Below are 56,371 nucleotides of genomic sequence, written 5' to 3' on the forward strand. Positions count from 1 at the left end.
GCGGCGGGGATGCAGCCGTGCGTGCAGCACGATGCGCCTTCTGACCGCCGGTGTCAGTGGTACGGCCACCAGCGTGCCGGGCGGATCGGGCACCGCCAGCCGGGGCAGGACGGTGATGCCGATGCCGGCCCGCACCAGGCTGAGCGCGGCGTGGTGGTTGTCGAGCCGGGCGACGTAGCGCGGTGCGAACCCGGCCGCGGTGCAGGCACCCAGGATGATCTGCCCGGTCGGGCTGTCGTAGATGTCGTGGTCGATCCACGGCTCGGTGCGCAGCTCGCCGAGCGGGAGGGAGCGTGCGCCCGCCAGCGGATGCGTGGCCGGAAGGACCGCGAGCAGCTCCTCGGTGAGCAGCTCGTGGCGCAGGTACCCTTCCAGCCGGATCTCGGCCCCGTCGACGGGTTCCGTCCGGATGTCGAGGTCGGGCCGGCGGCGGCCGCGTCCGTCGACGGGCTCGTTCAGACTGACCTCCGTGGTGATGTTCGGCCGCAGCTCCCGGACCGCGCGCACCACCTCGGGGATCAGCTCCTCCGCCGCCGAGGCGAAGCAGGCCAGCGCCAGGTGCTCGCCCTGGCCCGCGCGCAGGTCCGCGACGGTGCGCTCCAGCCGGGCGAAGTCCGCGAGTACGCTCTGCGCCTGCTCCGCCAGGTGGAGCGCGGCGTCGGTGGGGACGATCCCCCGGCCCTCCTTCTCGAACAGCACCAGCCCGGTCTCGCTGGCGAGGGCCGTGAGGTGCTGGCTGATCGTCGCCGGCGAGTAGTTGAGGTTCCGGGCGGCCGCGTTGACCGACCCGGCAGCGAGCACGGCGTGCAGGATCTCCAGGCGGCGGGCGCTGAGCATGGACTCATCATAAGCCGGAGCCGAATGGTCCCTCGGTTTTGTTTGCTTGTTATGGGCGATGTCCGGAGGCGATGGTGGTGCGTGTCGGAATCCGGCGCCTCCTCCGCGTGGCGCCCGTCGGTGAGGAAGTGCATATGGACACCCCCTTCTGGACAGATGCCGATCGCCTGCTGGTCCGCTACGGTGCGCCCTTCAGCCCACGCGTCGTCGAACGCGCCGCCGGAGCGTACGTCTACGACGACGAGGGCAACGCGATACTGGACTTCACCTCCGGCCAGATGAGCTCCGTGCTCGGCCACTCGCACCCCGACATCGTCTCGGCGGTCTCGACGGCGATCGGGACGCTGGACCACCTCTTCAGCGGCATGCTCAGCCGCCCCGTCCTCGACCTGGCCGCGGCGCTCGCCGAGACCCTCCCGCCCGAGCTGGGCAAGATGCTGCTGCTGAGCACCGGCGCCGAGTCGAACGAGGCGGCGATCAAGCTCGCCAAGCTCTACACCGGCCGGTACGAGATCGTCTCCTTCGACCGCTCCTGGCACGGCATGTCCCACGGCGCCGCGTCGGCGACCTACTCGGCCGGGCGGCGTGGCTACGGGCCCCCGGCCCCCGGCAACTTCTCCCTGCCGACGCCGAACGCCTACCGGTCCCCGTTCCGCGCCCCGGACGGTTCCTACGACTGGGAGGCGGAACTGGAGTACGGCTTCGCACTGATCGACCAGCAGTCCTCCGGGAGCCTCGCCGCGTGCCTGGTGGAGCCGGTGCTCTCCTCGGGCGGCATCATCGAGCTGCCGCCCGGCTACCTCGCCCGCCTCAAGGAGCTGTGCGAGGAGCGCGGGATGCTGCTCATCCTCGACGAGGCCCAGACCGGGCTCGGCCGCACCGGGACGATGTACGCCTTCGAGCGCGACGGCGTCGTCCCGGACCTGCTGACCCTCTCCAAGACGCTGGGCTCCGGCCTGCCGGTGGCCGCGGTGCTCACCGGCGAGCACATCGAGCGGGTGTGCCACGAGCGGGGCTTCCTCTTCTTCACGACGCACGTCTCCGACCCGCTCGCGGCGACCATCGGGGCCACGGTGCTCTCGGTGATCCGGCGCGACGGACTGGTCGACCGGGCGGCCGCGCTCGGCCGGCAGCTCACCGCGCGGCTGGAGGACCTGCGCGACCGCTACGACATCGTCGGCGACGTCCGCGGCCGCGGCCTGCTCCAGGGCCTGGAACTGGTCACCGACAGGCAGCGCAAGACACCCGCCGACAAGGTCGGGCAGGCGGTCACCCAGGAGTGCCTCGACCGCGGACTGCACCTCAACATCGTCCAGCTCCCGGGAATGGGCGGTATTTTCCGTATCGCGCCACCGCTGACCGTGACGGAGGACGAACTCCACACCGGGGTCGACATCCTCGCCGCCGCGATCGAGAAGGTCGCCCCCGGGCGCGCAGGCGCCTGACCGATGGGCCCGCACCCGGCTCCGCCGCCACCGCGCAGCCCCGCGGCGGCAGGGGCCGGTGCGGCCCCCTAGCAGGTCCGGTGCCTCCCGGGAAGGGACACCGCACCTGTCGATCATGCAGGCGCTTTGCACGGTTTCCTGTGACTCCGCTTGATTGTCCGCCAGGAGCGCCGCCCCCACGCTGGGGGTGTACCGCTCAGGGCGCACACGGCTGCGGCACGCTGCGTCCGGTCCGGCACGTCCGTTCCCGGACGCCCGCACGCCGAGGGGACGGAACGCCGCGACCACGCGGACATCCTGGCGACATCCCCCGGGCCGCCCGACGGGTTCACAAGGAGTGTCATGCGAACGCGAGTCACGGACCCCCTGCTCCAACCCTTCACTCTCAAGAACATCACGCTGCGCAACAGAGTGGTCAGCACCTCGCACGAGCCGGCGTTCGGCGAGAACGGCCTGCCCGGGGACCGCTACCGGATGTACCACGTGGAAAAGGCCCGGGGCGGTGCCGGGTTGACGATGATCGGCGGCTCGGCGGTCGTGTCACCCGACAGCCCGCCGTCGTTCGGCAACCTGCTGCTCTACCGCGACGAGATCGTGCCCTGCTTCCGCAGGCTGGCCGACGAGGTGCACGAAGCGGGGGCCGCGGTCATGTGCCAGATCACCCATCTGGGACGACGCACCAGCAACTACGCGGGTGACTGGCTGCCCGTGCTGTCCGCCTCGCCGGTACGGGAACCCGCCCACCGCGCCTTCCCCAAGGAGGCCGAGCCATGGGACCTGGACCGTGTCGTGCAGGACTACGCGGACGCCGCCGCCCGCTGCCGGGCCGGTGGCCTCGACGGCATAGAGATCCAGCACTACGGCCACCTCCTGGACAGCTTCCTGTCCCCGGCCACCAACCACCGCGACGATCGGTTCGGCGGAACGCTCGCGAACCGCACGGCCTTTCCGCGCCGGGTGATCCGCGCGATCCGGTCCGCGGTCGGTCCCGGGTTCGTCGTGGGCATCCGGATGTCGCTGGACGAGGACCGGCCGGACGGGCTCGGCTTCGACGAGGCGCTGAGCGCCCTGCGCGACTACCTCGTGGACGGTGTCGACTTCGTCAGCACCATCCGGGGCTCGATCGAGAGCGACGCCTCGCTCTCGCGGGTCATCCCCTCGATGGGGACGCCCTCGGCGCCGTTTCTCGACTTCACCGCCGAGGTCAAGCGCAGCCTGGAGATCCCGGTGATGCACGCCGGACGGATCGCCGACGTGGCCACCGCGCGGCACGCCGTGCGGGAGGACCAACTGGACCTGGTCGGCATGACCCGGGCCCAGATAGCCGACCCCCACCTGGTCGCCAAGGTGGCCGAAGGGCGCGAGGACCGGATCCGGCCGTGTGTGGGGGCGAGCTACTGTCTGGATGCGATCTACGACTCCGGGGACACCAAGTGCCTGCACAACCCCGCCACCGGCCGGGAGCTGCGGCTGCCGCACACCGTCCCGGCGGCGGCCGCACGGCGGAAGGCGGTGGTCGTCGGCGGCGGACCCGCCGGACTGGAGGCGGCCCGGGTGCTGGGCGAACGCGGCCACGAGGTCGTCCTGTTCGAGGCGGCGGACCAGCCCGGGGGCCAGGTCCGCCTCGCCGCCGCGAACCCCCGCAGGCGGGACCTGCTCGGCATCGTGGACTGGCGCGTCGCCGAGTGCGGTGTACTCGGCGTCGAACTGCGGTTCGGCGTGCTGGCCGAGGCGGCGGACGTGCTGGCGGAGGAGCCCGATCTCGTCCTGATCGCCACCGGCGGCACACCCGACGCCTCCTTCCTCGTCGACGGCGCCGACCTGGTGTCCGACACCTGGGACGTGCTCAGCGGCGCCCTGCGCCCCCGCGGGCGGGTGCTGGTCTACGACGACAACGGCGCCTACCCGGCCCTGGACGCGGTGGAAGTCCTGGCGCGCCAGGACGTCCCCGTCGAGTACGTGACCCCCGAGCGGATGCCCGCTCCCGACGTCGGCAGCATGAACGCGCCCCCGTATTTGCGGGTCTTCGCCGAACACGAGGTACGCACCACGCTGGCCCACCGGCTCACCTCCGTGCGCCGCACCGGGGACGGCCGGCTCGCCGCGGCACTGCGCAGCGAATACGCGGCGACGGAGGCCGAACGGACCGTCGAGCATGTCGTGGTGGAGCACGGCACGCTGCCCAACGCCGACCTCCACCACGAACTGCTCCCCGGCTCACGCAACCTCGGCCGGCTGGACCACCGCGCGCTGCTGGCCGGTGAGCCGCAGTCGGCCGACGCCAATCCCGCGGGCCGATACCAGCTCTTCCGCATCGGTGACGCCGTCACCAGCCGCAACATCCACTCCGCGGTCCTGGACGGCCTGCGCCTCTGCCTGCCGATGTGACCCGGCGCCGCTGCTTCCGCCGCCGACACCGGGCCGTCGGGCCCATCGGTGCGGCACCGCCGACCGTGCGCCGGAGCCCGCCCCGGCTCGCGCCGAAGGGAGAAACGTGACCTCACTGGAAAGCACCTCAGCCACGCGAACCGACCGGATCCACGACGCGGTGGCACGACGGGTTCCCGGGCACAGCCTGGAGGGCCCGTTCTACACCGACCGGGAGTTCTTCGACCTCGACATCGCCGCCGTCTTCGCCCGCCAGTGGATCTGTGTGGCCGTCGATGCCGAGCTGCCCGAGCCGGGTGACCGCACCGCGGTGGAGATCGGGCCGTACTCGGTGCTGCTCGTCCGCGACGACGGGGAGGAACTGCGCGCCTTCCACAACGTGTGCCGGCACCGGGGCGCCCGCATCGTGGAGGGAGGAAACGGCTCGGCCGGGAACCTGGTCTGCGGATACCACAAGTGGACCTACGGTCTGGACGGCAGACTGCTGCACGCACCCTCCCAGCCCGCCGGCTTCGACCGCGACTGCTTCGGACTCGCCCCAGTGCACCTGCGCAGCGTCGGGGGGCTCGTCTTCGTCTGCCTCGCCGAACAGCCCCCGGCCGACTTCGACGAGGTCGCCTCGCGCATCGAGCCCTACCTCCTTCCCCACGACCTGCGCCGGGCCAAAGTGGCGGCCCGCAGCGAACTCGTCGAGGAGGGCAACTGGAAGCTCGTGATGGAGAACAACCGCGAGTGCTACCACTGCGACGAGCACCCCGAACTGCTGCGCACCTTCTTCCCCACCTACGGCTACTCCGAGGCGGACCTCCCCCCGCGGCTGCGCCCGGCGCACGAACGGTATCTGCGAGTCGACGCGGAACTGCGTGCCACCTACGAGCAACTGGGGCTGCCGTACGCGCTCATCGAGGAACTGGACGACCGCAGCACCGGCTTCCGCATCCAGCGGGACGCGCTCGACCTCGCGGGTGAGTCCTTCACCCCCGACGGCACGGCCGCCTGCCGACGGCTCCTGGGCGATCTGCCCACCGCCCGTCTCGGGCATCTGGCCCTGCATCTGCAGCCCAACTCGTGGTTCCACGTGCTCGCCGACCACGCCATCGCCTTCAGCGTGCTGCCGCTCGCCGCGGACCGGACGCTGCTGCGCACCACCTGGCTGGTCCATCCGGAAGCCCAGGAGGGTGTCGACTACGACCCCGACACCCTCCAGCGGGTCTGGCGCGCGACGAACGAGCAGGACGCGCGGCTTGTCGCGCTGGCCCAGCGCGGGGTCTCCGACCCCGCGTACCGGCCGGGCCCCTACGCCCCGACGGAATACCAGGTCGAGGCGTTCTGCAGTTGGTACATCGCCCGCCTGCGCGAGGAGCTGAACCGATGAACGATGTGCTCACCGACCCCGGCCGGGAAGCGCTGCGGCAGCCGGGGGCCCTCCGCCCGGCGGACGGCGCGACGGACGGTCCGGCGGACCACGTGCTGGTCTGCAAACAGGTCCACGACGTCAACCACGACACCAAGACCTTCGCGTTCGAACCGGCCGGCCCCGGAGTCCTCCGGCACGACCCCGGCCAGTACCTCGCCTTCACCTTCGAGATCGACGGCAGGGAGTTCTCCCGCTGCTACACGCTCTCTTCGCCGCCCTCGCGTCCGCACCTGGCCGCGATCACCGTCAAGCGCGTGCCCGGCGGCCGGGTGTCGAACTGGCTGCACGACGTCCTAGCCCCCGGGGCCGTCGTCCGCGCCAGGGGACCGATGGGCCGGTTCTCCACGGCCCGGCATCCGGCGCCCGCCTACCTGTTCCTGTCCGGGGGCAGCGGAGCGACGCCGCTGATGTCGATGACCAGGACCCTGTACGACCTCGCCTCCCCGGCGGACGTGGCGTTCGTGCACAGCGCACGCACCCCCGCCGACATCCCCTTCCGGCAGGAACTCGCGCTGATGGCGGCCACCGCGCCCGCCATCCGGGTCGCCCACGTCTGCGAGGACGACGGGAGGACCGAGCGGTGGCACGGCCACCGGGGACGCCTCTCCCTCGGGATGCTCCAGGAGATCGTCCCCGACCTCCTGGAACGCGAGGTGTTCTGCTGCGGACCGGCCGGCTACATGCGAGCCGTGCGCCGGATGCTCCACGCGGCGGGCCACCCGGAGGCCCGCTACCACGAGGAGAGCTTCGAGGCCCCCGCACCCGGTCCCGGAACCGCGTCAGGATCCGTGCCCGTGCCCGGGTCCGCGTCGGGATCCGCTCCCGTGCCCGGGACTGCGCTCGCCTCGGCCCTCGCGTCCGGCTCCGACCCGGTCCGCTCCGCGGAGGACTCCGGGCCCGCGCCGCGATTCACCGTGGAACTGTCCCGCAGCGGGGCGACCATCGAGTGCGAGGCCGGGACGCCGGTTCTGGAGGCCGCGGCCCGCGCCGGGATCACCCTTCCCTCTTCGTGCGGCGAGGGGCTGTGCGGCACCTGCGTGACGACCCTTCACCGAGGATCGGTCACCATGCGGCACCAAGGCGGCCTCCGGCCGCGGGACAGCGCGCAGAACAAGATCCTCCTGTGCTGTGCGACGCCGTTGGAGAACCTGGTCATCGACGCCTGACGGCCGGCTCGTACCCGGCCCTGGACGGACGGCCGCGCGGGAAGGGGGCCGGGAAACGAGGGGGCGCATTGAGCAGCACCGGAAGCCGGCACACGTGCGGACCGGCGGTGACGCCCGCGCGCGGCGGGGGCCGCCGCGGGCTGTGCGGAGCCGCGGACCCATGGCGGACGCGGCCCGGCACCGGTCCGTGCACACTGGTCGCATGATCGACCACCGGCTCCGGATCCTGCAGATGGTCGCCGGGCACGGAACGGTGACCGCCGCGGCCCAGGCGCTGCACTACACGCCCTCCGCCGTCTCCTACCAACTGCGGCAACTCGCAGCCGAGGTCGGTACGGACCTGGTGGTGCATCAGGGGCGGGGCATCCGGCTCACCAACGCGGCCCACGTCCTGCTGCGGCACGCGGAGCGGCTGCAGGAGCAGTGGGAGCTGGCCCGTGCCGAACTGGCCTCCCTCGGCACCGAGCCCGCGGGCCGGGTCACGCTGTGCGGCTTCTCCACCGCGGCCAGCCGTCTGCTGCCGCCCGCGGCCGCGCGGCTGCGCGACAGCTATCCGCATCTGACGGTGCGGTTCATCGAAGCCGAACCTGCCCGGTGCTTCGACCTGCTGCTGTCGGAAGAGGCCGACCTGGCCCTGCTGGTGGTCACCTCGGACTCCCCGGCGCTGACGGACGAGCGGTTCGACCAGCAGCCGCTGCTGGACGACCCGCTGGACCTGATCGTCCCTCAGGGGCACGAGCTGACCCGGCGGGAACGGGTCACGCTGGCCGACGCGGCCGGGGAGCCGTGGATCCTCGGCAACCCCGGTACCAGCTATCACCAGTTGGTACTGGCCTCCTGCATGAGTGCCGGATTCACCCCGCAGATCGCGCACCATGCCGACGAGTGGGGGACCGGCACCGCTCTGGTCGCCCACGGCTTCGGCGTCATCCTCGTCCCGCGCCTCGCGCAGCTGGGCGAGGAGGCGCTGGTCGCGCGCCTCCCGCTGCACGGTGAGCCGGCGCCGGCCCGCCGCATCATGGCGGTCACCCGGCTGGGCGCCCGGGAGATCCCCGTTCTCACCCAGGCCGTCGAGACCATCACCGCGACCGCCGCCCGGTTGCTGCCGACGAGGTGATGCGGCGGCCCCGCCACGCCGCCCCGTTACGAAGAGTAGACCTCGGTCATACTGGTGATGCGGCCCGCGGAGTCGATTTTCGCATCGTAGAAATTCAGCCCCCAGCAGTCGCTGGTGTCCGCCTTCCGCTGACCGCCGTCGAATTGCTTGCCGTCGGGGTCGGCGCAGGTTTTGACGTGTGCGATACCGCCGTCTCGCGCGGTGAGTTTCTGCTGCTTGGATTCCTTCTTGCTGATCACCGTGATCGGTATGTCTCCGGACGCCGGCCGGAAATTCTCGAACTTCCCGACCGGATGGTAGGAAGCCCCTTCCTGGGAACCGGCCCGGCATTCCGCTTTTGCTTCCTTGGCGACCACGGTGTTCATGGCGCCCTCCACGTGGTGGACCCAGATGACCTTGTGTCCCGGTGCCGGGGTGGGGCAGGAGTCTCCCTTTCCGTCCTTCCTGTCCTTTCCGTCCTCCGTGGCCGCCCCGGGGCTGGCCGAGGACGGTGTGCCGCCGTCTGCCGAGGTGTCCGCCGCGGGGTCGCAGGCGGTCAGCGGGATGAGTGCCACGACGAGGGCGGCTATGGCGGGTATGGCACGAACAGAGCGCATGTACTTCCCCGTGACTGTGAGCGCGGACGGCAGGAGAAACCTGTCGAACCGGGCGATCGTTCGATGTGTGACTGCGAGTCAGCCAATCGGATCATAGAGATAAGTGCACCCTGAAACTCTTCTGTTCTCCGTGCGGGCGGACACTGTTTCCGACCTGTGACCATGCGCTGCCGTGGAATGTCCCGGGCTCGGGCGCTCGGAGAAGAGGCGGGACCCGGGGCATCGCCGCGGCGCGCCGCCGGGTCAGGTGCGTCGTGCGGCCGCGCAGCGCACGCAGGTGGTCGCCGCGGGACGCGCCGACAAGCGTTCCTCGGGGATCGGCTCCCCGCACTCCGTGCAGCGTCCGTACTCGCCCCGCTCCAGGCGCTCCAGCGCCCGGTCCACCTCCAGCAGGTGCTCCCGCGCCCGGGCCAGCAGCGCGGCGACGTGCGCCCGCTCGAATGCCGTGCTGGAACCCTCGGGGTCGTGCTCGTCGTCGACCGCCACCAGCGCGTTCGCCTCGACGATCTGCTCGAACTCCCGGCTCAGTGCGGCGATCCGCTGCCCGGTGCCGGCGCGTTCCGCCAAGAGCTGCTCCCGTGCCGCGGCCCGTGCCGCCGGGGAGAGTGCCGGATCGTGCGGTGAGTCAGCCACGCAAGGGACAACGACGGTACCGCGGTCCGGCATTCCCCGGGCCCCGTGTGTCCACTCCGACGGGCGCGAGCGCGGTCGGCCCGGCCCTTTGGCTCGCCCGGGTGCGGTAGGCCCGCACCGGCAGCGTTCCGGCGCCGGGAGCGGAGGGGCACCCACGGGAGGGGCACCCCCCGTGGGTGCCCCTCCCGGGATTGTCCGACGGACGCCGCGCGAGGCCGCGCCACGGTGTGCCGTGGCGGTCCCGCGCGCCGTCCGTCGGGCTGCCGGCCGCCGGAAGGTCAGGCGGTGCGCAGCGTCAGACCGTAGTGGCCGAGGATCTCGTTGATGGGCTGGTACCAGGTCTCGCCGCCACCGGAGCAGTCGCCCCAGCCGCCGGAGGTGACGCCCTGTGCCTGGTCGCCGCTGATGAAGGAGCCGCCCGAGTCGCCGCCTTCGGCGCACACGCTGGTCTTCGTCATCTGGTGGACGGCGCCCTGGCTGTAGTTGACCGTCTCGTTCTTGGCGAGCACGGTGCCGCAGTGCCAGTGCGAGGTCGACCCCGAGCGGCAGATGGAGGCCCCGACCGGCGCCTCGGCGGAACCGCGCACGAGCCGGTCCGAGACCGTGCCCCAGCCCAGGACGACCGGCTCCGTCCACCACCCGCTGCCGACGTTGACCCAGGCGTAGTCGTTGCCGGGGAACGAGGAGCCCTGGAAGTTGCCGATGTAGGAGCCGTCCCAGCCGTTGACCGCCTGGCCGGCGCCGCCGCAGTGGCCTGCCGTGACGAAGCCGCCCTGGACCGAGAAGCCGATGGAGCAGCGGACGTTGCCGGTGTAGTAGGGGTCTCCACCGACCGTGCCGGCGGACAGGGTCGACGGAGCGTGGTCCGTCGTGCGGACCGTCACCGGTCCCGCTTTGCGTGCCCGTGCCAGAAACTTCTTGACATCGTTGTCAGTCTGCTCGGAGGTGAGGACCTCGACCACGACGCGGTTGGTCTTCCAGTCGACCCGCCAACTGCTCACGCCGCCGGGTGCGTCGAGGGCGTCGATACGCTTCTTCACGGCGTCGAGCTGGGCCGCGGTGCGGTCCACCAGGTCCACGGTCGCGCCGGTGTCCCGCACGGCCGCGGCCTTCTCGCGGTCGGCGACCGCCACGGTCAGTTTTCCGGTCTTCGGGGAGAACCAGGAGCCCGCGTAGGCGCCCCCGGCCGCTCGCCGGGCCTGCTTCTCGGTGGTCCGCGCCTGCTTCTCCGCGGCCAGCCGCTTCTCGGCCTGCTGTTCGCTGAGGCCGAAGTCCCGCTGCATGGCGTTCAGCACGCCGTCCGACGCGGAGGTCTTGTCGGTCTGCGGTTGTGCGTCCGCCGCCGTCGCAGGGAGCAGACCGGCGGCCACGAGGGCTCCGCCGGCCAGCAGCGCGGACAGGAGGGCGCGCGGGGTTCTGGTGCGTCTCATGGGTCGGCCTTTCGTTGTTCCAGCATGTCGTGGGGGTGGAACAGCAAAGCCTGGGAACGATCCCGGGAGATGCCGCTGCGCAGATTAGCGAGGGATCATGGACAGGTCCATGCCAATGTAGCGTCGGTTTTCCGCCATCGACCGGACCGGAGGGCGCGTCAGCTCTCGGACATGCTCGCGCGTTTCCGGCCTCCCGGGCCGCTGGCCCGGAAGGCGGCACGCTGCGGCGCGCGGCGGTCGCCGGTCCTCAGGCGGGACCCGTCATCCGCCGGTGAGGGCCAGGAACCGGTCGACGGCCGTCCGCGCCTGGCCGCTGATGTCGTCCTCACCGGGCGGGCTTTCGCCCAGCAGCACGCGGATCTGGAGGTCGCGCACCGCCAGGCCGTAGAGGAGCTGGAACGCCTCCTCCGGGTCTTCGGTGCGCAGGTGGCCTTCCTCGGCCAGCCGGCCGAGGAAGGTCGTGACCAGCGGTCCGGTGGTGTGCCGGCCGTGCCGCAGCACGAGTCCGGCCAGCTCGGGCGAGGTCATGGCCGCTCGGTTCAGTGCCACCGAGACGTCACCGACGAGCAGTGCCAACAGGTTCCGGGCGATGGCGACAAGAGTGGTGCGGGGGTCGGCCGGCCGGTCGAGAGCTTCGGCGACGGCTGAGTTCACCTGCTCGGCCTGCCGCTCGATGAGCGCGGCGAGCAGCCCGTGGCGGTTGCCGAACCAGGCGTACAGGCTCTCCTTGGACGAGCCCGCGCGTGTGGCGACCGCCTGCATGGTGGTGCCGGTGACGCCGTGTTCCAGGAGTTCCGCGAGGGCGGCGTCCAGAGCGGCCCGGCGCCTCGCCGTCTGCTCACCCGACCGGGGGCGGCCTCGGCGGGGACGGCCGGCTGCGGGTGTGGTCATGGGTACCTCCGGCTTCCAATTATCCGAACGCATGGGTACGGTTTTAAGCGAACGCTTCAGTTCGATTCTATTCGGCTCCGGAGGCCCCCATGGCGCAGTCACTGTCCCCGTCCCTCCCGCCCGGCGCCCCTTCGTCGTCCTCCGCGGGGCCGAGGGCCGCCGCGGTCCGGCGCACCCGGGGCGGCGCCCTGGTGTCGGCCGCGCTGGCCATGGGGCTCATCTCGGGCTTCTTCTACGCCTACGCCTGCTCCGTCATGATCGGGCTGGCGCGTCTCGACGACCGCACGTTCATCGACACGATGCAATGGATCAACGCCACGGTGCGCAACCGGTGGTTCGCCCCCAGCTTCTTCGGTGCTCTCGCCCTGACCGCCGCGGCCGTCCTGGTGCATCTGCCGCGCGACGGGCGGCGGGTGCTCCCGTGGGCGGTCGCGGCCCTCGCCTTCTACGGCGCGGCCTTCGGCATCACCCTGGGGGTCCATGTGCCGCTCAACGACGACCTGGCCGCGGCCGGCGACCCCGCCGTCCTGGGCGACCCCTCGGCGGTCCGCGCCGCTTTCGAGGACCGCTGGGTGGCCTGGAACGCCGCCCGCACCGTCGCCTCGACCGCCGCGCTGGCCTGTCTGCTCCGGGCCCTGGTCCTGCACGGCCGGGAGGCCGGGCTCCAGGGGCGGCCGCCCCGCCGGTGACACGCGACGCCGGCGGAGCCGCTGCGGGCAGCCGCGCGGAAGACGGAAGTCGTCAGGAGCGCCGAACCGTTGCTCGGGCGGGAGTGTGCACGCGGGGCGGCGAGACACGCGGAGCAGAGGGTCGGAGACTTCGGTGCGGTCACTTAAGGTGTGCATTCGCATGCAGTGAGTCACGAGTGATCGGCATTCACCCGCCAGGAGCAGACATGTCCACCTCGCTGGTTTCGCGGCCGTCCGGTTCGCGCCCGTCCGGTCAGCGGCGTCCGGGCCATACCGTGGTGCGGTGGCTGACGACAACCGATCACAAGACGATCGGCAGCCTCTACCTCAGCACGTCGTTCCTCTTCTTCCTGATCGCCGGTGTGATGGCGCTCGTCATGCGGGCGGAGCTGGCGCGTCCCGGCCTCCAGATCGTCTCGCAGGAACAGTACAACCAGGCCTTCACCATGCACGGCGCGATCATGCTGATCGTCTTCGCGACGCCCCTGTTCACCGGGTTCGCGAACTGGATCATGCCCCTGCAGATCGGGGCGCCGGACGTGGCCTTCCCCCGGCTGAACGCCTTCTCCTACTGGGTGTACCTCTTCGGCTCGCTCATCGTGCTCGGCTCGCTGCTCACTCCGCAGGGCGCCCCTGACTTCGGCTGGACCGCCTACTCGCCGCTCTCCGACGGGGTGCACACACCGGCTGTCGGCGCGGACATGTGGATCATGGGGCTCGCGTTCTCGGGCTTCGGCACCATTCTGGGATCGGTCAACTTCCTCGCCACCATCATCTGCATGCGCGCTCCCGGGATGACCATGTTCCGGATGCCCATCTTCACCTGGAACGTGCTGCTGACCGCCGTGCTGGTGCTGATGGCCTTCCCGATTCTGACCGCGGCGCTGTTCGCGCTCGAGGCCGACCGCAAGTTCGGCGCACACGTCTTCGACGCGGCGAACGGCGGCGCGTTGCTGTGGCAGCACCTCTTCTGGTTCTGGGGGCACCCGGAGGTCTACATCATCGCGCTGCCGTTCTTCGGCATCGTCTCGGACATCTTTCCGGTGTTCGCGCGCAAGCCGGTCTTCGGCTACGTCGGACTCGTCGGCGCCACCATCACCATCACCGGGTTGTCCATGACGGTATGGGCACACCACATGTTCGTGACCGGCGGCGTGCTTCTGCCGTTTTTCTCCTTCATGTCCTTCCTGATCGCCGTACCCACCGGGGTGAAGTTCTTCAACTGGATCGGCACCATGTGGAAGGGCTCGCTCTCCTTCGAGACCCCGATGCTGTGGTCGGTCGGCTTCCTCGTGACCTTCCTCTTCGGCGGCCTGACCGGCGTGCTGCTGGCCTCGCCCCCCATGGACTTCCACGTCTCCGACTCGTACTTCGTCGTGGCCCACTTCCACTACACCGTCTTCGGCACCGTCGTCTTCGCGATGTTCGCCGGGTTCTACTTCTGGTGGCCCAAGTGGACCGGCAGGATGCTCGACGAACGCCTCGGAAAGATCCACTTCTGGACCCTGTTCGTGGGCTTCCACGCCACCTTCCTGGTCCAGCACTGGATCGGTGCCGAGGGCATGCCCCGCCGCTACGCGGACTATCTCGCCGCCGACGGGTTCACCGCGCTGAACACATTCTCGACCATCGGGTCCTTCCTGCTGGGCTCCTCGATGCTCCCGTTCCTCTACAACGTGTGGAAGACCGCAAAAACAGCCGAGCACGTCCACGAGGACGACCCCTGGGGCTTCGGCCGCTCTCTCGAATGGGCCACCTCCTGCCCTCCGCCCCGGCACAATTTCGTCACCCTGCCCAAGATCCGGTCCGAGTCGCCCGCCTTCGACTTCCACCACCCGAGCATCTCGGCACTCGACGACAGCGAGAACATCGACCGGCCCCGGGCGACCGGCTCCGGCCCGGCCCGGCCCGCTCGGGGACAGCTGCCCGACGCCGGGAGCTGAGACACCCCATGGGAACCGGGAAATCCCCCGAAGGAGAGGTCGGCGAGGGCATCCGGCGGATCGAGGGCCATCTGCTGTGGCAGCGGCAGCTGAGCGACGCCAGGGCGCGCGCCGAACACGCCGTCGCCCCGCTGGACTGGCTCACCGGGGCGGAACGCGAGGATGTGGTCCGCCGCGTCGCCGATGCCCTCGCTGACGGCTCCCGCGCTGCCCTGCGGGAGACCGCGCAGCGCGCCGTCTCCCTGCGCCGCGAGTACGAGGACCGGTACGCCGTGCTGAAACGGAGAGTCGTGGGCTGGGCGTTCTGCGGACTCGCGGTGGTCGGCTTCGTCGAGGGCCTGCTGCTGATGAGGTGACAACCGGTCCCGGCGGCGTCCGTCGCCGCGGCGACTCACCCGATCCTCGTCGGCCGAATCTGGATTCCCCGCCGGGATGCTGAACACATGATGCGCATCAGAGTGCTGTGCGAGTCCCAGGACAGCGAAGCCGTGGTCGACCTCCTCGGCGCGGAACCGGGCGTCGCGCACCTCACCGTTGCCGGAGGCGTCGGCAAGCAGCCCACCGGAGACCTGATCGAGGCGGCCATCGCCCGCGAGGTCGTGGAACGGGTGCTGCACCGGCTGACCGAGCACGGCGTGCACCACCGGGGCGAGATCACCCTCGACCAGATCGACACGATGGTCTCCGAGACCGCCGAGGCCGCCGAACAGGCCGTCCCCGGAGCGGGGGCCGAGGCCGTCATCTGGGACGAGCTCATCGACACCACGGGCGAGGAGAGCCAGCTCAACCCGGTCTTCCTCGCCTTCCTGACGATCGCCTGCCTGCTCGCCACCGTCGGGGTGCTCACCGACTCGGCCATCACCATCGTGGGCGCCATGGTGGTGAGCCCGGACTTCGGCCCGCTGGCCGCGCTCGCGGTCGCCCTCGCGGTGCGGCGGCGCGGCCTGGCGGCCCGGGCCGGGCTCGCGCTCGGGGTGGGGTTCCCGCTGGCGATGCTGGTCACCGCCGCGTTCGCGTGGCTGGGCCGGCGCGCGGGGCTGTTCGGGCCCGCCGACCTGACCGGTCTGCACGAGGTGTCGTTCATCTACCAGGTGGGCCCGTACTCCGTCGTCGTCGCGCTGCTCGCCGGCGTCGCCGGGATGCTGGCGCTCACTTCGGCGAAGCCGGGCGCGCTGGTGGGCGTGTTCATCTCGGTCACCACCGTGCCCGCCGCCGGATTCGCCGTCCTCGCCGCCGTCACCGAGGACTGGCGGCGCTGCGGTGGGTCGGTGCTGCAACTGCTCGTCAACCTCGTGGGAGTGGCCGTCGCCGGAGGGCTCACCCTGCTCGTCTGCCGGGGACGGGTGCCCGGTCCCGGCCGGATGCTGCGGGAGCATCGCCCCTCCCGGAGGTGACCGCGCAGTCCTCCGCCGGGCCGGTCCGGACGGGACCGGTGGCGGCGGGGCCGAGCGGCGCGTCCGCGCCGGGCGTCTGACGGAGCGCGTCCGCGCCGGGCTGACGGAGCGCGTCCGCGCTCAGCGTTTCACGGCCACTCCTGCCCATACTCCGGCCTCGGCTGCGGAGATGGTGCCGGGGAGCTGGCGTATCGGTCCCAGGTCGAGGTCCATCCGCCATTCGCAAGTGGGAGTGATGCCCGGATCCAGCAGATCCAGGCCGTCGAAGAAGAGCGCGGTCTCCTCGCGGGTCCGGAACTGGGTGGGGGTGACGGCCTTGCGGTAGTGCTCGGCCAGTGCGGCCATCCGGCCGTCGTCCATGTCGAGCGCCGCGTGCGAGAGCACCAGCGCACTGCCCGGCGCCAGGGGCGCGAGCAGCTGGCGCATGAGTCCGTACGGATCGTCCTCGTCCGGGATGAAGTGCAGCAGCGCCACCACCGACAGCGCGATCGGGGCGCCGAAGTCCAGAGTCCGGTGCGCACGTTCCAGGATCCGCTGCGGTTCGCGGATGTCCGCCTCGATGTAGTCCGTCTTCCCCTCCGGCGTGCTGCTCATCAGCGCACGGGCATGCGCGAGGACGATCGGATCGTTGTCCGAGTAGACGACGCGTGCCCCGGGGCTGATCGCCTGGGTCACCTGATGCAGGTTGGGCTCGGTCGGAATGCCGGTTCCGATGTCCAGGAACTGGCGGATGCCGAGGTCCTGCGCGACGAACCGGGCCGCCCGGTGCATGAACTCCCGGTTCTGCCGGGCGGCGACCATCGCGTGCGGATTCGCGGACAGCGCGGGCACCGCGGCTTCGCGGTCCACGGCGTAGTGCGTCTTCCCGCCGAGGAAGTAGTCGTACAGGCGGGCGGTATGGGGTTTCGTACCCGGTTGCGGAACCTGGTGACCTGCCTCGTCCATCGTGTCCTCCTCAGCTGCGGCAGCAATGGATCACCATCATCGGCCAGTTCGGTCCGCTCCGTGCAGCTTCCGCGCGGATTCGTGCGGGCATGGCGCACAACGGCGCATCCGGCAGAGCCTCCTACCGACTTCCCACCGCACACTCCGGGAGCACGACGGGCGGGACCGCGCCGCACCGTGCCCGTGTACGCCCCGGGGCTTCCCGTCCGGGGCGCACCACCGCGTCCGAGGGGCGCGGGAGGCGCGGGTGTACAGCCCCCCCGTCACCTGCGGGGACGAGGATGTCGCCCCGAACGAGGGAACGCGTGGGCCAATCCGCCCCCGTCCGGGCGCCGGGCGCAAGGATGCGGCCATGTCGTCCTCACGTCTTCGCTCTCTCGCCCGCCGGGCGCTGCCGCTCGTCCTCATCGCCCAGGCCGCTCTCGGGGCGGCCGCCGCCCCGGCCGCCGCGTGTCCCGGGAGCACCTGCGGCGGCTCCGTCGTCGTGGCTCCGCTCTCCCAGGAGCCGCCCGACCCGGGCCCCTGCACCAGCCCGGAGAAGGTCGTGTGTATGATCCGGGCCGAGGCTCCGGAGGGGCGTGCCGAGTCCCGCGAGGTCCGGATGCGCTACCACGCGCTGCTGGGCGAGATGGATCGCAGGGAGTGTGCGATGCGCGCCCGGGGCCGCTCGGAGGAGGAGATCGCCCGGGAGCTGGTGCGGATGCGCAACGAGGCCAAGGAGATCACCCGCGCCGGGATGTCGGCGGCGGAGGTGAGGCGGCTGGAGGAGCGCAACCAGGAGAAGTACGGCAACCCGCTGGGCCCCACAGCTGACCAGCTGCACGCCAAGTACGGCTCCTGGCGGGCGGTCAGCGACGCCGCGACCCGCTCCAGCCGTGCCGTGGACAGCGAACTGGGGCTGGAGTACCGGCCCTGCCCCTGCGGTACGGAGGCGTCGTCGCGCACGGCGGCCCTCCTCGGCTGACACCGCGCCGGTCTGCGGGGGCGCATCGGGCCTCGTCGGTCCGGTCGGTCTTCCCGCGGGGCCGGAACCTTCGCGCGCGGTCGGCAGTTCTACAGTGCTGTAGACGCCGGTTGTCAAGACCACCGGCCGAGAAGCGAGCCGGAGCAGTCGCCCGGGCTCCACCGTTCCAAACTGGAGGCTTACGGATGATCACGCTGACGAAGGAAGACGAGCCGGCCGACCTGGACGGCGTCACGCACCTGTCCATCGGTGCGTCCTGGGACCCCACCGCCGGGAGCAGCGGAGGGGTACTGGGCAAGATCCGCCGCAAGGCGGGCACCGACCTCGACCTGATCGCGATCGCCATGCAGGGACCGGACCCGGTGCGGATAGCAGGTCTGGACTCCCTCGACCCGTTGGGGAACGGATCGCTGCTGCACACGGGCGACAATCAGACCGGGCACGGGGACGGGGACGACGAGACGGTGACCGTCGAGTTCGAACGGATCCCGTCCAACCTCACCTCGATCGTCTTCGTCGCGGCCGCCTACAAGCGGGGCAGCGCGTTCCAGCGGGCGCGGAACATCAGCTTCAAGGTGTACGACGCGACGGGCGGCAGTTCCCAGCAGGTCGCCGACATCTGGCCGAGCCTGCTCACCGACGACAACGCCTGTGCTGTGGCCAAGGCGATGCGGGTCGGCACCGGCTGGAAGCTCAAGGTGATCAACGAGACCGGGAAGGTCAAGCAGGGCAACGAGCAGTCCCTGATGCGCTTCGCCGTGGACAAGTGAGCGGCGTCCGGCAGCTTCTCCGCCGGGCCGCCGGGCCGGTGCGGTCTTCCGCGCGCTGAGGCGACTTCCGCCGCACCGTGCGGCCCCGCTGCGGGAGGGCCGAGTGACGGCGGTGCTGCGTGTGCCACGAGGGGCGGCCTTCCGGGGCCGCCCCTCGGACCGTTCGCAACAACCCGACCCGGCACGGCGCTGACCTGTGACACCCGGGTCGTCCGCCCGCGCAGCGCTCGCTCACGGCGGCACATGGACCGGGCCCGGCGTACGGACCGAGCCCGCGGCGTCGAAGGGGCGGGCACCGCGGGGCGGACTCAACCGGCTGCGGATGCCGACCGGTTGAGATGCCTCCAGGTCCGTATCAATTGGCTGAACTCCTTGACCTGGACCAGGACGTGGTCCCGCGCGGCGTTCTCGGCGGTCTCCGCGTCGCCGGCTGCGATGGCCTCGGCTATCCGGCTGTGCTCGGTCAGGGAGCGCCGCATGCGGTCGGGCACCCGCAACTGCAGCCGCCGGTAAGGCTGCAGGACTCTTTTGAGCGCGTGTACCTGCTGGCGCAGATATTCGTTGCCGCAGGAGTCGTAGACGATGCCGTGGAAGCAGGCGTTGGCGTAGTAGTAGCGGTCGGCGTCGCCGGCCAGCGCGTGGATCTCGCATTCGCGCAGCGCGCGTTCCAACTCGTCCAGCGCCTCCTGTTCGATCCGCCGGGCGGAGAGCCGCGCCGCCATCCCCTCGAGTTCCGCCATGACTTCGAACCGCTCGGCCAGTTCGGAGACGCTCAACTCGGTGACGTACGTGCCCTGTTTGGCGCGGATCTGCACCAGTCCGGACCGCTCCAGTGCCTGGAGGGCTTCCCGGACCGGTGTGCGGGAGCAGCCGAACTCCCGCTCCAGCCGCGCGGGGTCCAGCCGCTCGCCGGGGCGGTAGCGGCCGTCGACGACGGCGTTCTCCAGCGCGTCCCGTACGCGCTGGGATTCCGGGACTCGAGCCATGCGCACCTCCGAACGGTCAGGTTATCCCGTCATCCATGGCGCCCAGGGGGTAGCGCGCCATACTCATGTGCTTTACGGTGCGGCTGTTATATACATCACGCCCCATGATGCATACCCAGGGGCGACGGGACGCGGAGGGCGGGAATGGAACCTCAGGACGGCAGGCTGCTGACCGGGCAGTACCGGAACTCCGGCAGCCGCCCGGACCCCACCCGGGCGGCCGGAGGCCACCGCCACCCTCCGCTGGACCGGCTGTCGGCGGCCTGCGAGGTGCTGATGGGGCACGCGGGCGAAGCCTCGATGCGCACGGTGGCGGCAGCCGCCCTCGCTGCCTACGGCGAACTCGACGACCACGGCAAGCGGGCGTTCTTCACCCGCGTCACCAGCGCCTACGACGCCTCGCCCGACCGGGTCCGCACCGCCTTCCGCAGTTGGGAGGCGGCCCGCAGCCGCGGATCCCGGGGCGCGGAGGAACTGGTCCAGCTCTTCGACGAGGTCGAGCCGCCCCGCCAACTGCTGCTGCGCCGGATGAACCACGCGCCCGGCGCCACCCTCGCCCTGGTCGGCATGCGTGCGGATCTGCGTCGGCTGATGCGCTCCGACCCGCGGCTGCGGCCCCTCGACCACGACTTCCACCACCTGCTCACCTCCTGGTTCAACCGCGGCTTTCTGCGGATGTCGGAGGTCGGCTGGGAGGCGCCCGAGGAACTGCACCAGTACCTGCTGCGCGGCGAGAAGGTGCATCCGATGGCGAGCAGGGCCGAACTCCGGCGCCGCCTGCAGCCCGAGGACCGCCGCGTCTACGCCTTCTTCCACCCCGCCACCGGGGACGTGCCGCTGATCTTCGTGGAGATCGCCCTCGTCCGGGGGATGCCGGACAGCATCGCGCCTCTGCTGGAGCCCGGACCGGCACTGGACCCCGCGCAGGCGGACACGGCCGCTCTCTACTCGATCAACAACGCCCTGGACGGCCTGGCCGGAGTCTCCTTCGGCAGCTTCCTCATCAAGCAGGTCATCGAAGACGTGGGGGAGCAGCTTCCGCAGCTGCGGCAGTTCGCCACGCTCTCGCCCGTCCCCGGCTTCCGGCGCTGGCTCACCGAGCAGGCCGAGCGGGAGGACGGACTGCGGACGCTGCTCGCGGAACTGGAGTCGGCGGAGCGGCAGGGAGATCCCGCGGCCGCGGACGTCGAAGGGACGCGTTCCCGGCTCCTGCCGGTGCTGGCCCGGTACATCGCCGTCGAACGGCACGAGGACGGCCGTCCGCTCGACCCGGTCGCCCGGTTCCACCTGGGCAACGGGGCCGCCGCCTGGCAGGTCAACTGGCCGGCGAACGAGGCACCGGAGGCCTGGCGGCAGTCCTTCGGCGCGATGGTCAACTACCGCTACGAGCCGGAGCACGTCGAGCGGCGGCACGAGGAGTTCGTCCGCCACCGCACGGTGGCACTGGGCGGTCCGCTGCGAGCCGCCCTGCCGCACCACGACCGGCCCCCCGCCGCGGGGACCGGCACGGCGGACGGCCGGACCGCGCAGCGCGGGTCAGCGCACCCCCGGAGCTGACGCCCGTATCGGCGGCGCGCACGGTGCAACCGGACGGACCGTCCAGCGCAGCAGTGCCGACCACGCACATCAACAGAAAGGAGCACTCCGGATGGCACCCTTCCCGACCATCCACCGGGCCTTCGCCGAGCAGGCGGAGCGGCGGCCGGACAAGGCCCTCTTCGAACTGCCCGGCGGGCGGGTCCTCACCTACGGCGACACCGCGACGGCGGTGCGCCGGATCGCCGCCCGGCTCGTCGCCGACGGCGTCGCCCCGGGCGACCGGGTCGCCATGCAGGTGGAGAAGTCCCCGGAGGCCGTCGCGCTGTATCTGGCGACGCTGCGGATCGGCGGGGTCTTCCTGCCGCTCAACCCCGCCTACACCGGTGCGGAGACGGACTACTTCCTCCAGGACGCCGAGCCGCGGGTGCTCGTGTGCGCTCCGCGGCACCGAGCCGCACACGCGCACCACGAAGCGACCGGACTCGTGGTCGAGACGCTGGGCACCGACGGCGACGGCAGCCTCCTCGACGCTCCGGAGGACGGCGGTGCCGTACCGGTCCACGAGGCCGCCGCCGGCGACCCGGCGGCGATCCTGTACACCTCCGGTACGACCGGCCGCTCCAAGGGCGCGGTGCTCACCCACGGCAACCTGACCAGCAACTGCGAAGCGCTGCTGGAGAGCTGGCGCTTCACCGCGGAGGACCGGCTGATCCACGCCTTGCCCGTCTTCCACATCCACGGGCTGTTCGTCGCGGCGAACATGGCGCTGACCTCCGGTGCCTCCATGTACTACCTGCCGAAGTTCGACCCGGACCAGATCCTCGACCTGCTGCCGACGGCCACGGTGCTGATGGGTGTGCCCACCTTCTACACCCGGCTGCTGAGGAACGAGCGCCTCACCCGGGAGTCCTGCGCCGCCATGCGGCTCTTCGTCTCCGGCTCGGCCCCGCTGCTCGCGAGCGACCACGCGGCGTTCGAGGCCCGTACCGGCCACGCCATCCTGGAGCGCTACGGGATGACCGAGACCGGTATGAACGCCACCAACCCCTGCACCGGCGGCCCCCGCAAGCCCGGTACGGTCGGCAGGCCGCTCCCGGGCACCGAGATCCGGGTGGTGGACGCAGGAACCGGCCGGGTGCTGCCCCACGGCGAGGTCGGCAGCATCGAGGTCCGCGGCCCCAACGTCTTCACCGGCTACTGGCGGATGCCCGAGAAGACCGCCTCGGAGTTCCGTGCCGACGGGTTCTTCGTCACCGGCGATCTGGGCCGCTTCGACGAGGACGGCTATCTGAGCATCGTCGGCCGGGGCAAGGACCTGGTGATCTCCGGTGGTTACAACATCTACCCCAAGGAGGTCGAGGAACTGCTCGACGCCCACCCGCAGGTGCTGGAGTCCGCGGTGATCGGGGTGCCCCACCCGGACTTCGGCGAGACCGTGGTCGCCGTCGTCGTCCCGGTCCCGGGGCAGCGGCCACGGGAGGGCGAACTGCTGGACTTCGTCGCGGGCGATCTGGCCCGGTTCAAACACCCACGTGCCGTTCGCGTCGTCGAGACGCTGCCGCGCAATGTCATGGGCAAGGTGCAGAAGGCCGAACTGCGTGCACGCTACGGCGACCTGTTCGCCGGGGTGGGTGCCTGACTCCCGGAGTCGGACGCCCCCATGTCCCCACACCCCGCGGCGTCTCCCGCCTCGGCGGGCTCCACGCCCCCAGGGGCCGCCGAGCGGACCGATGAGCCGCTCGGCCCGGCCGCTTGATTTTCCGGTTTCAACAGTCTCTCAGTGCGGAGAAGACGATGGTTATCCATGGAGTGGCAGCACTGGCGTTGTGCATGCTCGCGGGCACGCTCGTCGGTGAGGTGCTCGGCGCCGCTGTCGGTGTCGACGCCAACGTCGGCGGAGTCGGGTTCGCCATGATCATGCTGGTGCTGGTCACCAGTTGGCTCCGGAGGAAGGGCTGGTTCCCCGAACCCAGTGAGCAGGGAGTGCTCTTCTGGAGCGCGCTGTACATACCGATCGTCATCGCCATGGCCGCCACCCAGAACGTGGTCAAGGCGGTCACCGGCGGTCCGATGGCCATCCTGGCGGGCCTCGCCGCGCTCGTCGCGGGAGGCGCTCTGGTACCGGTGCTGGGGCGGATGGGCGGGACGGCGGAGCCGCTGCCGCCGCAGGCCGCCGAGGAAAAGCAGGAGGTCTGAGATGGACACGCTCGTCTCCGTCTTCGAGGACAACGGTCTCCTGGTGGCCTTCGCGCTGATCGGCGGGCTGATGATGCTCTCCGGCTGGCTCTCCAAGGCCCTGACCCGGGGCCGGCTGCAGGGGTCCGCCGTCGCCATCCTGCTCGGGCTGGTGCTCGCCTACTGGGGAGGTGCGGCGACCGGCGGCGAGGACGGGCTGGCCGACTTCGCCGCGTTCTCCGGGCTGAGCCTGATGGGCGGCGCGATGCTGCGGGACTTCGCCATCGTCGCCACCGCGTACGGCGTCGACCTTCAGCAGATCAAGCGGGCCGGACCGGCGGGCGCGCTCTCGGTCCTGCTGGGAGTGCTCGTCTCGTTCGTGGCGGGGTCCGTCGTCGCGGCGGCCTTCGGCTACACGGACGCCGCGTCGATGGCGACCATCGGTGCCGGTGCGGCCACCTACATCGTCGGCCCGGTGACCGGCACGGCGGTGGGCGCCAGTTCGGAGGTCATCGCCCTGTCGGTGGCGGCCGGACTGGTGAAGTCCGTCGTGGTGATGGTGGGGACGCCGCTGATCGCCCCCATGATCGGTCTGAACAACCCGAAGACCGCGATGGCCTTCGGCGGCCTGATGGGCACCACTTCCGGCGTGGCGGGCGGCCTGGCGGCCACCGACAAGCGGCTGGTGCCCTACGGCGCCATGACGGCCACCTTCTACACCGGCGTGGGCTGCCTGCTCGGCCCCTCGCTGCTGTACGTGACGCTGCGGGCGATCGTCGGCGGATGAGACGGCCGGCCGCCCGTCGCGGTCCCGGTGCGCCGCGCCCGGAGCTCTCTTCGGTGGCGGCGCGCCGGACCGCGGGGAGGGAGCCGCTGTCGGCGGTACGCGGGAGACGCCGCCCGTCCGTCCGCTGGGAGGAGACGGACGGCCGTCCGGCCCGGCGGCTGCGCCGCGAGGGCCACTACGCCCGGGTGAGCACGGCCGCCAGCTCCTCCAGACCGTCCGTCCGCAGCTCGAAGGTGTCACCCGGCGCCGGCGGATCGCCGACCGGCCGCTGGACATAGGCGGTGCACATCCCCGCCGCCTGGGCGCCCCGGAGGTCCCAGGCGTGGGCGGCGACCATCAGCACCCGCTCCGCCGGGCAGCCCGCCGCGTCGAGCGCGAGCTGGTAGACCTCCGGTGCGGGCTTGTAGGCGCGGGCGTCCTCGGCGGACAGCGCCTGGTGCCAGCGCAGGCCCGCGAAGTGGTTGAGGCGGGGGAGCACGGCTCGGCCGGCGTTGGAGAGACCCAGCACGGGGAAGCGCCGCGCGATGCGGGCGAGCCCGGTCTGCGAGTCCTCCCATGGGGGCAGCCGCCGCCCCGCGCCGGCCAGCCGCTCGACGGCCGCCGGATCGGCGACTCCGGCGCGGTCGGCCACCCGGTGCGCCGCCTCGCGGTCGATGACGTCGGTGCCCGCATAGGCCCGTCGCCCCTCCCGGATGCGTTCCTGCTCGTGCGCGACGTGCTCGTGCCACACCGCGAGCAGTCGGTCCGCGGACACGTCGTCGGCGTCGGGCACCGCCTCGCGGACGGCGGCCCGGAGGCCGCCGGGCTCGTCGACCATCGTTCCGAGCACGTCGAATACGACGACCTCGATGTCGGGTGTCTCGGCCATCCGGTCTCCTGCTCCTGGTGTCGGGCCGGCGGTGGGCCCGGCTCTGTCACGGACACCGGTGCGACTGGGGTCCGCCCGGTGCCTGCGCACGCTCCGCGTGGATGCGGTCGCCGTGCGCGGCGGGCGGTCCGGCGCACCGGACGTCTCCGTCACCGGTTCAGATGGTGACGGAGTCTGTCCGCTGATTGTTGCGCCGTGACGCGTCACCGGTCAAGATGGTGATGTGAGATTCGCATTCGTCAGCGGCAATCCGGCCCTGGACCTGGTGGGCACCGTGGGATACCGGCGGGACGAGCCCGTGGACCTGCTGGACGCCCCTGCCGCTCTTGAGCAGTGGGTCCGGGAGTGCGAGGAGCTGCCCGATCATGTGACCGCCGACGCCGCGGACTTCGCCTCCGCGCTGCGGCTGCGGGAGGCGGTCCACCGGCTGGCGCTCGACCGCCTGGCGGGCCGCCCCTTCGCGCCCGCCGAACTGGACGTCGTCAACAGCGCCGCCGCCGGGCCGGTACCCGCGGTCGAACTCGGCGACGGAGGTCTGCGCCGGTCGGGGGATCTGCGCTCCGCGCTGGTCCAGGTCGCCCGCAGCGCGGTCGCCGTGCTGGCCGACCGCAGTGTGCCGCTGAAGGAGTGCGGCCGCGCGGGCTGCACCCGCCTCTACCTCGACCGCTCCCGCGGTGCACGCCGTACCTGGTGCGGTATGGACGCCTGCGGCAACCGCGTCAAGGCCGCCGCCTACCGCGCCCGCCGGCAGGCGGCCCGGCAGGGCCCCGAGGCGGCGGGCCGGTCAGGGGCGGCCCCGGGGACGGAACGCGCGGGGTAGGCGGCACAGGCGTCGGTCGCTTCGCCGCGCTCCTCCGCACGGCCGGTCGCCCGAGGCGGCCCGCCCAGACCGCAGACGCCGTCGTCTCCGTGCCGTCCGCCGCGCGTGCTCCCGGCTGCGGCGCACCCGGCGACCGCGTCGCGGAGCCGTTCGGACGCACGCGTCGGCGCGTCGCTGCGGTGTCCGCCGCCCCGCTTGCGAGTCTGGAATGGGCGACGCGTCCGACGGAGCGGCCAGCGGCTCGGCGGGCCCTCGGCCCCGTGTGATCCGGCCCGCCGCCGGAGTGCGAACGTGCGGGAACGGGAGGATACGCGGATGCCCGGTTCTGCCGCCGGTGACGAGGTCGGTGCTGCGGCGTCTCAGCGGGTCGGCGGACAGCCGGTCCGCGATCAGCGCACCGAGGCGGACGCGCGAGCCGATGCCGGCAAGGGCTCCGACGAGGGGCTCGGTTCCGCGCAGGCGGCCGCCCGGCGGGAGTGCTACGGGCCCAACGCCGTCGAGGAGGAGGAACGCAGCGTCCTCCGGGAGTTCCTGTCCCATTTCTGGGGACCGATCCCGTGGATGATCGAGGCGGCCCTGGTGCTGACGGCGGTGACAGGTCGCTGGGTCGACTTCGCGATCATTCTGGCCCTGCTGCTCCTCAACGGGGTCGTCGGGTTCTGGGAGGAGCATCAGGCGCAGAACGCGATCGCCGCCCTCGCCGAGCGGCTGGCGAAGGTGGCGCGGGTCAGGCGCGACGGGGAGTGAGACGACGGTTCCGGCCGCCGAGCTGGTCCCGGGGGATCTGGTACGGATCGACCGCGGAGGCGTGGTGCCCGCGGACGGGGTCGTGGTCGAGGGCGGCAGCGAGGCGGACGAGTCGGCGCTCACCGGGGAGTCACTGCCGGCGGTCAAGGACGTCGGTGACGGCATGTACTCCGGATCGGCGGTGTCGCGCGGCGGATCCGCGATGCGGGTCCTGGCCACCGGTGCGGACACCGTGTTCGGCCGCACGGCCCAGCTCGCGGGCCGGGCGGCTCCGGTGAGCCACTTCCAGCGCGCGGTCGTCGACATCGGCAAGTATCTGAGTCTGCTCGCGCTCGGATTGGTCGTCGTGATCATCTTGCTCTCGCTGCTGCGCGGCACCGGCGTGAGCCGCACGCTGGAGTTCGCGCTGGTCGTGGTCATCGCCTCGATTCCGGTGGCCCTCCCCGCGGTGCTGTCGGTGACCATGGCCGTCGGAGCCCGGTATCTGGCCAAGCGGGAGGCGGTGGTCAGCCATCTGCCTGCGGTGGAGGAAATGGCCGGAGTGGACGTGCTGTGCGCGGACAAGACCGGCACGATCACCCGCAACGAACTGGCCGTGGCCGAAGTCTTCGTCCTGGCGGAGGGGGTCGAGGAGGGACAGGTGCTGCTGCAGGCAGCCCTCACGGCCGAGCCTGGGGGCGGCGATCCCGTCGACGAGGCGATCCTCCAGGCGTGCGGGGCGGAACGGCCGGCGGACTGGGAGGTCGTCGACTTCACGCCGTTCGACTCCGCCCGCAAATTCGCCCGCGCGCGGGTGCGGGGCCCCGGGCCGGAAAGGGCCGTGGCCAAGGGAGCTGTGCAGGCCGTGCTCGGCCTCGCGCAGGGGGACGATGCGCTCGCGGGGCGTGCGGAGGAGGTGGCACGTGGCTTCGCGCGCCGGGGATACCGCGCGATGGCCGTCGCCTGTACGGACGGCGGCGCGTGGCGGGTGACGGGCATGATCGGATTGCAGGACCCGCCGCGTGCGGATTCCCGGACGACCCTGGAAGCGGCGGGGCGGCTGGGCGTGCAGGTCAGGATGGTGACCGGGGACCGGGTGGAGATCGCGCGCGAGGTCTGCGCACGCGTGGGCCTGGGCACCGGAATCCTGGAGTCGAGCCGGATCGAACAGCTCCGGGGCGAGGAACTCGCCCGCGTGGTCGAGGGGGCGGACGGGTTCGCGCAGGTGGTGCCCGAGGACAAGTACCGCATCGTGCAGGCCCTGCAGGAGCACGGGCACATCGTCGGCATGACCGGCGACGGAGTGAACGACGCTCCGGCCCTGCACCGCGCGGACGCCGGTATCGCGGTCTGCGGCGCCACCGACGCGGCACGGGCGGCCTCCGACATCGTCTTTCTCGCGGCGGGGCTCTCGACGATCGTCGAGGCCGTTCACCGGTCCCGAGAGGTCTTCCGGCGGATGAAGAACTATGCGATCTACCGGATCACCGAGACGCTCCGTGTCGTGCTCTTCGTCACCGCCACGATCGTGGCGTTCGCCTTCTTCCCGGTCACGCCGGTCCAGGTGGTCCTCCTGGCCATCCTCAACGACGCGGCCGTGCTGTCCATCGCCTACGACCGGGTACGGCCCTCCCCGAGGCCGGAACGCTGGGACCTGACCGAGGTCATGGCGATTGCGGCCGTTCTGGGCCTGTTCGGCCTGGCCTCGACTTTCGTGCTGGTCTGGGCGACCCACCTGCCGCTCGGACTGCCGGATACGCAGGTGCGCACCCTGGTCTACCTCAAGTTGTCGGTCAGCGGACATCTCACCGTCTTCCTCGCCCGCACGCGCGGTCCGTTCTGGTCCTACCGACCCTCATGGATCCTGCTCACCGCCGTGATCGGCACCCAGATCGTCGCCACGGTGATCGCCTTGGCCGGCTTCCTGATGCATCCCGTCGGCTGGGGCCCGGTGGGGCTGGTGTGGGGTTGGGCCTTCGCGGAGTTCCTGCTGCTCGACCCGGTCAAGCTGCTGGCCTACCGGGTTCTCGGGCGGCGGGGGAGTGCGGAGGGCGCCGCGACCTGATCCGCCGGAGGGGTCGCGGTCCGGTGCCGACGCCCCCGGGCACCGGTGCTGCTGCGCCGAGATGCGGGTGCGGCCCCGCTCGCGCAGACTGTGGGGGGCGATCGTGATCAGTGGAGCAGCCATGCACGAATCCGGTACGGGGGGTGCAGGCGCCGAAGGGCCCCGGTGGCGTCCCCTGGTATCGGAGGCCTTCAAGTTCGGGCTCGTCGGTGGGGTCGGGATCGCCGTGAATTTCGCGGTTTTCGACCTGAGTCGTCTCCTCACCCCGCTGAGTGTGTTCTGGTGCGGGTTCGTGGGGACGGGCGTGGCGATCGTCGGCAATTATCTCGGATTCCGGTACTTCACCTACCGCGACCGGGACAAGCGGCGCCGCCTCCGGGAGTTCGTCCTGTTCGTCCTCTTCAGTTTGGCCGGGCTCGTCATCGAGAACGGGACGCTGTACGCCGCTACGGTCCGGCTCGGCTGGGAGAGCCCGTTGCAGAGCAATCTGGCCAAAGCCGTGGGGATCGTGGCTGCGACCTGTTTCCGGTTCCTCACCTACCGGACGTGGGTCTTCCGGCCGAACCGTCGGCTCGCCGCGCCGGCTGAAGCCGGGGCCCCTGCGACGACGGCGTCCGGGCCCTGTCCGGCTGCTGCGCGAGTGCTGTCGGGGGGTCACCAGGAACGGAGGACGCCGATGTCCGAAGCCCCGATCGATCAGGCCCTGATTCTGGCGGGCGGCAGGGCGACGCGGATGCGCCCCTATACCGACGATGTGCCCAAAGCGATGGTCCCGGTGGGCGGCGTCCCGATCGTGGCCTACCAACTGGCCTGGCTCGCCCGCCACGGCGTGACCCGGGTGACGATCAGCGGCGGCTACAAGCACGAAGCGATCAGGCGGTACGCCGGGGACGGTTCACGCTTCGGCATGGAGATCCGGTACGCGGTCGAGAGCGAACCGCTGGGGCGAGGCGGTGGTCTGAAGTTCGCGGCGGGACACCTGCCGGCCGCGGACGCGCCGTTCTTCGTACTCAACGGCGATGTGATCACGGTGTTCTCGCTGCCGGAGCTGTCCCGGTTCCACCACCGCAGCGGCGCGGCGGTCACCGTCGCGCTGTCGCCCTATCGCTCGGAGTGGGGCGTCGCCGAACTGGACGAGGACGGCCACCGCATCCGGGGATTCGTCCAGTCGCCCGAACTGCCGTACTGGATCAACGCGGGCGTGTACGTCTTCGGGCCCGAGGCAGTCGGAATGCTCCCCGACAGAGGCGACCACGAGGACCACACCTTCCCTCAGCTGGCCCGGGACGGGAAGCTGTTCGGCTACCGGCTCGGCGGCTACTGGCGCGGCCTGGACACGGTCAATGACGTGCTGCAAGCGGCCGAGGAGGTCCCGAAGGCGGTCGGTGGGCTACCGCCCGCCTTCCGCACGGTTCCGGACGCCCCCGGCTGACGGAGGCGTCATGGCCACCGACTCCACGGCGGTTCTGCGACGCGCCGCCAGACGATGGGCACCGACCGGCCGCATCCTCTCCGCCGCCGTCCCGGCGCTCGGTGTCTACGCCGCGGTACGGCTGACCGGAATCCTCGCGCTGGCGGTCTACGCCTGGACGACCGGCAAGGACCCCGTCGCCCTGCTCGGTCACACCTGGGACGCACGCTGGTATGCGTCGATCGCCGAACACGGCTACGGGACAGTCGTCCGCTCCCGGTTCAGCGATCTGGCCTACTTTCCGCTGCTGCCGGGTCTGGAGCGGACACTGACCACCGTGCTGCCGCTGAGCGTGCCCCGGGCGGGCATCCTCCTCGGCTGGTTCTCGGCGCTGGCCGCAGCCTGGGGCATCCATGCCGTGGGCAGCACGCTCCACGACCGCCGCACGGCGACGTGGCTGGTCATCCTGTGGGGTCTGTGGCCCAACGCGCTGATCCAGACCATGGCCTACGTCGAGTCCCTGATGACCGCCCTGTCGGCCTGGGCCCTCTACGCCGTCCTCACCGGACGGTGGCTGTGGGCCGGTTCCCTCGCACTGCTGGCGGGGCTCGCCCGGCCCAACGGCTTCGCCGCGGCGGCAGCCGTCATCACCGCCGCCGTCCTGGCGGTATGGCGTGACCCGGCCCGGCGCCGGAACCCCGGGCCCTGGGCCGCTCTGGCACTGGCGCCGCTGGGGTGGCTCGGCTACGTCACCTGGGTCGCGGTACGCACCGGCTCACCGACGGGCTACTTCGCCGTACAGCGGGCGTGGGGATCCGAGTTCGACTTCGGCCGCTACAACCTCGGCTTCCTCCTCCGCCTCGTGACCAGCGCAGGGGTGGTCCCCCAGTACCTGGCCGCGGTGGTCGTGCTGGCCGCTCCCGTGGCGCTCTTCCTCCTGGTCCGGGAGCGACCCCCCGTACCGTTGGTGGTCTACACCAGCGTGCTGGTCGTGATCGCACTCGGCGGCGCCCACTACTTCGCCTCCCGGCCCCGCTTCCTCATCCCCGCGTTCCCCCTGCTGTTCGTCGCCGCCCGCTGGGCCTCCGGCACCCGGAAACAGGTCCTGATACCGGTCCTGGCCGGTGCCACGGCGCTCTCTTGCTGGTACGGCGTCTACCTGCTCACCGCGTCCACCGTCGCCCCTTGACCGAAGGCCGCGCCCCTCCGGTTCCCGGTCGGGCGACGAACTCCGGGACCGGTCCTCAGCGGTGCGGCATGCCCGCGCGGGTGCGGGGGCTGCACCGGGCGGCTCCGCCGTACAGCCCCGGCACCCGCGTGCGGTTCAGCCCAGGTGGTGCAGAGCGTGCCGGAACGCGGCGGCATGGCCGGCCTCGTCCCCGGCGATCTCCCTGAACAGCGCCGCGGACTGCCCGTCACCCGCTTCGTCGGCCCGTCGCGCGAAGGTGGGGTACATGACCTCGGCCTCGTAGGTCTCGCCGGCGATGGAGGTGCGCAGGTTGGACGGGGTGTCGGAGACCAGTCCGTCCAGGCGGGCCTCGGCGGCGAAGTGCTCGTGCAGTTCCACCTCGGCCAATCCGCCGAAGAGGCGGGCCAGTTGCTTCTGACCCGTCTCGCGTGCGTGACGGGAGTAGAGCGTGTAGGAGGCGTTGGCCAGCCCTTCGCCGTGCATGGCGTCCTCGAGGTTGGCCCGGGTCCGGGCGGAGGACACCTGCGGCAGCCCGGCCGGTACTTCGACCGGGTCCGTCTTCGGCGGCGCCGGCACCCGGCCACGTCCGGTGGTGACCGCTTCGAGCGCCGAGGCGAGCAGCCGGCGGTGCTCGGCCTCGTCCGCCGCGATCTCCGTGAAGAGCTCGGCCGCGGCCTCGTCCCCGTCCTGCCGGGCCTCTTCGGCGTACGTGGGATACATCGACGTGGCCTCGAAGCGCTCGCCTTCGAGGGCCTGCCGGATGTTGGCCTCGTCGCTTCCCACGTACGCGATCGTCTCGGCCTCCTTGGTGAAGTGGTCATCGAGCTCCACCTCGGCCGCATCGCGGAACAGCTCGGCCACTCGGCGGTGTCCCTCGCGGTCTGCCTGGTCGGCGTAGAACAGGTACGAGGCGTGGGCGAACCCTTCGCCCCGCATCGCGGCGCGGGTGTCCTGCACGGTGCTCAGGGCCGGTGTCCGGGGGTCGGCCAGGGTGGCCTGTGCTCCGGTCACGGACACGGCGGTCGTGAGTGCCAACGCGGTACCTGTCACTCTCGCGAGGCGGGCCAGGGGAAGCGTCATGAGGGGAGTTCTCTCTCTGCGGGGCCAGGGGCCCGGATGGTTGCTGATGCCGGGTCATGTTGGGTCCGCCGGCGCCTCGTGCGGCGATCCGAACGGACGGAGAGAGACCGAACCCACCGGTTCGGGGGAACACGTCCGCCGCCGAACGGAGCAGCGGGCCCGGCGCGCATGGGCGATCCTCTTCGTCGCGGAGGTGCCGCTGTGGGGCAGGAACGGAGCGCAGGGCGGCGCGGCCGGTCACATGGCGCCCACGGTGCGGAGCATCGTGCACGGGTCGGTGCTCTCCTGTGTCGGCTCCGGCCCGGTGCATCCGGCAGTCCGGGCCGTCCGACTCGTATGGCGGACGACACGGTGTTTCTGACCGCTCCTGCTCCGCCCCGGCCGGACCCTGGGCACGTGGCCGAAGCGAGCGAGGAAGGGCCCGGGCCGCCGGGGCCCGGCGCCGTCCTGCCCGCACTCACCTCCGAGCAGCAGGCGGCTCTGGTGGCCATCGGGCGGTCCTGGGAGCCCCTGGTCGCCGGGCCCCGGGTGTGGAGGCGCGCGCTGCCGGTCGATCCGGACCTCGCGGCCTTCCCCTCGCGGCGGGAGATGACGCCGTCCCGCTTCGCGCGGGTGGTGTCCATGCCGCCGCTGCCGGCCCGCGGCGGTCCGGCCGGGGAAGGTGACGCCGTCCGGGTGCGGGCGCGGCGGTGGCTGCTGGGTGCGCCCTTGCGCAGTTCGGCGTTCGTCACCGAGCGGATGCGCAAGGCGCTCGCGCTGCCGGTGCTCGCGGCGGACGCCCTCTCCTCCGTCGCGTACGGACCCGAAGCACTCCTGGCCGTGCTGGTGCTGGCCGGGGCGGCCGGAGGCGGCTATCTGCTTCCCATGGCCTCCGTGATCGTGGTTCTCATGATCGTCGTGGGTCTGTCGTACCGGCAGACCATCCGGGCGTATCCACACGGAGGCGGTTCCTACATCGTCGCCGGCGACAACCTGGGGCCGAACGCCGGTCTGGTGGCGGCGGCGGGACTGTTGACGGACTACGTGCTGACGGTCGCCGTCTCGGTGGCCTCGGGGGTGGCCGCGATCACAGCCGCGCTGCCCCCGCTGCATCCGTGGAGCGCCGTCCTGGGCGTGCTGGTCGTCATGGTCCTGCTGGCGGGCAACATGCGCGGAGTGCGACAGGCCGGTGCGCTCTTCGCGGCTCCCACCTACGCGTTCCTCGCTGCGATGGCGGTGCTGATCGCGGCCGGCGTCGGTGCCTCCGTGAGCGGTTCAGCTCCTGCCGGAGCCGCGCAGCCGACACAAGCCGCCGCCGGAGCCTCCTCGGTGGGTGTCCTGCTGATCGTCAGGGCTTTCTCCTCCGGAGCCACCGCGATGACGGGCATCGAGGCGATCTCCAACGCCGTCCCCGTCTTCCGTCCCGTCTCCTGGCGGAACGCCCGCACGACCCTGAGTTCGATGATCGTGTTGCTGGTCGTCATGTTCACCGGAATCGTCGTCCTCATCCATCTCACCGGAGTCGTCCCCCGCCCCCACACCACCGTCCTGTCCCAACTGGCTCACCTGTACTTCGGCTCCGGTGGCCTGTACGTCTTCGTGCAGGCGGCAACCGCGGGAGTACTCCTGCTGGCGGCCAACACCGCCTACAACGACTTTCCGCGGGTGCTCTCCCTGCTCGCCCGTGACGATTACGCCCCCAAGATCTTCCTGCGCCTCGGGGACAGGCTGGCCTACACCAACAGCATCCTGCTGCTGTCCGCGTCGGCGGCAGTGCTGCTGGTCGTCTTCGGAGGGAAGACCGCCGCACTCATCCCGCTGTATGCCGTCGGAGTCTTCCTCTCCTTCACGCTCTCCCAGGTCGGCATGGCCGTCCGTTGGCGTCGGTCCGCCGCCCGGCACCGTCGGCGCCGCATGGCGCTCAACGTCCTCGGCGGGAGTCTCACCGGCCTGGGTCCTGCTGTCCGCGGCCATCGGCAAGTTCGCCGCCGGAGCCTGGGTCTCGCTCCTGGCCATCACGGGGCTCCTGGTGATCACCCGCCGCATCCACGCCCATTACGCCTTCGCCTGGTCCGCGCTGCGTCTGCGCCCGTACGCCACGGTCCTGCCGACCGCTCCTGCCGCGCTGCCTTTCCGGCCGACGGCCCCGGTCCGGGCAGCGGCCGTCGCCGAGGAGAGCGAGGAGATCCCGGAGGAGATCCGCCATCTGTATCTGATCCCGGTCGCCACGCTGGACCTTGCAGCCATGCGGACGCTCGCCTACGCCGCGTCTCTGGGCCAGCCGGCCCTCGCCCTGCACATCAGCACCACCGATGAAGAGACCCGACGGTTTCGCGCCTACTGGGAGCTGTGGGGCGACCACCTGCCACTGCACATTCTCCCCTCGCCCTACCGCGCGGTCATCGCCCCGCTCATCCACTACATCGCCGCGCTCCACCGGACGAGGCCGGACCTGACCCTCACCGTGCTGCTCCCCGAGATCGTCACCCGCCACCGCCGCCACCAGTTCCTGCATCATCGGACCGCCCCGCGGCTGCGGCGCGCGCTGCGCCATCTGCCCCGCGTCGTCGTCACCAGCGTGCCCTTCCACCTGTAGGCAAGCGCAGTTCCTCCCTCGTCCCCTGGTGGCTCTCGGATTACATGCCCTGCCGATCGTCTTTCTGGCCAGCGTGACCCACGGCCTCCTGCGGTCGGGGCGGTTGATCCTCTCTGGTCCGGATGACCGCACTCGCGCTCGCGGGCGCCGCAGTCGCCGGTGCTCTCCGGGCGGGCCGGCCTCGCCACCGCGTGAGTGTTCCGGCGGTTCGTCCCACGCGGGGTGGCACCCGCCCTCGGCGGGACCGTGTTCGTGCTGTCCGGGCTGCTCTCCGCGCTCGCGCCGGCGGGCTTGCTCCTCGCGAGGACGGCGACGAGAGCGTGCCAGCAGGCCGAGGGATTGATTCGGTCTGCATCTAAATGCATAATAGGGTTATACATAAGCGGGTTATGGGTGCCGGTGCCGCTCGGAACGTGTCTCCGGAGGATCTGATGATCGCCGTGGAGCAGATCGTGCGCCACGTGCGGCACAGTGCGACCGCGGGCGGGCTGAGCACCGCGGCCTCCTCGGCGCTGGGCCGGCTGGGCCGCGAGGGTGCGCAGCGCCTCTCCGAACTGGCCCGGGCCGAGGGCGTCTCGCAGCCGAACATGACGCAGCTCGTCACCCGCATGGAGCGGGCGGGACTGGTGCGGCGCACCGCCGACCGGAGCGACGGGAGAGGCGTCCTGGTGGCGGCCACCGACACCGGTCTGGAGGTCTTCCGCCGGCGGCGGACCGAGCGCACCCGCGCCCTGACCGGGCTGATCGACGAATTGGCGGAGCCGGAGCAGCAGGCGGTGGACATCGCTCTTCCGGCCCTGGCGCGCGCGATCCAGGACCACTGGTCGCGGTCCTGACCCCTGCCGGTCCCGATCCCGGCCGACTCCGGCCCGGGCCGCCCCGAACTCCCGCCGGCCCTGACCCCTGTGCGATCCCTGCCCCCGACTGCGCGGAAGAGAAACGGACATGAGTGCCTCGCACGACGATCCCGTGAAACCCGGAGCGGCCGCGAGCCCGTTCAGGCAGCCGAAAGCCGTCTGGGCCGTCGCCTTCGCCTGTGTCATCTCCTTCATGGGGATCGGCCTGGTGGACCCGATCCTGCCCGCCCTGGCCGAGAGTCTGAACGCTTCGCCCAGCCAGGTCTCCCTGCTGTTCAGCAGCTACCTCATCGTCACGGCCGTGGCCATGCTCGTCGTCGGCGCGGTCTCCAGCCGGGTCGGAGCCAAGCGCACCCTGGTGATCGGGCTGGCCGTCATCGTCACCTTCTCGGCACTGGCCGGGGCCACCGACTCCATCAACGGGATCGTCGGCTTCCGAGCGGGCTGGGGCCTGGGCAACGCGCTGTTCATCGCCACCTCCCTCGCGGTGATCGTCGCCTCGGCCAGCGGCGGGTTCGGCGGCGCCATCATCCTCTACGAGACGGCGCTCGGCCTCGGCATCGCCGTGGGCCCGCTGCTGGGCGGCGAGTTGGGTGCCATCAGCTGGCGCGGGCCCTTCTTCGGCGTCTCCGCGCTCATGGCCGTGGCACTGGTCGCGACCCTGGCGTTCGTCTCCGACCCGCCACGGCCCCGGCACCCCACCTCGCCCGCAGCGCCGCTCAAGGCGCTGCGCCACCGCGGGCTGCTGACGATGGGCATCATGGCCCTGCTCTACAACTGGGGCTTCTTCACCATGCTCGGCTACGCGCCCTACCCGATGGAGCTGAACGCCCATCAGCTCGGACTGGTCTTCACCGGCTGGGGACTGCTGGTCGCCCTCTTCAGCGTGCTGGTGGCGCCCCGGCTGCAGGCCAGGTTCGGCACCGCTCCCGTCCTGTACGCCAATCTGCTCGGCCTCGGCATCGTGATGGCGCTGATCGCCGCCGGCGTCGAGACCCCCACCGTGGTCGTGGTGGCCGTCATCGCCAGCGGCGCCTTCATCGGGATCAACAACACCCTCACCACCCAGGCGGTGATGCTCGTCTCGCCCGTCGAGCGGTCGGTGGCCTCCTCCGCATACGGGTTCCTGCGCTTCATCGGCGGCGGCCTGGCCCCTACGTGGCGGGCAAGATCGCCGAGGCCACCGACCTCGGTGTGCCCTTCTACGTCGGTGCTGCCGCCTTCCTGCTCGCCATTCCGGTGCTGGCCAGCGGCCACCGGCTGGTCCGGCAGGCCGAACAGCGCACCGGCGAGGGCGAGTCCGTCGAGCCCGCGCTCACCCCCGTCGGCCCGCAGACCGCGGGCGCCGAACCCCCGCTCATCGTCGCCGTCGGGGCGCACGGCTGGGCCGCGGCCGTCGTCGAGGCCGCGGCGCGGCTCGCCCGGGACTCCGGCAGTCCGCTGCAGATCGTCCATGTGCGGCAGACGGCCGTCGTCGAGGAGCAGGCCGTCGAGACCGAGACCCACGACCAGGCCCGCGCCGCGGTCACGGCACACCTCGACCGGCTCGCCGCGCGGGGAGTCGCCGCCACCGGCCAGATCCTCACCAGCGTCGGCGACCGCGCCGCCGCCGGACGCGCCCTCGCACGGCACGCCGCCGAAGCGGGCGCCACCACCGTCGCCGTGGGACGCTCCCCGCTGGGCGCCGGCACCCAGTTCGGCGAGGGCAGCCTCACCACGGCCCTCACCCGCGCGGCCACGAGCACCGTCGTGCTCATCGACTCCGACAGCACGCACCGGCCCCTGACCACGAACGCTCTGGCGGAGCTGCGCAGCGGCGCCGCCTGACGTCCCGCGACCCGGGCGGTGCGAGGCCCGGTGCGGCCCGGGGCCGCGGGGGAGACCCGGCGGTTTCGGGCGCTCGGCGGGCGGGAACCGGTCCTGGGCCACCGCGCCGCCGCACGAAGGAGCCCGCACGATGACGCGATCCCGCAGCCGACCGGGCTCCGGCCAGCAGTCCGGCGGACCACTGCCCCGGCACTGCGACATCGTCGTGGTCGGCGCCGGTCTCGCAGGGCTGGCGGCGGCGCGCCGGCTGCGGGACAGCGGGATGGAGGCCGTCGTCCTGGAGTCGGGCGACGGAGTGGGCGGGCGCATCCGCACCGACGCGGTGGACGGCTTCCTGCTGGACCGGGGCTTCCAGCTGCTCAACACCGGGTATCCGCAGCTCGCCCGGCAGGTCGACCTTGTCGACCTCGAACGGCTGCGGCTGCACGCCCTGCCCAGGGCGCTCCGGATCCGGACCGGGGGGAGCTGGGCGAGGCTGAGCGATCCGCGCCGGCGGATGAGAGCGGTCCCCGGACTGCTGCGTGCGCCGATCGGCCCGCTCTCCGCGAAAGCCGCGCTGGCCGCCCACGCCGCCGCGGCCGCCTACCTGCCCGCGCGCGTGCTGCTGCGCCGCCCGGACCTGCCGTCGGCCGCGGTCTGGCAGCACCGCGGACTGGGCGGAGCGGTGAGCGAGCGGGTGCTGGGCCCCTTCTTCGAGGGCGTGACCTGCGACCCCGAGCAGGAGACCTCCAGCCGCTTCACCGATCTGATGCTGCGCATGTTCGTACGGGGCCGGGCCGCCGTGCCCCGCGCGGGTATGCAGGCACTGCCCCGGCAGCTCGCCGACGGGCTCGACGACGGTGCGCTGCACCTGCACACCCCCGTCCGCGAGGTACACGCCGACCGGGTCGTGACCGAGCACGGAACCGTCACCGCGCGCGCCGTCGTCCTCGCCACCGACGCGGACGCGGCACACGCACTCCTCCCGGACCTGGCCCCGGTGCGGTGGCGCGGGCTGACCACCTACTACCACCGGGTGCGGGGCCTGCTGGACGCCGACGCGACGTTCGTCGTGGACGCCGAGCCGTCCCCGGTGACCAACACCGTGCCGATCAGCGAGGCCGCCCCGACCTACGCGCCGCCGGACGAGACACTCGTGGCGACCACGGTCGTGCCCGGCGAGGGCGGCCGGGACGAGGAACGCCGCGTGCGGGAGCGCCTCGCACGGCTGTACGGCACCGGCTTCGGCGAGTTGGAGCCGCTGGCCACCTACGAGGTGCCCCGCGCGCTGCCCTCCATGTCCGCTCCGCATCCCTTCCGGCGGCCGGTCGAGGTCGCCGGTGTCTTCGTGTGCGGGGACCACCGTGCCACCAGTTCGATCCAGGGCGCCCTGGAGTCGGCGCAGCGCGCCGCGGCCGCGGTCCGCACCCGCCTGGGCGCCCCGCGGCGGGCCGTCCCCGCGGCACCGGCGGACGGGTGAGCCGAGCGCGCCGGTCACCCCGTGCGGGCGCCGTCTGCCGCCGACCGCGCCCGCCCCCCCCGCGAAGTCGCACGGCCGCTGCGCGGAGTGGAACCGGTCCCGCGCAGCCGCGCGGTTCACGGATGGGCGGGCGCGCAGGTGCCGCGGATCGCCGCGTGCGCGGCCGCCGCCAGGGCACGGCGGTCCCGCGCGGGATGCAGCGCGGGATGCGGCGTGACGCGTACGGCCAGGTCCCGGGCGCTGATCACCCGGTGCAGCGAGGCGGCGAACGTGTCGTCGCCGAGGAAGGCCGCCACCGTGCTGGGCTCGCCGCCCTGCCGGTAGCTGACCGTCACCGGCCGCACCGGCGCTCCGGCGTCGACGGCGGCCTGGAAGAGGGCGCGGCGGAATCCGCTGCCCGACTCGGTGCACCACGTGGTGCCCTGTGGAAAGACCAGGACCGAACGGCCCCCGCGCAGCACGGCCGCCACCTGCGCCACCGTGTCGGGCAGCGTGCGGATCCGGTCCCGGTCGATGAACTGCACTCCCGCGCGTTCCGCCAGGGGACCGAACAACGGCCACTGCGCCACCTCCCGTTTGGCGAGCGCGGTCGCCGGTTCGACCGCCAGCAGCGCGAGCGCGTCCAGCCAGGAGATGTGGTCGGAGACGATCAGCGAACCCGTCTCGCCCGGGCGCCGTCCGGAGACGGACGCCGGGGCCTCCAGCGTGGCACCGAGCGCCCGGACCACCCCGCGGGCCCGGGTGCGCAGCACCTCCCCGCGGGCGAGACGCGGACCGCTGGCCAGTCCCCGGAGCAGCGCCCCGGCCAGGGCCGTGTACCGGCTCGCCCGCACGGCGGCGGCCACCGGCGGCACCCGGTGCGCCGCGCACCGCACGGTGCAGGGGGAGGCCACCGTCCAGCAGCTCATCCCGGCTCCCCGAGGAAGTAGCGGTGGTAGCGGTCGTTCAACTGCTCCATGTCGAGCACCACGAAGAAGTCCGCGACGCCGAACTCCGGGTCGTGGGCGGGCGCTCCGCACACCCACGCGCCCAGCCGCAGATATCCGCGCAGCAGCGGCGGGACCAGCGCGGAGCCGGGCCCGGAAGGTTCCGCCGTCCGCACCGGCCCCGACGGCAGCCACGGTCGGTGCGGGAAGACCTCCATGCCGGAGGGCGGCGCATGGCGTGCCGCGCACAGCGCCCACGTGTGCGCCGCGCTCCGCCCGCCGTCCGCCAGCGGCACCGAGGCGCAGCCGGCCAGATAGCGGTGCCCCGACAGCAGCACGTAGCGGGCCAGCGCCGACCACATCAGGTTGATCACCGCTCCGGAGCGGTGGTCCGGATGCACGCACGACCGCCCGGCCTCGATCATCGAGGTGCGGATACCCGCCAGCGCCGCCAGGTCGAACTCGCCGTCCGCGTAGGAGCGCCGGACCCTTCCCGGCGGCAGCAGGCGGTAGGTGCCGACGACGTCGCCCGTGGCGGTGTCCGTGACGATCAGATGGTCCGCAGCGGAGTCGAAGGCGTCCATGTCGAGGCCGGACGAGCGGGACCCGGCAGCGGCCCCCATCTCCTCGCCGAACACCTGGTGGCGGAGCCGTTGCGCGGCCCGCACCTCGGCCGCGGTATCGGCGACGGCTGCGGTGTAGGCGGCGCTTCCCCTTGCCGTGGATGAGGTCGTCATCAGTGGTGTCTCCTCAGCAGGCTCGTGCCCGGCCCGGCGGACGGGCCGCGCGGTGCTCGTTCCCGGCCCGTGCGGGCCCGGCCTTCTCGCGGCGGCACGGGATCCCGGTTCCCGGGCGGTGGGGCTCGCCCGGCGTCCTTCGGGAGCACGTCCCGCCGCGTCATGGGTAGCGCCGCGGGAGGGCGGGCCGATGGCCCCCAGGCGTCAGCCGCCTGAACCGGGGGTTCCGGCTCGGCGGGTGCCGCGCGGGGACGTGTCGCGCAGCCGGACCTCTCCGGGCGAACCGTCGTGTATCGCCCGCCTCCCGGCTCCCCGGACGCTGTCGCCCGCTGACCCCGATCCGGTGCGCCGCGCACGTGCGCGGCCGGCGCCGCGCGCACACTCGGCACGCGCGTGAACGCCCGTGCCGTGCCGCGCCGGTGCCCGGCCCTCGGGGTGCGCGACCCGGGACGCCGAGGTGACCTCAGCTTTCGCACTCACTGCCCTCGGCTTGTCACCTGGCGTGTGTGCGACTAGTGTCGCCACGCCTTGGTGAACGGGAAATCCGGTGCGATACCGGTGCGGCCCTCGCCACTGTGATCGGGAATGCCGGCTCCGGCCCTTGCGGGCAGCCACTGGGTCCTCGGACCCGGGAAGGCGGAGTGCGGGCGGTGTACCCGTGAGCCAGGAGACCGGCCAAGGCACGTCGTCCATCCACGAGGTGCTGGAGAGGGTCTGCTGAGCCATGCACATAGCCGAGGGTTTTCTGCCTCCGGCGCACGCGGTCGCCTGGGGCGTCGCGGCGGCGCCGTTCGTCGTCCACGGAGCCCGGTCCCTGAACCGTGAGGTCAGGGAGCATCCCGAGAGCACGCTGCTGCTGGGAGCCGCGGGTGCTTTCACGTTCGTCCTGTCGGCACTGAAGCTGCCATCGGTCACCGGCAGTTGTTCCCACCCCACCGGTACCGGTCTGGGCGCCATCCTGTTCCGGCCGCCGATCATGGCCGTGCTGGGCACCATCGTGCTGCTGTTCCAGGCGCTGCTGCTCGCGCACGGCGGGCTGACCACGCTCGGCGCCAACGTCTTCTCGATGGCGATCGTCGGGCCGTGGGCCGGCTACGGGGCCTACCGGCTGCTGCGGCGCTTCGGCGCACCGCTGATGGTCGGAGTGTTCGCGGGCGCGTTCGTCGCCGACCTGTCCACCTACTGCGTCACCAGCGTGCAGCTCGCGCTCGCCTTCCCCGACCCGAGCAGCGGCTTCCTCGGCGCACTGGGCAAGTTCGGCTCCATCTTCGCGGTCACCCAGATCCCGCTCGCGATCAGCGAGGGGCTCCTCACGGTGCTCGTCATGCGTCTGCTGGTGCAGTCCAGCAAGGGCGAACTGACCCGGCTGGGTGTGCTCCTGTCGGGCGGGCGGAAGCGGACCGAGACGGAGGCGGCGGCACGATGAAGCGCAACACCAGGATCAACGCGCTGCTGCTCCTCCTCGTGGCGGCACTCGCCGTCCTGCCGCTGGCCCTGGGGCTCGGTGACGACAAGGAAGAGCCGTTCGCCGGCTCCGACGCGCAGGCCGAGACGGCCATCACCGAGCTGGAGCCGGACTACGAGCCGTGGTTCTCGCCGCTGTACGAACCACCCTCCGGCGAGATCGAGTCGGCGCTCTTCGCGCTGCAGGCCGCCCTCGGCGCGGGCGTCCTGGCCTACTACTTCGGACTGCGCCGGGGCCGCCGTCAGGGGGAGCGGCGGGCCGCCCGGGCACGGCAGGCCGACGAGCACACCGACAGCGGTGCCGACGAGTCCGCCACCGGGCGGATCTGACCCGCGTGCTGCCCATCGACGCGGCGGCGCACAGCAGCCGCTGGCGCCGCCGCCACCCCGTGGACAAAGCCGTGCTCGGGCTGGGGCTGACCGTCCTGGCCATCTCGCTGCCGCCCTGGCCCGGCGCCGCACTCGTGCTCGGGACGGCGCTCACCCTGCTGCTGGGCCCGGCGGGGGTGCCGGCGCGCAGGCTCTGGCGGGCCTACCGGGTGCCGCTGGGCTTCTGCGTGACCGGAGCGGTCACCCTGCTGTTCCAGGTCGGCGGCCCGGACGCGTTCGTCTCCCTGGCCGACGGCGGCCCCGCCCGCGCGGGCCGGCTGCTGCTGCGCACCTCCGCGGCCTCGCTCGGCGTGCTCCTGTTCGCCTTCACCACGCCGATGTCCGACCTGCTGCCGCGTCTGGTCCGGGCCGGGGTGCCCGCGCCCGTCGTGGACGTCGCGCTGATGACGTACCGCACCGGCTTCCTGCTCCTCGACTCCGTGCGCCGCGTGCGGGAGGCGCAGGCCGCCCGGCTCGGACACACCACACGGTCCGCGCAGTGGCGCTCTGCGGCCGGGCTCGGCGCGATCGCTTTCGTACGCGCTTTCGACCGGGCAGCGCGGCTCCAGGCCGGCCTCACCGGACGGGGCTACGAGGGAACGCTGCGCGTCCTGGTGCCCGAAGCGCGCGTCTCCCCCCGCTTCACCGCCGCGAGTCTGCTGCTGCTCGCCGCCGTCACCGCAGCCACCCTCGGATTGGAGAGCCCGCTGTCATGAACGAGTCGGCCCTGGTCGCTCTGCGGGGCGTGTCCTTCGCGTACGAGGACGGCCCGGTCGTGCTCGGAGCCCTCGACTTCGAGGTGCACGAGGGCCGCGCCCTCGCCCTCCTGGGCCGCAACGGCAGCGGCAAGACCACCCTGATGCGGCTGCTCAGCGGCGGGTTGCGGCCTCGGACCGGGCAACTGGTGGTGGCGGGGGACCCGGTCCGGCACGACCGCAAGGGCCTCACCCGGCTCCGCACGGCCGTGCAGCTGGTCGTCCAGGACCCGGACGACCAGCTGTTCGCCGCGTCCGTCGCCCAGGACGTCTCTTTCGGGCCGCTCAACCTCGGGCTGCCCGCCGCGCAGGTGCACGAGCGCGTCCAGGAGGCGCTCACCGCGCTGGACATCGCGGCACTCGCCGACCGGCCCACCCATCTGCTCTCCTACGGCCAGCGCAAACGGGCCGCGATCGCGGGCGCGGTCGCGATGCGGCCGCGGGTGCTGATCCTGGACGAGCCGACGGCGGGGCTCGACCCGGACGGCCAGGAGCGGCTGCTGACGACCCTCGACGAACTCCGGGACGGCGGCACCACCGTGGTGATGGCCACGCACGACGTCGATCTCGCGCTGCGCTGGGCCGACGACGCCGCGCTGCTCACCCCGGCCGGAGTGCGCTCCGGTCCGGTGGACGCCGTCCTCGCACGCCCGGAACTGCTGCGCGAGGCCGGTCTGGGACTGCCGTGGGGCATCGCCGCTCGGCAGCTGCTGCTGGCGTACGAGATGCTGGAGGACGCCGCGTCCGCCCCGCGCACCCCGGCCGAACTGGCCGCTCTGGCCGCCCTGCGAGCCGCCCCCCGGACCCCGGCCGAGGGGTGAGCCCGGCTCCGTCGCCAGGGGCCGTCGGTGCCGCCCCGTAACTGTGTGGTGGGGCGGGGAACGTCGTCCGGGGGCGTTCACCTGGGTCCATCGACCGTTCGCCGCGGTACGGTGGCGACTCCGGGCCTCGCCTCAACGGCCGTGAACGGGGCTGAACGAGACGGAATCTGAGACGGTCCTCGCTTTGTCGACCCGGAGCGAGACCGACGGGGCGACAGACCACGAAGCGCCTTGTGCAAGTTGTCGTCGACGCTCCAACAGCCGACACCTCCATCGTTGTTCAGACTTCCTAGGTACCAGCCCTCATCGTTGGCCGGCTTCACCAGAGACAGCCCATGGAACGGCAGGACGAATTCGGGTCGTCGCTCAGCGGTCGGGCTGCGTCGGCGCTGAGCCTGGTCCTTGCGTGCTCGCCGGCTGATCTCAAGTGCTTCCCGTCTCGCGCTTTCACGAGGTTGGTGTCGCGACGCTGTCGCGGTGCATGGCGTCGGCCTCGTGCGGGGTACGGGGTGATCGGGGCGAGGGCGCGCCGGGTATCTGCATCCGGATGGTGTGTGCCACTGGTCAGAGGTACCGAACCGTCCGTCACTGCAAGCTCAGGCGGGCATAGTGCTGGGGTTCTCCTGCTTCATCTGCCCTGGGAGGAGCAGCCGTGAGTCAGTCGTCCATCGACCTTGTCCGCGCGGAGGCTGCGCGGTACCGCAACCGAGTAACAGCCTCCTGCGGCGCTGCACTGAACGCGGAGGAGACCGCACTCGTCGGTAGGGCGGTGGCCAGGGCCGCTGCCCGCCGAGCCATCCATGAGGAGGTCACAAAAGAGTGGTGGCCGCTTGCCATCCCGGGAGGGCTCCTCCTCGCCGCCGCGTTTCCCTGGATCATCCGGCTGGTCCACGGGCACGACAAGGTGTCCCTTGGGCTCCCGTGGCTCAACCATGTCATCAACACGCATGACGCCCCCGGGCCCCACTCCGCGTTCCGGTGGCTCGGCTTCGGCTTCCTTGTCGTGGCGGGCGTCATGATGCTGCGGACCCAGCATATGTACCTACGGCCGCCCCGCGGGCGGAGCCTGCATGGCGGGCGGATGGCCTTACTCCAAACCCTCGGCCTCGGCCTTGTCTCCGTCTCTCTCTTCTTCTTCGCCTACTCGGGAGACGTCCACGGCGGACATTGGCCCACCGCCCGTGATGCCCTGGTGCGCTTGGCCGCCAAGGGCGCTCAGGCCGTGCTCTTGACCCTGGCAATCGTCCTGCTCGTCTCGGGCTGGATGTCGATGTGCTTCGCCCTGATCAAGTGGGTGGTCCGCCCCGTCCTGCGACCTTATGACCGGCTGCTCCTCGGCTTGGTCGACGTCTGCGAAGTCACGCACGCCCACCGCGGCACCTGGTTCCAGGAAGGCTCACGAAAGGCGGTGGAACGTGCCTTGGAGAAGGCGGCCCGCAAGGCGGAGACCGCACTGCCCGCCCGCCCCTTCCCAGACGGGCGCGGGCCAGCCCGGGCCGACACGTTGCGGCTGGCCGCCGTTATCCGGCAGCACCGGACGCCCATAGCCCGGGCCAGCGGTCCAGCCTCCTTCGACATCGTCACCGAGTCCCTCTGGGCTGGAGTGCTCGCGCTGATCGATGACGACTGGGAGACCCTGACCGCCGCGGCTCCGCCGGTGACCGCCCTCTCCCGGCTGCGCAGGACCGCGGCTGCGGTGTGGCCCCCGGTCGTCCTCCTCACCGCCGCCGTCGCGCTGCCCTGGATTCCAGCGGTGGCGCAGGCGCCCGACGTGGCGGACGGGGTGCGGGTCACCCTCATCATCACGGCCGTGCTCAGCCTCGTCCTTCCCCGTGATTCCTCCGCGAAGGCCTCGATCCTCGACGCCCTCAGCAAGGCCCTGTCCAGCCGCACTGAAAAGTAGACCCGGCCGCGCCGCTCCTTACCGTCACGAAACACCGAGGCTCGTGGCACCACCTCGGTTCGGGCACAACAGGCCCGCCCCATGCCTCCTTCCGTTCTGGCGGGCCAGTTGTGTGTCAGCTGTCGCAGCTGGTGCGGTCCCCCGAACCTGCATCAGGCCCAGGAGGTTCAGACCTCCTCGTCGACACCGCCACGCTCGTGACGGCGCGCGCTGCGGCGTCGCCCTGGCCCTCGGTCTCCGCCATGCGGAGGCGCTCGGGCTCCGCTGGGAAGACGTCGACCTGGACGCCGGGGGCCTGCCCCGCACGCCCGTCCGTGGCGCTCTCCGTGCTGAGCACGGATGCCGTGCGGGTGGCGCCGGGGAGAGGCTGTGACCACAGCGAGCGGCCGCGGAGCGACACCGGCCGACAGGACCCACGACGACGAGGACGGCCGGCCATGACCAGCACCAAGAGCAGCGCCTACGAGGGATTCACGGCACAGGAGCGGGCCGCGATGAAGGAGCACGCGCAGGAGCGGAAGAAGGCGGCGCGCCGCACCTCGCAGGCCGAGAAGGCCGCGGAGGCCGAACGGGACGTCCTGGCGAAGATCGCCGAGATGCAGGACTCGGACCGGGCCATGGCCGAGCGCGTCCACGCGGTCGTGACGGCCGCCGCACCGGTCCTCGCACCGAAGCTCTGGTACGGGATGCCCGCCTACGCGCTGGACGGAAAGATCGTCTGCTTCTTCCAGAGCGCGGCCAAGTTCAAGGCGCGGTACGCCACTCTCGGGTTCAGCGACCAGGCGCGGCTGGACGACGGGCCGATGTGGCCGGCGGGTTTCGCGCTGACCGAGGTGACGCCCGAGGTGGAGACACGGATCGCCGCGCTCGTCGAGCGGGCGGTGAGCTGAGAGGCCCGCCCGGCGCACACTGTGCCGGACCCGGGGGGCCGGACGAACGGCGGCTCTGCCGACGCCGCGTCCGCGCCGCCCGCCCTCCCGGGCATGTGTCCCGGCGGCTATCGGGAGGCCGCGGGGGCCGCGGGTGACGCGAGGCCGAGGGCGGCGAGCGCGGCCGAACCGGCCGCCGCGTGCCCGCCCCCGGCGAGCAGCAGTGTGCGAGCCGACTGGTAGCGGCAGTCCGCCGCCTCGAACATCGCGGCGATGGCCGGCAGCCGCTCCGGGGCCCCGTCCAGCAGTGCCTCGGCCCGGTCCACCTGGGCGGAGGCGACCGGGTTGCCGGCGACGGTGCGCCGGGCGGCCTCGACCCGGCCGCGGGCCTCCGGATGTCCGGCCAGCACCGCGGCCTCGGCCCGGAGCGCCACGTACCAGTGCAGCCAGATCCAGCAGACCCACTTCCACACCTGGTCCGGCTCCGGTGCCACACGCTCCCAGGCCGCCTCCGCGGCACCCTGGTGGAGCAGTACCACCGCGTCGCAGACCGCGCCGTAGCCGCGCCGGTACTCCTGCGGAGTGCCGGCCTCGTCGACGACGGCGAGCCACTCCGCCCGGGCCTCCGTGTCGCCCCGCAGTCCGTGGACCATCGCCACCGAGGCGGCAGCCGGCCCCAGCGAGGAGGACCGCTGCCGGCCGCTGCGCTCCCACGCGTCGCGGAACCGGGCGCTGCCGCCGAGCACTTCGGAGCCGCGGCCCGCGAACGCGTCCGCGACCAGAAGCCAGGACGTGGCGTGGTGGCCGACCTCGGCCAGCAGCGGCTGGTCCGCGAGCTGCCCGGCCCGGCGGCGGGCCTCCGGCAGCTCGCCCACCCCCAGCGCCGTACCCGCGGCCATCGCCAGGGCGTCCACCAACTCGTGCGTGGCGGCCGGGGTGCGCGGCAGCGGGTCCAGCACCTCGATGCGGCGCCGCACCGCGGCGGCGGTGGCGAAGGTGTCCCCGGCCCAGCTCCGGGCGCCCGAGAGCCCGTCCAGAGCAGCGGACTCGGCCACCGGATCACCCGCCAGCCGGGCCAGCTCGACCGCCCGTTCGGCATATGCGGCCGTCTTCTGCACGAGGTTGTCCGCGTCTCCCTGGACCGCGCCGTACGCGTCGGCGACCACCGCCGTCTCGGCCAGCGCGAGGGCCGCATCGTTCGCCGGGTCGCCCTCGGGGCACAGTTCCCGGGCCTCGGCGAGCAGCGCCCGCGCCTCGCTCACCTCCGGAATCCGGGCGAACGTGCTGGAGAAGCGATACGCGACGGTGGCCGCGGTGGCCAGGTCCCGGCCCGCGGCGGCGGCGTCCCCGGCCCGGCGGGCGGCCGCCGCCGCTGCCCGGTGCAGGCGGAACATCTCGTCACCGCTTCCGCGGCAGCCGGCCACCCCGGCCGCGCTCCGCAGCGCCGCGGCCCCGGCAGCGTCCCCGGCGAGCCCGGCCGCCTGCTCGAACCGCTGCTGCGCCTCGTCGAGCAGATTGCGGGCAAAGGCCAACTCGGCCACGTACAGGGCGAGCCGGTGCGCGTCCGCGCGCCGCTCCGGCCGCTCCGTCGCCCAGGCCAGGGCCGTCCGCAACTCCTCGGCCAGGGCGTCGAACCGGGCGCTGCGGCCCTCGTCCGCCGAGTCGGCGAGTTCGCCCGCCGCGGCCAGGCACCAGTCCAGATGGCGGGAGCGGACCGCGGTCGACTCACCGGAGTCCGCGAGCCGTTCCGCCCCGTACTGGCGGATCGTCGCCAGGGCCCGGTACCGGGTGCCGGTCTCGGTCCGCGCCACGGTCAACAGGCTCTGTTCGGCGAGCCTGCCGAGCCCGTCGGCGACCGCGGCAGCATCCAGCGGGGCGACCCCGGCCACCTCCGCCGCCGCTCGTGCGGTGAACGGCACGGCGAACACCGAGATCCGCCGCAGCAGCGCCCGGTCCTGCGGCTCCAGCAGTTCGTGGCTCCAGTCCAGCACGGCCCGCACCGACCGGTGCCTGCCATCGGCGCGGGGGCCGCCGGACAGGATGCGCAACTGGTCGGAGAGGCCGGCCGTCAGTCCGTCCAGCCCCAGCGTGGCCCACCGCGCCGCTGCCAGCTCGATCGCCAGCGCCATCCCGTCGAGCCGTTCGCACAGGGCCGCCACCTGGTCGCCGGGCATCGGGTCGGACGCCCGGCCCACCGCCGCCGCCCGCTCCACGAACAGGGCCGCGGCGTCCGAGTCGCCCCCGCCGACCCGCGAGAGCGGCGGCACCGGGAAGACCCACTCGAAGGGCACCATCAGCCGGGCCCGGCTGGTCGCGAGCACCCGCACCCGCGGGCAGGCCACCAGCAGCCGCTCCACGAACGGTGCCACCCCGTCGGGAATCTGCTCGCAGTTGTCCAGCACCAGTAGCGCCTCCCGGTCGGCGAGCGCCGCCGCCACCGTGTCGTCGATGCCGGAACCGGGCTGCTCTCCCACCCCCATGGCCGCGGCGACCGCCGCGGCCACCCGGCCCGGGTCGGTGACCGGTACCAGGTCGCAGAACCACACGCCGTCGGCGAAGTCGCCTTCGACCTCCGCGGCGACCGCCAGCGCCAGCCGGGTCTTGCCCACCCCGCCCGGCCCGACCGCGGTCACCTGCCGATGCGCCTTGACAGCGCCGGCCAGCTCCGCGCACTCTCGCGCGCGGCCGACGAACGCGGTCAGCGGCGTCGGCAGGGCGGGTGCCGGACGGGACCGCCCGGCACGTGCCGACTCGGCCGCCCGCCGCGACAGGGCACGCCGGTCCGGCACATCCAGCTTCCGCAGCAGCGCCGAGACGTGCGATTCCACCGTGCGCACCGAGATGAACAGCCGCGCGGCGATCTCCGCGTTGCTCAGGTGTTCCCCGAGCAGACCGAGTACTTCGGCCTCGCGGGCCGAGATCACTGGAGTGGACACCGACTCATTATCCGTGGCGGCTTCCGTGGCCGGCACGGAGGTGGCCGCGGCCACCTCCGGGAGAGGCTGCCGACACGGCGATCGGCCCGGGGCCACCGGAGCGATCCACCCGCGACCACAGGAGCGATCATGAGCGGCTCTGCCACCCTCGGCATCAAGACCGTGCTGCACCCCGTGTCCGACCTGGCGGCGGCCCAGGCCGTGTACACCGCCCTGCTCGGTGTCCCGCCACAGCAGGACAGCCCCTACTACGTCGGTTACGAGGCCGGGGGCCAGCACATCGGCCTGGTCCCGCACGGGGGCCCGCAGGGCCTGACCGCTCCGCTGGCCTACTGGCACGTGACCGACATCGAGGCCGGGCTCGCCGAGGCGACCTCGGCGGGCGCCGTGGTGAAGGAGCCTGTGCACGACGTGGGCGGCGGCCGCCTGGTGGCCACTCTCGTCGACCCGGACGGCAACCTTCTCGGCCTGCTGCAGGACCGATGAGCGCCGCGCCCCGCACCCGCGCCCGGCGCCGGCGGGACACCGAGCACCGGCTGGGCGGCGATGTCGACGTCTGGGTCGCCAGCGCCTCGCCGGACGGCACCCCGTATCTGGTACCGCTGTCCTTCGACTGGGACGGCGAGGCCCTGTTGGTGTCGACTCCGGCCGGCAGCCCGACCGGGCGGAATCTGGCCGCCACCCGGACCGCGCGGCTCGGTCTGGGCCCCACCCGTGATGTGACCATGATCGAGGGGGCGGTGGAAGTGCTGGAGCTCGACGCCCTGCCGCGGGAGCGGGCCGAGCGGTTCGCGGCCCGCACCGGATTCGACCCGCGCGCCGCGGCCGCCTGCTACCGCTGGTTCCGCATCACCCCCAGCCGGGTGCAGGCGTGGCGCGAGGCGAACGAACTGCGCGGCCGTGAGCTGCTGCGCGACGGCGCCTGGCTGGAGTGACGGAGCGGCATCGTGCGGCGGCCCGGCAGCCGCCTCCGGTCGGCTGCCGGGGACACGGCCTCCGCCGATTCCCGCTCCCGGCCGACGTCCGGCCGACGTCCGGCCGGGTGCGGCACGTCCGGTCGTGCCGGACCGGACGCCGGGGGCGGGAACCGGGCTGCCTGCCGCCGCGGCCGCTGAGAGCGTGCACGCTGCGGCCCGGGGTAAGCGAGGGCGCATGACTCAGAGCGTTCATGTCAAGGGTTCCGTGTCGTCCGGAAAGCCCCGCGGAGGGATGCTCCGTGCTCTCGGCAGGGCGCTGGCCGTACTGCTGGCCTTCGGCGCGCTGGTGCTGTTCGCCGCGCTGCTCTCCCGCGCGACGCTGCAACCCTCGCAGGCGGCGGAGAGCCTGACACACACCAACCTGCGGCCCGGTGCCTCGATCCGCGACTACCTGGAGCAGCCGGAGGTCTTCGCAGTCGTCCAGCAGTTGGGCGGAAACATCCTGCTGGGAGCACCCTTCGGCGTGCTGCTGCCGGTCATGGCGCCGCAGTTGCGCGGCTTCCTGAAGGTGACCCTCTGCACCGCCGTGGTGATGCTGCTGGTGGAGACCGTGCAGGGGGTGTGGGTGACCGGTCGGGCCTTCGACGTGGACGACGTGCTCCTCAACGCGACCGGCGCGCTGCTCGGATACGTCCTGGTGGGCCGCCGCCTCAGCCGTGCCGTCCACGTGCAGCGGCACTCCACCGCGGCGTGAAGCCAGGAGGCGCATGCGTCTCCTGGGCAGGACGGGGGCGGGGGGGGGGGGGGGCGCCCCCCCCCCCCCCCCCCCGCCGCCCCGGACCCGGGCTCAGAGCACCCGGCGCAGCCAGCCGTGGGTGTCCTCGGCGCGGCCGTACTGGATGTCCAGCACCCGCGCGCGCAGGGCCGCCGTCTGCTTGCCCGGCTCACCGTCGCCGATGGCGAAGGCATAGCCGTCGCCCTTGAAGCCCACGATCGGGGTGACCACCGCCGCCGTCCCCGCCGCGAACACCTCCGTGACGGTGCCGTCGGCGGCTCCGGACCGCAGCTCCTCCAGCGTGATCTGGCGCTCCTCGCAGGTCAGTCCGGACTCGGCGGCCAGGGCGAGGATGGTGTCCCGCGTGACGCCCTCCAGGATGGTGCCCAGCGCCGGGGTGATCAGCTTGCCGTCCGCGGTGACCAGGCACAGGTTCATCGTGCCCGACTCCTCCAGATACCCCTCGCCCGCGCTGTCCAGATACAGCACCTGGTCGCAGCCGTGCTCCTCGGCCTCCAACTGTGCGGCCAGGCCGCCCGCGTAGTTGCCGCCGCACTTGGCGGTGCCGGTACCGCCCTTGCCCGCCCGGGTGTACGTGCCGCTGACCCACAGGGTCACCCCGGAGAGGCCGCCTTCGAAGTACGAGCCCGCCGGACTCGCGATCACCGAGAAGACGATCTCCTTGGCGGGCCGCACCCCCAGGAACGCCTCGGAGGCGAACATGAACGGCCGCAGGTAGAGGCTCTCCTCGTTGCTCGGCGTCGGCACCCAGGGCTCGTCGGCCCGGATCAGCTCCTCCACCCCGGCGAGGAAGTCCACCTCGGGCAGCTCCGGCAGGGCCATCCGCCGCGCGGAGCGGGCGAAGCGCCGGGCGTTGGCCTCGGGGCGGAAGAGCCACACGCTGCCGTCCGCGTGCCGGTAGGCCTTGAGTCCCTCGAAGATCTCCTGCGCGTAGTGCAGCACGGCGGCGCTGGGGTGCAGCGAGAACGGCTCCAGCGGGCCGACCCGGTGGCCGTGCCAGCCGCGCCCGGCCGACCAGGTGGCCGTGGCCATGTGGTCGGTGAAGAACCGGCCGAAGCCCGGCGCCGCGAGGATCTCCTGCCGCTCCGCCGGGGAAACGGGACTCGTCGTCCTGGTGAGGGGGAAGTCAGAGGCCACGGCCAACTCCTTACGCCGATGCGGCTGTCGCGGTACGGGCACCGCCGCCGATGTTCGTGTCTGCCGACGCCGCGCACCGACGTCACCCGGTCGATGTTAATGACCGTTAAGCGGTACGTCACCGAGGGGGTTCGCCGATTCCGCCCGCGACGGCGTGCAGCCCGCCGTCGGCGTGCAGGATCTGGCCGGTGGTGTGTGCGGCGAGGTCGGAGAGCAGGAAGAGCACCGCGCCCACGACCTGCCCCGGATCGGTGCGGTCCCAGCCCAGCGGTGCCCAGCGCTCGTAGTGCGCGGCGAGTGCCTCGAACGAGCCGATGCCCTGTGCGGAGAGGGTCTCCAGGGGGCCCGAGGCGACGAGGTTGACCCGCACCCCGCGCGGACCCAGATGCACGGCCAGATAGCGGGCGACCGCCTCCAGTGTCGACTTGAAGACACCCATCCAGTCGTAGCCGGGCAGGGCCCGGGAGCTGTCCACGGTCACCCCGACGACGCTGCCCCCGTGCTCCGAGGCGGTCAGCAGCGGGGCGAGAGCGGCCGCCAGGCGCTGCAGGGAGTAGGCCGAGACCTGGAAGCCCCGCAGCGCGCCGGCCGCCGGGGTCTCCAGGAAGGCGCCGCTCACCGCGTCGGCGGGCGCGTACGCCACGCTGTGCAGCACCCCGTCCAGGGCGCCCCAACGCGCCTGGAGTTCCTCGTGGAGGCGGGCGAAGTCCCCCTCGTCGGTGACGTCCAGTTCCAGCACGTCCGGCTCGCGGGGCAGCCGGGCCGCGGCCTTGCGAGCGATCCGCGCCGTGCGACCGAAGGAGCTGAGCACCACCTCGGCGCCGGCGCGTTGCAGTGCGGACGCCACATGCCAGGCGATGGACTCCTGGTTGGTCACCCCGGTCACCAGATACCTTCGGCCGATGAGGTCGTACGTGCTCACGGCGCCTCCAGGACCAGCACACTGTTGTGGCCGCCGAAGCCCAGCGAGTTCGACAGCCCCAGCCGGCCGCGCGGCCCGGCGCTGAGCGCGCGGGCTGCCGGGATGTGCGACAGCCGCCCCAGATCCGGGTCGGGTGCGGCCAGGCCGAGGGTCGGCGGGGCGAGCCGGTCACGCAGTGCGGCCAGCGTGACGATGGCCTCCACCGCGCCGCCCGCACCGAAGAGGTGGCCGGTCGCGGCCTTGGTGGAGGAGAGCGGAACCGACGGCAGGGCCGCGCCCAGGGCCAGCTTCAGCGAGCGGATCTCGGACGCGTCGTTCAGCGGGGTGCCGGTGCCGTGCGCGTTGAGGTAGCACAGGTCCTCGGGGGCGGCGCCGGCGTCGGCCAGCGCCAGCGAGACGGCGTGCGCGGCCGGTGCGCCGTCCGGCGGCGGTGCGGTGACGTGGTGTGCGTCGGAACTGCCACCGTAGCCCCGGACATGACCCAGGACACGGGCTCCCCGGGCACGGGCCCCGGCCGCGTCCTCCAGGACGAGGACTCCGGCGCCCTCGCCCATCACGAAGCCGTCCCGGTCCGCACTGAACGGGGCGCAGCGCCCGGTGGGGGAGAGGGCGCCCGCCTGTGCGAAGGATTCCCGCACCAGCGGCACGCAGGCGGCCTCGGCGCCGCCGGCGAGCACCGCCCGGGCCTCGCCCCGGCGGATTGCCCCGGCGGCGAGACCGATGGCCTGGGCCCCGGCGGCACAGGCTCCCGAGGGAGCTGAGGACTCGCCGCGGATGCCGTAGCGGCGGCTGAGGCTCGCCGCGGCGCTGTTGGGCATCATCAGCGGCACCGCCAGCGGGCTCGCCGTCCGCGCCGCCAGGACCTCGGGGCCACCGCCGAGCCCGCTGCCGATCACGCAGCGGACGTCTTCGGCCGGGTAGGGGAGTCCGCCGCCCCAGCCCGCCTGCCGCACCGCCTCGTCGGCGGCGACGAGCGCAAACTGCGCGAACCGGGCGTTCCGCTTGCGGTCGCGTGCCGTCAGATGGTCGCGGGCGTCGAAATCCGTGCACCGCGCCGCACCGCCGTCGATCCCGGTTCCGCCCGCGACCAGCCGCGAGACGAGCCGGGCGGCACCGACGCCGAGCGGGGTGACCGCGCCGACGCCGGTGACGGCGACCGCGACCGTCAACGTGCGGCCGCTTCCACGACCCGCCGGGCGAGCTGGTCCACGGTGACCTCCGCCAGTTCGGGCCGCGGGATGGTGACGCCGTACTCCCGCTTGAGGGTCGACATCAGCTCCGCTGCGTCGAGCGAGTCGATGTCGAGGTCGTCGAACTTGGCGTCGGGCGTGAGGGTCTCCTCCTCGACTCCGGAGTCGACCAGCTCCGTGCGGATCAGGTCCCGTACGGCCTCGACGGTGACGGGTTGGGACATGGCTGCTCCTTGGTGTGGTGCGGTGCTGTGACGGGAGAAAGGCAGGAGGGGCGGAGAGGCCGGTGCCGCGGACCGGCGCGGGCTTCAGCGGGCGAAGGCCGGGGCCTGCGACTGCGCCCAGTACCACTGGCGCCAGTAGCTCTCGGCGAGGTCCAGCCAGGTCTCCAGCCGCTGCACGCTGTCGAGGAACCAGTGGAAGCTCACCATCAGCCAGCTGTAGACGGCCTGGCTGTCGCGGCAGCCGTCGCAGTCACCCGAGGTGCAGCAGAACTGCAGGGTCTCGTAGTCGGCGCCGTACACGGCGAAACCGTCCAGCACCGGATTGCCGTTGGCCACGCGCTGCTCGTGCTCCGGCAGGTCGACGCTGATGCTGGGGCACACGTCGTAGCCGAACCGGCCTCCCCAGTGGGTGCGTCCGCTGATCAGCGTCTCGATGAAGTACGGGTGCGCGACCACGGCCTCCGGATACGCCTCCGCGACCCGCAGTGCTTCGGCGAGCGTGTGCTGCTCGTTCTCGATCCGCAGCGGACTGTCCGAGCCGTGCTCGCTGTAGAAGTTGAACGTCACCTGGTTGCCGTTGTCCCGGATCGCCCGCACCGTCGGCTCGATGTACGGCAGCCCCGCCTCCGAGAGGGCGAAGACGAACGTGACCCTGGGGTCGTCCCGGTAGTGGCCCAGTGCCTTCTCGAACAGGCCGTTGAACGAGGAGCCGTTGGGCCGGTGAGCGCGCAGTTCGTCGTCCAGCGGCCCGCCGCCGAACAGGCTGATGCCGACGGCCACGTTCTCGAATCCGTCCATCGGCAGCGGACGCAGCCCGTTGGTGGAGATCGTCAGATACGGCAGCTGCTCGACGAAGGGACGCACCCGGTCCAGCACCAGGGTCGGCTCGCCGCCGATGAGTGTCGCCTGGGTGACCCCGTCCGCGGCGAGCTTCTCCGCGAAAGCCCGGATCAGGCCCGGGTCGGAGGTCTCCCGGACCGCCGTGTCGAAGCCGCCCTCGAAGTACCAGCAGCCCTTGCAGCGGATGTTGCAGGCGGTCGTCAGATGCACCTCGCACCCGCGTACCCGGGTGCCCATCCTGCGCACGTCCTTCAGCCGGGCCGCGAGATCCGGGCGGTCGGCCAGATACCCCCGCAGCCGTGCCTTGGCCTCCGCGCGGGAGGGCGGGCGGGGGGTGATGTGTACTGCTGTGGTCATGGCTGCCTCCCGGCTCATTCCGGCACACGCAGGCCCAGGTTGGCGACGCGCGGACCGACCTTCTGCCGCCACAGCTCGATCGCCTCGCCGTTGGTCGTCCTGCGCAGCCCGTAGCGCACCGCCAGCTTCGAGCGTTTGGTGTTCGCACTGCCGAAGATGCCCACGAACATCGGCCACAGCCGCTCCAGCGCGGCCTGCAGTTCGGCGCGGCCCTCCTCG

49 protein-coding genes, 2 pseudogenes and 1 riboswitch (2 of these 52 only partly in view) are annotated in these 56,371 nt (G+C 72.4%); of the genes and pseudogenes, 33 read left to right on the forward strand and 18 right to left on the reverse strand.

Going from position 1 to position 56,371, the window contains the following annotated elements; genetic code table 11:
• On the reverse strand, positions 1-837 hold the 5' portion of the coding sequence (locus ACFYMO_RS05580; RefSeq protein ID WP_388544393.1) for a LysR family transcriptional regulator. The gene continues 99 nt to the left of window position 1, outside the view; only the first 837 of its 936 coding nucleotides appear in the window; it begins with the start codon at positions 835-837; its stop codon lies beyond the left edge, outside the window.
• Between the two features lie 134 nt (positions 838-971).
• Here ACFYMO_RS05580 and ACFYMO_RS05585 point away from each other — a divergent pair, with 134 nt between their 5' ends.
• From ACFYMO_RS05585 to ACFYMO_RS05605, 5 genes are all read left to right on the forward strand, one after another.
• A complete protein-coding gene (locus tag ACFYMO_RS05585) occupies positions 972-2,282 on the forward strand; it encodes an aspartate aminotransferase family protein (RefSeq protein WP_366769941.1) in 1,311 nt (436 codons plus the stop codon).
• Positions 2,283-2,624: 342 nt separating this feature from the next.
• Complete coding sequence (locus tag ACFYMO_RS05590; protein WP_366769940.1) at positions 2,625-4,670, forward strand: NADH:flavin oxidoreductase; 2,046 nt, start codon at positions 2,625-2,627, stop codon at positions 4,668-4,670.
• 106 nt (positions 4,671-4,776) lie between these two features.
• The gene (locus tag ACFYMO_RS05595; protein WP_388544396.1) at positions 4,777-6,045 is read left to right on the forward strand and encodes an SRPBCC family protein; all 1,269 of its coding nucleotides are present in this window, start codon (positions 4,777-4,779) and stop codon (positions 6,043-6,045) included.
• Complete coding sequence (locus ACFYMO_RS05600) at positions 6,042-7,253, forward strand: 2Fe-2S iron-sulfur cluster-binding protein (protein WP_388544399.1); 1,212 nt, start codon at positions 6,042-6,044, stop codon at positions 7,251-7,253. Before ACFYMO_RS05595 ends, ACFYMO_RS05600 begins: the two co-directional genes overlap by 4 nt.
• 202 nt (positions 7,254-7,455) lie before the next feature.
• Positions 7,456-8,370 carry a LysR family transcriptional regulator gene (locus ACFYMO_RS05605; protein WP_366769937.1) on the forward strand — a complete coding sequence of 305 codons (915 nt, stop codon included), beginning with the start codon at positions 7,456-7,458 and terminating at the stop codon, positions 8,368-8,370.
• Between the two features lie 26 nt (positions 8,371-8,396).
• Here the strand turns inward: ACFYMO_RS05605 and ACFYMO_RS05610 are convergent, their stop codons facing one another.
• The 4 genes from ACFYMO_RS05610 to ACFYMO_RS05625 all read right to left on the reverse strand — a co-directional run bounded on the left by ACFYMO_RS05610 (position 8,397) and on the right by ACFYMO_RS05625 (position 11,920).
• Entirely contained in the window at positions 8,397-8,735 is a 339-nt protein-coding gene (locus ACFYMO_RS05610; protein ID WP_388544402.1) for a hypothetical protein, read from the reverse strand.
• A 474-nt stretch (positions 8,736-9,209) separates the two neighbouring features.
• A complete protein-coding gene (locus ACFYMO_RS05615; RefSeq protein WP_388544405.1) occupies positions 9,210-9,632 on the reverse strand; it encodes a TraR/DksA family transcriptional regulator in 423 nt (140 codons plus the stop codon).
• Between the two features lie 245 nt (positions 9,633-9,877).
• Positions 9,878-11,029: a S1 family peptidase gene (locus ACFYMO_RS05620; protein ID WP_366769934.1), complete on the reverse strand. Its 1,152-nt coding sequence runs from the start codon at positions 11,027-11,029 to the stop codon at positions 9,878-9,880.
• A 261-nt stretch (positions 11,030-11,290) separates the two neighbouring features.
• Positions 11,291-11,920, reverse strand: a complete 630-nt coding sequence (locus ACFYMO_RS05625; RefSeq protein ID WP_366769933.1) for a TetR/AcrR family transcriptional regulator C-terminal domain-containing protein — start codon at positions 11,918-11,920, stop codon at positions 11,291-11,293.
• A gap of 89 nt (positions 11,921-12,009) precedes the next feature.
• Between ACFYMO_RS05625 and ACFYMO_RS05630 the strand changes: the two genes are divergently transcribed.
• From ACFYMO_RS05630 to ACFYMO_RS05645, 4 genes are all read left to right on the forward strand, one after another.
• A complete protein-coding gene (locus ACFYMO_RS05630) occupies positions 12,010-12,609 on the forward strand; it encodes a DUF1772 domain-containing protein (protein ID WP_388544408.1) in 600 nt (199 codons plus the stop codon).
• 206 nt (positions 12,610-12,815) lie between these two features.
• Complete coding sequence (ctaD, locus tag ACFYMO_RS05635; RefSeq protein ID WP_366769931.1) at positions 12,816-14,552, forward strand: cytochrome c oxidase subunit I; 1,737 nt, start codon at positions 12,816-12,818, stop codon at positions 14,550-14,552.
• 8 nt (positions 14,553-14,560) lie between these two features.
• Positions 14,561-14,908, forward strand: coding sequence for a cytochrome C oxidase subunit I (locus ACFYMO_RS05640; protein WP_388544411.1), 348 nt, complete (start codon positions 14,561-14,563; stop codon positions 14,906-14,908).
• An 87-nt stretch (positions 14,909-14,995) separates the two neighbouring features.
• Positions 14,996-15,946 (forward strand): DUF389 domain-containing protein, encoded by a 951-nt coding sequence (locus ACFYMO_RS05645; RefSeq protein ID WP_388544414.1) that lies wholly within the window; start codon positions 14,996-14,998, stop codon positions 15,944-15,946.
• 120 nt (positions 15,947-16,066) lie between these two features.
• Here ACFYMO_RS05645 and ACFYMO_RS05650 read toward each other — a convergent pair whose 3' ends face one another.
• A complete protein-coding gene (locus ACFYMO_RS05650; RefSeq protein WP_366769928.1) occupies positions 16,067-16,891 on the reverse strand; it encodes an SAM-dependent methyltransferase in 825 nt (274 codons plus the stop codon).
• Positions 16,892-17,243: 352 nt separating this feature from the next.
• Here ACFYMO_RS05650 and ACFYMO_RS05655 point away from each other — a divergent pair, with 352 nt between their 5' ends.
• Together ACFYMO_RS05655 and ACFYMO_RS05660 are read left to right on the forward strand one after the other, a co-directional pair.
• Positions 17,244-17,855: a hypothetical protein gene (locus tag ACFYMO_RS05655; RefSeq protein WP_366769927.1), complete on the forward strand. Its 612-nt coding sequence runs from the start codon at positions 17,244-17,246 to the stop codon at positions 17,853-17,855.
• Positions 17,856-18,040: 185 nt separating this feature from the next.
• On the forward strand, positions 18,041-18,625 hold the full coding sequence (locus ACFYMO_RS05660; protein ID WP_019359742.1) for a TerD family protein: 585 nt from the start codon (positions 18,041-18,043) through the stop codon (positions 18,623-18,625).
• A gap of 308 nt (positions 18,626-18,933) precedes the next feature.
• On the opposite strand, the gene ACFYMO_RS05665 is transcribed toward ACFYMO_RS05660, so the two are convergent.
• Positions 18,934-19,611 (reverse strand): GntR family transcriptional regulator, encoded by a 678-nt coding sequence (locus ACFYMO_RS05665; RefSeq protein WP_366769926.1) that lies wholly within the window; start codon positions 19,609-19,611, stop codon positions 18,934-18,936.
• Positions 19,612-19,755: 144 nt separating this feature from the next.
• On the opposite strand from ACFYMO_RS05665, the gene ACFYMO_RS05670 reads away from it, so the two are divergent.
• The 4 genes from ACFYMO_RS05670 to madM all read left to right on the forward strand — a co-directional run bounded on the left by ACFYMO_RS05670 (position 19,756) and on the right by madM (position 24,112).
• Entirely contained in the window at positions 19,756-21,168 is a 1,413-nt protein-coding gene (locus ACFYMO_RS05670; protein ID WP_366769925.1) for a malonyl-CoA decarboxylase domain-containing protein, read from the forward strand.
• 91 nt (positions 21,169-21,259) lie between these two features.
• Positions 21,260-22,789, forward strand: a complete 1,530-nt coding sequence (locus ACFYMO_RS05675) for an AMP-binding protein (RefSeq protein ID WP_388544419.1) — start codon at positions 21,260-21,262, stop codon at positions 22,787-22,789.
• Positions 22,790-22,944: 155 nt separating this feature from the next.
• The gene (madL, locus tag ACFYMO_RS05680) at positions 22,945-23,346 is read left to right on the forward strand and encodes a malonate transporter subunit MadL (RefSeq protein WP_388544422.1); all 402 of its coding nucleotides are present in this window, start codon (positions 22,945-22,947) and stop codon (positions 23,344-23,346) included.
• Position 23,347: 1 nt separating this feature from the next.
• Positions 23,348-24,112: a malonate transporter subunit MadM gene (gene madM / locus ACFYMO_RS05685; protein WP_388544425.1), complete on the forward strand. Its 765-nt coding sequence runs from the start codon at positions 23,348-23,350 to the stop codon at positions 24,110-24,112.
• A gap of 175 nt (positions 24,113-24,287) precedes the next feature.
• On the opposite strand, the gene ACFYMO_RS05690 is transcribed toward madM, so the two are convergent.
• The gene (locus tag ACFYMO_RS05690; protein ID WP_366769920.1) at positions 24,288-24,980 is read right to left on the reverse strand and encodes a haloacid dehalogenase type II; all 693 of its coding nucleotides are present in this window, start codon (positions 24,978-24,980) and stop codon (positions 24,288-24,290) included.
• A gap of 223 nt (positions 24,981-25,203) precedes the next feature.
• Between ACFYMO_RS05690 and ACFYMO_RS05695 the strand changes: the two genes are divergently transcribed.
• From ACFYMO_RS05695 to ACFYMO_RS05715, 5 genes are all read left to right on the forward strand, one after another.
• Positions 25,204-25,800 carry an ABATE domain-containing protein gene (locus ACFYMO_RS05695; RefSeq protein ID WP_366769919.1) on the forward strand — a complete coding sequence of 199 codons (597 nt, stop codon included), beginning with the start codon at positions 25,204-25,206 and terminating at the stop codon, positions 25,798-25,800.
• A 315-nt stretch (positions 25,801-26,115) separates the two neighbouring features.
• Positions 26,116-26,547: a cation-transporting P-type ATPase gene (locus tag ACFYMO_RS05700; protein ID WP_388544429.1), complete on the forward strand. Its 432-nt coding sequence runs from the start codon at positions 26,116-26,118 to the stop codon at positions 26,545-26,547.
• Positions 26,548-26,593: 46 nt separating this feature from the next.
• Positions 26,594-28,591, forward strand: coding sequence for a plasma-membrane proton-efflux P-type ATPase (locus ACFYMO_RS05705; protein ID WP_388544650.1), 1,998 nt, complete (start codon positions 26,594-26,596; stop codon positions 28,589-28,591).
• Positions 28,592-28,712: 121 nt separating this feature from the next.
• Complete coding sequence (locus ACFYMO_RS05710) at positions 28,713-30,023, forward strand: sugar phosphate nucleotidyltransferase (protein ID WP_388544432.1); 1,311 nt, start codon at positions 28,713-28,715, stop codon at positions 30,021-30,023.
• A gap of 10 nt (positions 30,024-30,033) precedes the next feature.
• On the forward strand, positions 30,034-31,191 hold the full coding sequence (locus ACFYMO_RS05715) for a hypothetical protein (RefSeq protein WP_366769916.1): 1,158 nt from the start codon (positions 30,034-30,036) through the stop codon (positions 31,189-31,191).
• A gap of 135 nt (positions 31,192-31,326) precedes the next feature.
• On the opposite strand, the gene ACFYMO_RS05720 is transcribed toward ACFYMO_RS05715, so the two are convergent.
• Positions 31,327-32,226: a ferritin family protein gene (locus tag ACFYMO_RS05720; protein WP_366769915.1), complete on the reverse strand. Its 900-nt coding sequence runs from the start codon at positions 32,224-32,226 to the stop codon at positions 31,327-31,329.
• 381 nt (positions 32,227-32,607) lie between these two features.
• On the opposite strand from ACFYMO_RS05720, the pseudogene ACFYMO_RS05725 reads away from it, so the two are divergent.
• From ACFYMO_RS05725 to ACFYMO_RS05740, 4 genes and pseudogenes are all read left to right on the forward strand, one after another.
• Positions 32,608-34,846, forward strand: a pseudogene (locus ACFYMO_RS05725) (APC family permease).
• Positions 34,847-35,277: 431 nt separating this feature from the next.
• Positions 35,278-35,682, forward strand: coding sequence for a MarR family winged helix-turn-helix transcriptional regulator (locus ACFYMO_RS05730; RefSeq protein ID WP_388544436.1), 405 nt, complete (start codon positions 35,278-35,280; stop codon positions 35,680-35,682).
• 109 nt (positions 35,683-35,791) lie between these two features.
• A pseudogene (locus ACFYMO_RS05735) lies at positions 35,792-37,530 on the forward strand (MFS transporter).
• Positions 37,531-37,660: 130 nt separating this feature from the next.
• Positions 37,661-38,989 (forward strand): NAD(P)/FAD-dependent oxidoreductase, encoded by a 1,329-nt coding sequence (locus ACFYMO_RS05740; protein ID WP_366769911.1) that lies wholly within the window; start codon positions 37,661-37,663, stop codon positions 38,987-38,989.
• Positions 38,990-39,105: 116 nt separating this feature from the next.
• Here ACFYMO_RS05740 and ACFYMO_RS05745 read toward each other — a convergent pair whose 3' ends face one another.
• Positions 39,106-39,897, reverse strand: a complete 792-nt coding sequence (locus ACFYMO_RS05745; RefSeq protein ID WP_388544439.1) for a lysophospholipid acyltransferase family protein — start codon at positions 39,895-39,897, stop codon at positions 39,106-39,108.
• A complete protein-coding gene (locus ACFYMO_RS05750) occupies positions 39,894-40,652 on the reverse strand; it encodes a GNAT family N-acyltransferase (RefSeq protein ID WP_366774911.1) in 759 nt (252 codons plus the stop codon). Before ACFYMO_RS05750 ends, ACFYMO_RS05745 begins: the two co-directional genes overlap by 4 nt.
• Before the next feature lie 512 nt (positions 40,653-41,164).
• Positions 41,165-41,347: riboswitch (cobalamin riboswitch) on the forward strand.
• A 29-nt stretch (positions 41,348-41,376) separates the two neighbouring features.
• On the opposite strand from ACFYMO_RS05750, the gene ACFYMO_RS05755 reads away from it, so the two are divergent.
• From ACFYMO_RS05755 to ACFYMO_RS05780, 6 genes are all read left to right on the forward strand, one after another.
• Complete coding sequence (locus ACFYMO_RS05755; protein ID WP_366774912.1) at positions 41,377-42,078, forward strand: energy-coupling factor ABC transporter permease; 702 nt, start codon at positions 41,377-41,379, stop codon at positions 42,076-42,078.
• Positions 42,075-42,446, forward strand: a complete 372-nt coding sequence (locus ACFYMO_RS05760; protein ID WP_366774913.1) for an energy-coupling factor ABC transporter substrate-binding protein — start codon at positions 42,075-42,077, stop codon at positions 42,444-42,446. The genes ACFYMO_RS05755 and ACFYMO_RS05760 overlap by 4 nt, the downstream gene beginning before the upstream one ends.
• 5 nt (positions 42,447-42,451) lie before the next feature.
• Positions 42,452-43,201: a cobalt ECF transporter T component CbiQ gene (gene cbiQ, locus ACFYMO_RS05765; RefSeq protein WP_366774914.1), complete on the forward strand. Its 750-nt coding sequence runs from the start codon at positions 42,452-42,454 to the stop codon at positions 43,199-43,201.
• The gene (locus ACFYMO_RS05770) at positions 43,198-44,061 is read left to right on the forward strand and encodes an energy-coupling factor ABC transporter ATP-binding protein (RefSeq protein ID WP_388544444.1); all 864 of its coding nucleotides are present in this window, start codon (positions 43,198-43,200) and stop codon (positions 44,059-44,061) included. Before cbiQ ends, ACFYMO_RS05770 begins: the two co-directional genes overlap by 4 nt.
• A gap of 652 nt (positions 44,062-44,713) precedes the next feature.
• A complete protein-coding gene (locus ACFYMO_RS05775) occupies positions 44,714-45,964 on the forward strand; it encodes a hypothetical protein (protein ID WP_366774916.1) in 1,251 nt (416 codons plus the stop codon).
• Between the two features lie 437 nt (positions 45,965-46,401).
• Complete coding sequence (locus ACFYMO_RS05780) at positions 46,402-46,854, forward strand: hypothetical protein (RefSeq protein WP_366774917.1); 453 nt, start codon at positions 46,402-46,404, stop codon at positions 46,852-46,854.
• 107 nt (positions 46,855-46,961) lie between these two features.
• On the opposite strand, the gene ACFYMO_RS05785 is transcribed toward ACFYMO_RS05780, so the two are convergent.
• Positions 46,962-49,769 (reverse strand): ATP-binding protein, encoded by a 2,808-nt coding sequence (locus tag ACFYMO_RS05785; protein ID WP_388544448.1) that lies wholly within the window; start codon positions 49,767-49,769, stop codon positions 46,962-46,964.
• A 129-nt stretch (positions 49,770-49,898) separates the two neighbouring features.
• Between ACFYMO_RS05785 and ACFYMO_RS05790 the strand changes: the two genes are divergently transcribed.
• The 3 genes from ACFYMO_RS05790 to ACFYMO_RS05800 all read left to right on the forward strand — a co-directional run bounded on the left by ACFYMO_RS05790 (position 49,899) and on the right by ACFYMO_RS05800 (position 51,440).
• A complete protein-coding gene (locus ACFYMO_RS05790) occupies positions 49,899-50,255 on the forward strand; it encodes a VOC family protein (protein ID WP_366774919.1) in 357 nt (118 codons plus the stop codon).
• Entirely contained in the window at positions 50,252-50,704 is a 453-nt protein-coding gene (locus ACFYMO_RS05795; protein ID WP_366774920.1) for a pyridoxamine 5'-phosphate oxidase family protein, read from the forward strand. Before ACFYMO_RS05790 ends, ACFYMO_RS05795 begins: the two co-directional genes overlap by 4 nt.
• A 274-nt stretch (positions 50,705-50,978) precedes the next feature.
• Entirely contained in the window at positions 50,979-51,440 is a 462-nt protein-coding gene (locus ACFYMO_RS05800; RefSeq protein WP_366774921.1) for a VanZ family protein, read from the forward strand.
• A gap of 93 nt (positions 51,441-51,533) precedes the next feature.
• Here the strand turns inward: ACFYMO_RS05800 and ACFYMO_RS05805 are convergent, their stop codons facing one another.
• The 6 genes from ACFYMO_RS05805 to ACFYMO_RS05830 form a co-directional block, all read right to left on the reverse strand.
• Positions 51,534-52,619 (reverse strand): branched-chain amino acid aminotransferase, encoded by a 1,086-nt coding sequence (locus ACFYMO_RS05805; RefSeq protein ID WP_388544452.1) that lies wholly within the window; start codon positions 52,617-52,619, stop codon positions 51,534-51,536.
• Positions 52,620-52,737: 118 nt separating this feature from the next.
• Positions 52,738-53,541, reverse strand: a complete 804-nt coding sequence (fabI, locus tag ACFYMO_RS05810) for an enoyl-ACP reductase FabI (RefSeq protein WP_366772768.1) — start codon at positions 53,539-53,541, stop codon at positions 52,738-52,740.
• On the reverse strand, positions 53,538-54,710 hold the full coding sequence (locus ACFYMO_RS05815) for a beta-ketoacyl-[acyl-carrier-protein] synthase family protein (RefSeq protein ID WP_388544455.1): 1,173 nt from the start codon (positions 54,708-54,710) through the stop codon (positions 53,538-53,540). Before ACFYMO_RS05815 ends, fabI begins: the two co-directional genes overlap by 4 nt.
• Positions 54,707-54,955 (reverse strand): acyl carrier protein, encoded by a 249-nt coding sequence (locus ACFYMO_RS05820; protein WP_360297832.1) that lies wholly within the window; start codon positions 54,953-54,955, stop codon positions 54,707-54,709. Before ACFYMO_RS05820 ends, ACFYMO_RS05815 begins: the two co-directional genes overlap by 4 nt.
• An 84-nt stretch (positions 54,956-55,039) precedes the next feature.
• Positions 55,040-56,152 carry a radical SAM protein gene (locus ACFYMO_RS05825; RefSeq protein WP_366772770.1) on the reverse strand — a complete coding sequence of 371 codons (1,113 nt, stop codon included), beginning with the start codon at positions 56,150-56,152 and terminating at the stop codon, positions 55,040-55,042.
• Between the two features lie 14 nt (positions 56,153-56,166).
• A protein-coding gene (locus ACFYMO_RS05830) for a Phenylacetic acid catabolic protein (RefSeq protein ID WP_019359626.1) crosses the window boundary here: on the reverse strand, positions 56,167-56,371 show its 3' end. The gene runs 515 nt beyond the window's last position; the window shows 205 of its 720 coding nt (coding positions 516-720); its start codon lies beyond the right edge, outside the window; its stop codon occupies positions 56,167-56,169.

Source organism: Streptomyces sp. NPDC007025, assembly GCF_042869455.1.
Classification (GTDB): domain Bacteria; phylum Actinomycetota; class Actinomycetes; order Streptomycetales; family Streptomycetaceae; genus Streptomyces.

Bases quoted from the DNA above. Each gene is read 5' to 3' on its own strand.
- ACFYMO_RS05585 (WP_366769941.1), top strand. From the start codon at position 972: ATGGACACCCCCTTCTGGACAGATGCCGATCGCCTGCTGGTCCGCTAC.
- ACFYMO_RS05590 (WP_366769940.1), top strand. From the start codon at position 2,625: ATGCGAACGCGAGTCACGGACCCCCTGCTCCAACCCTTCACTCTCAAG.
- ACFYMO_RS05600 (WP_388544399.1), top strand. From the start codon at position 6,042: ATGAACGATGTGCTCACCGACCCCGGCCGGGAAGCGCTGCGGCAGCCG.
- ACFYMO_RS05605 (WP_366769937.1), top strand. From the start codon at position 7,456: ATGATCGACCACCGGCTCCGGATCCTGCAGATGGTCGCCGGGCACGGA.
- ACFYMO_RS05610 (WP_388544402.1), bottom strand. From the start codon at position 8,735: ATGAACACCGTGGTCGCCAAGGAAGCAAAAGCGGAATGCCGGGCCGGT.
- ACFYMO_RS05615 (WP_388544405.1), bottom strand. From the start codon at position 9,632: ATGCCGGACCGCGGTACCGTCGTTGTCCCTTGCGTGGCTGACTCACCG.
- ACFYMO_RS05620 (WP_366769934.1), bottom strand. From the start codon at position 11,029: ATGAGACGCACCAGAACCCCGCGCGCCCTCCTGTCCGCGCTGCTGGCC.
- ACFYMO_RS05625 (WP_366769933.1), bottom strand. From the start codon at position 11,920: ATGACCACACCCGCAGCCGGCCGTCCCCGCCGAGGCCGCCCCCGGTCG.
- ACFYMO_RS05630 (WP_388544408.1), top strand. From the start codon at position 12,010: ATGGCGCAGTCACTGTCCCCGTCCCTCCCGCCCGGCGCCCCTTCGTCG.
- ctaD (WP_366769931.1), top strand. From the start codon at position 12,816: ATGTCCACCTCGCTGGTTTCGCGGCCGTCCGGTTCGCGCCCGTCCGGT.
- ACFYMO_RS05640 (WP_388544411.1), top strand. From the start codon at position 14,561: ATGGGAACCGGGAAATCCCCCGAAGGAGAGGTCGGCGAGGGCATCCGG.
- ACFYMO_RS05645 (WP_388544414.1), top strand. From the start codon at position 14,996: ATGATGCGCATCAGAGTGCTGTGCGAGTCCCAGGACAGCGAAGCCGTG.
- ACFYMO_RS05650 (WP_366769928.1), bottom strand. From the start codon at position 16,891: ATGGACGAGGCAGGTCACCAGGTTCCGCAACCGGGTACGAAACCCCAT.
- ACFYMO_RS05655 (WP_366769927.1), top strand. From the start codon at position 17,244: ATGTCGTCCTCACGTCTTCGCTCTCTCGCCCGCCGGGCGCTGCCGCTC.
- ACFYMO_RS05660 (WP_019359742.1), top strand. From the start codon at position 18,041: ATGATCACGCTGACGAAGGAAGACGAGCCGGCCGACCTGGACGGCGTC.
- ACFYMO_RS05665 (WP_366769926.1), bottom strand. From the start codon at position 19,611: ATGGCTCGAGTCCCGGAATCCCAGCGCGTACGGGACGCGCTGGAGAAC.
- ACFYMO_RS05670 (WP_366769925.1), top strand. From the start codon at position 19,756: ATGGAACCTCAGGACGGCAGGCTGCTGACCGGGCAGTACCGGAACTCC.
- ACFYMO_RS05675 (WP_388544419.1), top strand. From the start codon at position 21,260: ATGGCACCCTTCCCGACCATCCACCGGGCCTTCGCCGAGCAGGCGGAG.
- madL (WP_388544422.1), top strand. From the start codon at position 22,945: ATGGTTATCCATGGAGTGGCAGCACTGGCGTTGTGCATGCTCGCGGGC.
- madM (WP_388544425.1), top strand. From the start codon at position 23,348: ATGGACACGCTCGTCTCCGTCTTCGAGGACAACGGTCTCCTGGTGGCC.
- ACFYMO_RS05690 (WP_366769920.1), bottom strand. From the start codon at position 24,980: ATGGCCGAGACACCCGACATCGAGGTCGTCGTATTCGACGTGCTCGGA.
- ACFYMO_RS05700 (WP_388544429.1), top strand. From the start codon at position 26,116: ATGCCCGGTTCTGCCGCCGGTGACGAGGTCGGTGCTGCGGCGTCTCAG.
- ACFYMO_RS05710 (WP_388544432.1), top strand. From the start codon at position 28,713: ATGCACGAATCCGGTACGGGGGGTGCAGGCGCCGAAGGGCCCCGGTGG.
- ACFYMO_RS05715 (WP_366769916.1), top strand. From the start codon at position 30,034: ATGGCCACCGACTCCACGGCGGTTCTGCGACGCGCCGCCAGACGATGG.
- ACFYMO_RS05730 (WP_388544436.1), top strand. From the start codon at position 35,278: ATGATCGCCGTGGAGCAGATCGTGCGCCACGTGCGGCACAGTGCGACC.
- ACFYMO_RS05740 (WP_366769911.1), top strand. From the start codon at position 37,661: ATGACGCGATCCCGCAGCCGACCGGGCTCCGGCCAGCAGTCCGGCGGA.
- ACFYMO_RS05745 (WP_388544439.1), bottom strand. From the start codon at position 39,897: ATGAGCTGCTGGACGGTGGCCTCCCCCTGCACCGTGCGGTGCGCGGCG.
- ACFYMO_RS05750 (WP_366774911.1), bottom strand. From the start codon at position 40,652: ATGACGACCTCATCCACGGCAAGGGGAAGCGCCGCCTACACCGCAGCC.
- ACFYMO_RS05755 (WP_366774912.1), top strand. From the start codon at position 41,377: ATGCACATAGCCGAGGGTTTTCTGCCTCCGGCGCACGCGGTCGCCTGG.
- ACFYMO_RS05760 (WP_366774913.1), top strand. From the start codon at position 42,075: ATGAAGCGCAACACCAGGATCAACGCGCTGCTGCTCCTCCTCGTGGCG.
- ACFYMO_RS05770 (WP_388544444.1), top strand. From the start codon at position 43,198: ATGAACGAGTCGGCCCTGGTCGCTCTGCGGGGCGTGTCCTTCGCGTAC.
- ACFYMO_RS05780 (WP_366774917.1), top strand. From the start codon at position 46,402: ATGACCAGCACCAAGAGCAGCGCCTACGAGGGATTCACGGCACAGGAG.
- ACFYMO_RS05790 (WP_366774919.1), top strand. From the start codon at position 49,899: ATGAGCGGCTCTGCCACCCTCGGCATCAAGACCGTGCTGCACCCCGTG.
- ACFYMO_RS05795 (WP_366774920.1), top strand. From the start codon at position 50,252: ATGAGCGCCGCGCCCCGCACCCGCGCCCGGCGCCGGCGGGACACCGAG.
- ACFYMO_RS05800 (WP_366774921.1), top strand. From the start codon at position 50,979: ATGCTCCGTGCTCTCGGCAGGGCGCTGGCCGTACTGCTGGCCTTCGGC.
- ACFYMO_RS05820 (WP_360297832.1), bottom strand. From the start codon at position 54,955: ATGTCCCAACCCGTCACCGTCGAGGCCGTACGGGACCTGATCCGCACG.
- ACFYMO_RS05825 (WP_366772770.1), bottom strand. From the start codon at position 56,152: ATGACCACAGCAGTACACATCACCCCCCGCCCGCCCTCCCGCGCGGAG.